Annotated in this window: 57 protein-coding genes (1 of these 57 only partly in view); 39 read left to right on the plus strand and 18 right to left on the minus strand. The window is 61.8% G+C overall.

Going from position 1 to position 50937, the window contains the following annotated elements; translation table 11 throughout:
• The 3 genes from GZ092_RS03870 to GZ092_RS03880 all read left to right on the plus strand — a co-directional run.
• On the plus strand, positions 1-1192 hold the 3' portion of the coding sequence (locus GZ092_RS03870) for an NAD(P)/FAD-dependent oxidoreductase (RefSeq protein WP_293634528.1). 50 nt of this gene lie to the left of the window's left edge; only the last 1192 of its 1242 coding nucleotides appear in the window; its start codon lies off the left edge, out of view; its stop codon occupies positions 1190-1192.
• Positions 1193-1455: 263 nt separating this feature from the next.
• Positions 1456-1668: a 30S ribosomal protein S21 gene (rpsU, locus tag GZ092_RS03875; protein WP_011484193.1), complete on the plus strand. Its 213-nt coding sequence runs from the start codon at positions 1456-1458 to the stop codon at positions 1666-1668.
• Between the two features lie 102 nt (positions 1669-1770).
• On the plus strand, positions 1771-2232 hold the full coding sequence (locus tag GZ092_RS03880; protein WP_293634535.1) for a GatB/YqeY domain-containing protein: 462 nt from the start codon (positions 1771-1773) through the stop codon (positions 2230-2232).
• A gap of 223 nt (positions 2233-2455) precedes the next feature.
• Here the strand turns inward: GZ092_RS03880 and pmbA are convergent, their stop codons facing one another.
• A complete protein-coding gene (gene pmbA, locus GZ092_RS03885; protein ID WP_293634539.1) occupies positions 2456-3865 on the minus strand; it encodes a metalloprotease PmbA in 1410 nt (469 codons plus the stop codon).
• A 21-nt stretch (positions 3866-3886) separates the two neighbouring features.
• Between pmbA and yjgA the strand changes: the two genes are divergently transcribed.
• The 3 genes from yjgA to GZ092_RS03900 all read left to right on the plus strand — a co-directional run bounded on the left by yjgA (position 3887) and on the right by GZ092_RS03900 (position 5541).
• A complete protein-coding gene (yjgA, locus tag GZ092_RS03890) occupies positions 3887-4480 on the plus strand; it encodes a ribosome biogenesis factor YjgA (protein ID WP_293634542.1) in 594 nt (197 codons plus the stop codon).
• A complete protein-coding gene (gene mog, locus GZ092_RS03895; protein WP_293634544.1) occupies positions 4477-5067 on the plus strand; it encodes a molybdopterin adenylyltransferase in 591 nt (196 codons plus the stop codon). The genes yjgA and mog overlap by 4 nt, the downstream gene beginning before the upstream one ends.
• Positions 5068-5163: 96 nt before the next feature.
• Entirely contained in the window at positions 5164-5541 is a 378-nt protein-coding gene (locus tag GZ092_RS03900) for an ABC transporter substrate-binding protein (RefSeq protein WP_293634546.1), read from the plus strand.
• Between the two features lie 25 nt (positions 5542-5566).
• Here the strand turns inward: GZ092_RS03900 and cysE are convergent, their stop codons facing one another.
• The gene (gene cysE, locus GZ092_RS03905) at positions 5567-6346 is read right to left on the minus strand and encodes a serine O-acetyltransferase (RefSeq protein ID WP_293634548.1); all 780 of its coding nucleotides are present in this window, start codon (positions 6344-6346) and stop codon (positions 5567-5569) included.
• Between the two features lie 10 nt (positions 6347-6356).
• Positions 6357-7184 (minus strand): RNA methyltransferase, encoded by an 828-nt coding sequence (locus GZ092_RS03910; RefSeq protein ID WP_293634550.1) that lies wholly within the window; start codon positions 7182-7184, stop codon positions 6357-6359.
• Between the two features lie 148 nt (positions 7185-7332).
• Here GZ092_RS03910 and GZ092_RS03915 point away from each other — a divergent pair, with 148 nt between their 5' ends.
• From GZ092_RS03915 to GZ092_RS03935, 5 genes are all read left to right on the plus strand, one after another.
• A complete protein-coding gene (locus GZ092_RS03915) occupies positions 7333-8325 on the plus strand; it encodes an inositol monophosphatase family protein (RefSeq protein WP_293634552.1) in 993 nt (330 codons plus the stop codon).
• Positions 8326-8411: 86 nt separating this feature from the next.
• Positions 8412-10646: an FUSC family membrane protein gene (locus GZ092_RS03920; protein WP_293634554.1), complete on the plus strand. Its 2235-nt coding sequence runs from the start codon at positions 8412-8414 to the stop codon at positions 10644-10646.
• Positions 10647-10851: 205 nt separating this feature from the next.
• On the plus strand, positions 10852-13464 hold the full coding sequence (gene mutS / locus GZ092_RS03925; protein ID WP_293634556.1) for a DNA mismatch repair protein MutS: 2613 nt from the start codon (positions 10852-10854) through the stop codon (positions 13462-13464).
• 42 nt (positions 13465-13506) lie between these two features.
• Positions 13507-14334 (plus strand): proteasome-type protease, encoded by an 828-nt coding sequence (locus GZ092_RS03930; protein WP_293634646.1) that lies wholly within the window; start codon positions 13507-13509, stop codon positions 14332-14334.
• 80 nt (positions 14335-14414) lie between these two features.
• Entirely contained in the window at positions 14415-15257 is an 843-nt protein-coding gene (locus tag GZ092_RS03935) for an alpha/beta hydrolase (RefSeq protein ID WP_293634558.1), read from the plus strand.
• 51 nt (positions 15258-15308) lie between these two features.
• Here GZ092_RS03935 and GZ092_RS03940 read toward each other — a convergent pair whose 3' ends face one another.
• From GZ092_RS03940 to GZ092_RS03950, 3 genes are all read right to left on the minus strand, one after another.
• A complete protein-coding gene (locus GZ092_RS03940; RefSeq protein ID WP_293634560.1) occupies positions 15309-15692 on the minus strand; it encodes a hypothetical protein in 384 nt (127 codons plus the stop codon).
• A gap of 471 nt (positions 15693-16163) precedes the next feature.
• Positions 16164-16997: an undecaprenyl-diphosphate phosphatase gene (locus tag GZ092_RS03945; protein ID WP_293634562.1), complete on the minus strand. Its 834-nt coding sequence runs from the start codon at positions 16995-16997 to the stop codon at positions 16164-16166.
• Between the two features lie 82 nt (positions 16998-17079).
• Positions 17080-17838, minus strand: coding sequence for an IclR family transcriptional regulator (locus tag GZ092_RS03950; protein WP_293634564.1), 759 nt, complete (start codon positions 17836-17838; stop codon positions 17080-17082).
• 186 nt (positions 17839-18024) lie between these two features.
• On the opposite strand from GZ092_RS03950, the gene GZ092_RS03955 reads away from it, so the two are divergent.
• The 5 genes from GZ092_RS03955 (at position 18025) to GZ092_RS03975 (ending at position 22584) form a co-directional block, all read left to right on the plus strand.
• Positions 18025-19641: a choline dehydrogenase gene (locus GZ092_RS03955; RefSeq protein ID WP_293634566.1), complete on the plus strand. Its 1617-nt coding sequence runs from the start codon at positions 18025-18027 to the stop codon at positions 19639-19641.
• A 45-nt stretch (positions 19642-19686) separates the two neighbouring features.
• On the plus strand, positions 19687-21012 hold the full coding sequence (locus GZ092_RS03960) for an MFS transporter (RefSeq protein WP_293634568.1): 1326 nt from the start codon (positions 19687-19689) through the stop codon (positions 21010-21012).
• The gene (locus tag GZ092_RS03965) at positions 21009-21221 is read left to right on the plus strand and encodes a hypothetical protein (protein WP_293634570.1); all 213 of its coding nucleotides are present in this window, start codon (positions 21009-21011) and stop codon (positions 21219-21221) included. The genes GZ092_RS03960 and GZ092_RS03965 overlap by 4 nt, the downstream gene beginning before the upstream one ends.
• The gene (locus GZ092_RS03970) at positions 21218-21865 is read left to right on the plus strand and encodes a DUF924 family protein (protein WP_293634572.1); all 648 of its coding nucleotides are present in this window, start codon (positions 21218-21220) and stop codon (positions 21863-21865) included. The genes GZ092_RS03965 and GZ092_RS03970 overlap by 4 nt, the downstream gene beginning before the upstream one ends.
• A gap of 128 nt (positions 21866-21993) precedes the next feature.
• Positions 21994-22584, plus strand: a complete 591-nt coding sequence (locus GZ092_RS03975; protein WP_293634574.1) for a DUF3455 domain-containing protein — start codon at positions 21994-21996, stop codon at positions 22582-22584.
• Positions 22585-22707: 123 nt separating this feature from the next.
• Here the strand turns inward: GZ092_RS03975 and GZ092_RS03980 are convergent, their stop codons facing one another.
• On the minus strand, positions 22708-23190 hold the full coding sequence (locus tag GZ092_RS03980; RefSeq protein ID WP_293634576.1) for a hypothetical protein: 483 nt from the start codon (positions 23188-23190) through the stop codon (positions 22708-22710).
• A gap of 139 nt (positions 23191-23329) precedes the next feature.
• On the opposite strand from GZ092_RS03980, the gene GZ092_RS03985 reads away from it, so the two are divergent.
• The 6 genes from GZ092_RS03985 to GZ092_RS04010 all read left to right on the plus strand — a co-directional run bounded on the left by GZ092_RS03985 (position 23330) and on the right by GZ092_RS04010 (position 28331).
• Positions 23330-25156, plus strand: coding sequence for a glutamine--tRNA ligase/YqeY domain fusion protein (locus GZ092_RS03985; protein WP_293634578.1), 1827 nt, complete (start codon positions 23330-23332; stop codon positions 25154-25156).
• 183 nt (positions 25157-25339) lie between these two features.
• Complete coding sequence (locus GZ092_RS03990; RefSeq protein WP_293634580.1) at positions 25340-26383, plus strand: hypothetical protein; 1044 nt, start codon at positions 25340-25342, stop codon at positions 26381-26383.
• A gap of 72 nt (positions 26384-26455) precedes the next feature.
• Positions 26456-27328 carry a GIY-YIG nuclease family protein gene (locus GZ092_RS03995; protein ID WP_293634582.1) on the plus strand — a complete coding sequence of 291 codons (873 nt, stop codon included), beginning with the start codon at positions 26456-26458 and terminating at the stop codon, positions 27326-27328.
• Positions 27329-27420: 92 nt separating this feature from the next.
• Positions 27421-27663: a hypothetical protein gene (locus tag GZ092_RS04000; RefSeq protein ID WP_293634584.1), complete on the plus strand. Its 243-nt coding sequence runs from the start codon at positions 27421-27423 to the stop codon at positions 27661-27663.
• A 72-nt stretch (positions 27664-27735) separates the two neighbouring features.
• Positions 27736-28017 (plus strand): nucleotidyltransferase domain-containing protein, encoded by a 282-nt coding sequence (locus GZ092_RS04005; RefSeq protein ID WP_363254229.1) that lies wholly within the window; start codon positions 27736-27738, stop codon positions 28015-28017.
• Positions 28018-28040: 23 nt separating this feature from the next.
• A complete protein-coding gene (locus GZ092_RS04010) occupies positions 28041-28331 on the plus strand; it encodes a hypothetical protein (RefSeq protein WP_293634587.1) in 291 nt (96 codons plus the stop codon).
• A gap of 77 nt (positions 28332-28408) precedes the next feature.
• Here the strand turns inward: GZ092_RS04010 and GZ092_RS04015 are convergent, their stop codons facing one another.
• Positions 28409-29134: an SOS response-associated peptidase family protein gene (locus tag GZ092_RS04015; protein WP_293634588.1), complete on the minus strand. Its 726-nt coding sequence runs from the start codon at positions 29132-29134 to the stop codon at positions 28409-28411.
• A gap of 71 nt (positions 29135-29205) precedes the next feature.
• On the minus strand, positions 29206-30144 hold the full coding sequence (locus GZ092_RS04020) for a M14 family metallocarboxypeptidase (RefSeq protein ID WP_293634590.1): 939 nt from the start codon (positions 30142-30144) through the stop codon (positions 29206-29208).
• 359 nt (positions 30145-30503) lie between these two features.
• Here GZ092_RS04020 and GZ092_RS04025 point away from each other — a divergent pair, with 359 nt between their 5' ends.
• From GZ092_RS04025 to GZ092_RS04040, 4 genes are all read left to right on the plus strand, one after another.
• Positions 30504-31079 (plus strand): nucleotidyltransferase domain-containing protein, encoded by a 576-nt coding sequence (locus GZ092_RS04025; protein WP_293634592.1) that lies wholly within the window; start codon positions 30504-30506, stop codon positions 31077-31079.
• Positions 31054-31473: a hypothetical protein gene (locus GZ092_RS04030; RefSeq protein WP_293634594.1), complete on the plus strand. Its 420-nt coding sequence runs from the start codon at positions 31054-31056 to the stop codon at positions 31471-31473. The genes GZ092_RS04025 and GZ092_RS04030 overlap by 26 nt, the downstream gene beginning before the upstream one ends.
• Before the next feature lie 20 nt (positions 31474-31493).
• Positions 31494-32237 (plus strand): phospholipase D family protein, encoded by a 744-nt coding sequence (locus GZ092_RS04035; protein ID WP_293634595.1) that lies wholly within the window; start codon positions 31494-31496, stop codon positions 32235-32237.
• A 232-nt stretch (positions 32238-32469) separates the two neighbouring features.
• A complete protein-coding gene (locus GZ092_RS04040; protein WP_293634597.1) occupies positions 32470-32697 on the plus strand; it encodes a hypothetical protein in 228 nt (75 codons plus the stop codon).
• Positions 32698-32725: 28 nt separating this feature from the next.
• Here GZ092_RS04040 and GZ092_RS04045 read toward each other — a convergent pair whose 3' ends face one another.
• Positions 32726-33196, minus strand: coding sequence for a hypothetical protein (locus GZ092_RS04045; RefSeq protein WP_293634599.1), 471 nt, complete (start codon positions 33194-33196; stop codon positions 32726-32728).
• A gap of 218 nt (positions 33197-33414) precedes the next feature.
• Between GZ092_RS04045 and GZ092_RS04050 the strand changes: the two genes are divergently transcribed.
• The 3 genes from GZ092_RS04050 (at position 33415) to GZ092_RS04060 (ending at position 35578) form a co-directional block, all read left to right on the plus strand.
• Positions 33415-34308, plus strand: a complete 894-nt coding sequence (locus GZ092_RS04050; protein WP_293634601.1) for a M23 family metallopeptidase — start codon at positions 33415-33417, stop codon at positions 34306-34308.
• A gap of 124 nt (positions 34309-34432) precedes the next feature.
• A complete protein-coding gene (locus GZ092_RS04055) occupies positions 34433-35041 on the plus strand; it encodes a DUF938 domain-containing protein (protein WP_293634602.1) in 609 nt (202 codons plus the stop codon).
• Between the two features lie 108 nt (positions 35042-35149).
• Positions 35150-35578: a hypothetical protein gene (locus GZ092_RS04060; RefSeq protein WP_293634603.1), complete on the plus strand. Its 429-nt coding sequence runs from the start codon at positions 35150-35152 to the stop codon at positions 35576-35578.
• A 31-nt stretch (positions 35579-35609) separates the two neighbouring features.
• Here the strand turns inward: GZ092_RS04060 and GZ092_RS04065 are convergent, their stop codons facing one another.
• Positions 35610-36566, minus strand: coding sequence for a DUF533 domain-containing protein (locus tag GZ092_RS04065; protein ID WP_293634605.1), 957 nt, complete (start codon positions 36564-36566; stop codon positions 35610-35612).
• A gap of 226 nt (positions 36567-36792) precedes the next feature.
• Between GZ092_RS04065 and GZ092_RS04070 the strand changes: the two genes are divergently transcribed.
• The 4 genes from GZ092_RS04070 (at position 36793) to GZ092_RS04085 (ending at position 40504) form a co-directional block, all read left to right on the plus strand.
• Positions 36793-37863, plus strand: a complete 1071-nt coding sequence (locus GZ092_RS04070) for an SPFH and helix-turn-helix domain-containing protein (protein ID WP_293634607.1) — start codon at positions 36793-36795, stop codon at positions 37861-37863.
• A 79-nt stretch (positions 37864-37942) separates the two neighbouring features.
• Positions 37943-39061, plus strand: coding sequence for a zinc ribbon domain-containing protein (locus GZ092_RS04075; protein ID WP_293634609.1), 1119 nt, complete (start codon positions 37943-37945; stop codon positions 39059-39061).
• A 166-nt stretch (positions 39062-39227) separates the two neighbouring features.
• Positions 39228-39938 (plus strand): haloacid dehalogenase type II, encoded by a 711-nt coding sequence (locus tag GZ092_RS04080; RefSeq protein ID WP_293634611.1) that lies wholly within the window; start codon positions 39228-39230, stop codon positions 39936-39938.
• Positions 39938-40504 carry a pseudouridine synthase gene (locus tag GZ092_RS04085; RefSeq protein ID WP_293634613.1) on the plus strand — a complete coding sequence of 189 codons (567 nt, stop codon included), beginning with the start codon at positions 39938-39940 and terminating at the stop codon, positions 40502-40504. The genes GZ092_RS04080 and GZ092_RS04085 overlap by 1 nt, the downstream gene beginning before the upstream one ends.
• Before the next feature lie 3 nt (positions 40505-40507).
• On the opposite strand, the gene GZ092_RS04090 is transcribed toward GZ092_RS04085, so the two are convergent.
• On the minus strand, positions 40508-41065 hold the full coding sequence (locus GZ092_RS04090; protein ID WP_293634615.1) for a DUF2242 domain-containing protein: 558 nt from the start codon (positions 41063-41065) through the stop codon (positions 40508-40510).
• Positions 41066-41347: 282 nt separating this feature from the next.
• Here GZ092_RS04090 and GZ092_RS04095 point away from each other — a divergent pair, with 282 nt between their 5' ends.
• Positions 41348-41899, plus strand: coding sequence for a cytochrome b (locus tag GZ092_RS04095; RefSeq protein ID WP_293634648.1), 552 nt, complete (start codon positions 41348-41350; stop codon positions 41897-41899).
• A gap of 93 nt (positions 41900-41992) precedes the next feature.
• Positions 41993-42430: a thioredoxin TrxC gene (gene trxC, locus GZ092_RS04100; protein WP_293634617.1), complete on the plus strand. Its 438-nt coding sequence runs from the start codon at positions 41993-41995 to the stop codon at positions 42428-42430.
• Between the two features lie 189 nt (positions 42431-42619).
• On the opposite strand, the gene GZ092_RS04105 is transcribed toward trxC, so the two are convergent.
• The gene (locus GZ092_RS04105; RefSeq protein WP_293634618.1) at positions 42620-43228 is read right to left on the minus strand and encodes a hypothetical protein; all 609 of its coding nucleotides are present in this window, start codon (positions 43226-43228) and stop codon (positions 42620-42622) included.
• Between the two features lie 366 nt (positions 43229-43594).
• Between GZ092_RS04105 and GZ092_RS04110 the strand changes: the two genes are divergently transcribed.
• Positions 43595-44059: a TerB family tellurite resistance protein gene (locus tag GZ092_RS04110; RefSeq protein ID WP_293634619.1), complete on the plus strand. Its 465-nt coding sequence runs from the start codon at positions 43595-43597 to the stop codon at positions 44057-44059.
• Positions 44060-44078: 19 nt separating this feature from the next.
• Here the strand turns inward: GZ092_RS04110 and GZ092_RS04115 are convergent, their stop codons facing one another.
• Together GZ092_RS04115 and GZ092_RS04120 are read right to left on the minus strand one after the other, a co-directional pair.
• Positions 44079-44540 (minus strand): TerB family tellurite resistance protein, encoded by a 462-nt coding sequence (locus tag GZ092_RS04115; protein WP_293634620.1) that lies wholly within the window; start codon positions 44538-44540, stop codon positions 44079-44081.
• A 38-nt stretch (positions 44541-44578) separates the two neighbouring features.
• Positions 44579-44926 (minus strand): HPF/RaiA family ribosome-associated protein, encoded by a 348-nt coding sequence (locus GZ092_RS04120; RefSeq protein ID WP_293634621.1) that lies wholly within the window; start codon positions 44924-44926, stop codon positions 44579-44581.
• A 103-nt stretch (positions 44927-45029) separates the two neighbouring features.
• On the opposite strand from GZ092_RS04120, the gene GZ092_RS04125 reads away from it, so the two are divergent.
• On the plus strand, positions 45030-45917 hold the full coding sequence (locus GZ092_RS04125; protein ID WP_293634622.1) for a LysR family transcriptional regulator: 888 nt from the start codon (positions 45030-45032) through the stop codon (positions 45915-45917).
• A gap of 114 nt (positions 45918-46031) precedes the next feature.
• Here GZ092_RS04125 and GZ092_RS04130 read toward each other — a convergent pair whose 3' ends face one another.
• From GZ092_RS04130 to GZ092_RS04140, 3 genes are all read right to left on the minus strand, one after another.
• On the minus strand, positions 46032-46433 hold the full coding sequence (locus tag GZ092_RS04130) for a SirB2 family protein (protein ID WP_293634623.1): 402 nt from the start codon (positions 46431-46433) through the stop codon (positions 46032-46034).
• A 142-nt stretch (positions 46434-46575) separates the two neighbouring features.
• The gene (locus tag GZ092_RS04135) at positions 46576-46839 is read right to left on the minus strand and encodes a DUF2249 domain-containing protein (RefSeq protein ID WP_293634625.1); all 264 of its coding nucleotides are present in this window, start codon (positions 46837-46839) and stop codon (positions 46576-46578) included.
• Positions 46840-46928: 89 nt separating this feature from the next.
• Positions 46929-49205, minus strand: coding sequence for a nitric-oxide reductase large subunit (locus tag GZ092_RS04140; RefSeq protein WP_293634626.1), 2277 nt, complete (start codon positions 49203-49205; stop codon positions 46929-46931).
• 221 nt (positions 49206-49426) lie between these two features.
• On the opposite strand from GZ092_RS04140, the gene GZ092_RS04145 reads away from it, so the two are divergent.
• Positions 49427-49936 carry an Rrf2 family transcriptional regulator gene (locus GZ092_RS04145; RefSeq protein WP_293634627.1) on the plus strand — a complete coding sequence of 170 codons (510 nt, stop codon included), beginning with the start codon at positions 49427-49429 and terminating at the stop codon, positions 49934-49936.
• A gap of 298 nt (positions 49937-50234) precedes the next feature.
• Positions 50235-50894, plus strand: coding sequence for a c-type cytochrome (locus GZ092_RS04150; RefSeq protein ID WP_293634650.1), 660 nt, complete (start codon positions 50235-50237; stop codon positions 50892-50894).
• The last annotated feature ends 43 nt before the right edge of the window (positions 50895-50937 follow it).

The following is a 50937-nucleotide window of genomic DNA, read 5'->3' on the forward strand; positions in this document are numbered from 1 at the left end:
ATTTTGCGCCGGCCAGGCGGGCCAGCAGGGCCTGAAGGTCTTGCTGGTGGACCACAGCGACAAGGTCGCCGAAAAAATCCGCATCTCGGGCGGCGGCCGCTGCAACTTCACCAACCGCGACGCCACGCCGGCCCAGTTCCTGAGCGAGAATCCGCACTTTTGCCGCTCCGCCCTGTCGCGCTACACGCCGCAGGACTTCATCGAACTGCTGCAGCGCCACCAAATTCCGTTTCACGAAAAGCACAAGGGCCAGCTGTTTTGCGACCGCTCGGCCGAGGACATCATCAACCTGCTGCTGGCCGAATGCGACGCCGGCCAGGTCACGCGCTGGCAGTCTTGCGGCATCAAAAGCGTGGTTTGCGCAGAACAGGCGGGCGCTAGCAGCTATCAAATCCAGAGCGACCGGGGACTGATCGAAGCGCCGCAGGTGGTGATTGCCACCGGTGGCCTGTCGATTCCGAAAATCGGCGCGACCGATTTCGGCTACCGCATCGCCCAACAGTTCGGCCTGCGCCTGATTGAACCCCGGGCCGCGCTGGTGCCGCTGACCTTCGACGGCGACGCCTGGGCGCCGTATGCCCAACTGGCCGGCCTGGCGCTGCCGGTGCTGATCGAAACCGGCCCACCGGACGCCAGCCCCAGGCAGCGCAAAAAAGCCGTGGTGTTTGCCGAAGACTTGCTGTTCACCCACCGGGGCCTGAGCGGCCCGGCGGTGCTGCAAATCTCCAGCTTCTGGCGCGAAGGTCAGCCGGTGCGCATCAACCTGGCGCCGGGCGTGGACTTGCCCGCCCTGCTGCTTCGCGCCAAGGCGAGCTCGAAAAAGCTGATCGCCAACGAACTCGCCAGCCTGGTGCCCGGCCGCCTGGCCGACGCCTGGGTCAGCGAAGATCCGGCCCTGCAGCGCCCGATCGTTGATGCCACCGACAAGGCGCTGCAAACCCTGGCGCAGCGCCTGGCCGACTGGCAGCTCACGCCCAACGGCTCGGAAGGCTATAAAAAAGCCGAAGTCACGATCGGCGGCGTCGATACCCGCGATTTATCCTCGCAAACCATGGAATCGAAGCAGCCCGGCCTGTATTTCATCGGCGAAGTGGTCGATGTGACCGGCTGGCTGGGCGGCTACAACTTCCAGTGGGCCTGGGCCAGCGGCTTTGCCTGCGCGCAGGCGCTGGCGGCGAAGGTGGCCAAATGACAGGCGATCAGCCGCAAAAACTTTCAGCCCTCTTGCCAGCAAGGGCCCCTTGAGGAGCGGAACGGGCATAACTCCCCCAGCCAGCAGGGGCCGCGGAACCGGCTTCGCCGGGCCGCAGGCGCAGCGGCACCCTCGGGGGGCAGCGAACCACACGAAGTGGGTAGCGTGGGGGCTGCTATAATCGCAGGCTTTGCTAGCAAACCCGCACCTGGCCTGATCCTGATCAGATCAATGTAAAGTGCATCTTTTGAATCGATTCATCAATGACCACCATTCGCGTAAAAGACAACGAACCCTTTGACGTCGCGCTGCGCCGCTTCAAGCGCACCATCGAAAAACTCGGCCTGCTGACCGACTTGCGCGCTCGCGAGTTCTACGAAAAGCCAACCGCCGAGCGCAAGCGCAAGAAGGCAGCTGCCGTCAAGCGTAACTACAAGCGCATTCGCGCCATGCAGTTGCCCAAGAAGCTGTACTAATCAGTACTTGCCTCACGGCAGCTCAAGCCCGCAAGAGGACGCTCTGCGGGCTTTTTTGTTTTTCAAACCCCTATTCTTACCCGACCCTTCAGGAGCCCCGACATGACCCTCAAAGAACAGATCACCGAAGACATGAAGACCGCCATGCGCGCAAAGGACAGCGAGCGCCTGGGCACGATCAGGCTGCTGCTGTCGGCGATCAAGCAAAAGGAAGTGGACGAACGCGTGGTGGTCGATGACGTCATGGCCGTCGCCATCGTGGACAAGCTGATCAAGCAGCGCAAGGATTCCATCGAGGCTTTTGAAAAAGCTGCGCGCCAGGATCTGGCCGACAAGGAAAAAGCCGAGTTGCTGGTGCTGCAAGCCTACCTGCCGGCACGCCTGAGCGCCGAAGAAGTCGCAACTGAAGTCAAGAGCATCGTCGCCACGCTTGCCGCCGAACTGGGCCGCGCCGTCGGCCCCGGCGACATGGGCAAAGTCATGGGCGCAGTGAAAACCCAGCTGGCAGGCAAGGCCGACATGGGCCAGGTGTCAGCGGCGGTGAAGGCTGCGCTGGCTGGCTGACCAAACCTGGGTTCATCGCCAAACTAGTTGAGGTCACAGGACCAGCTTCACCGAACTCAAGGACAGCAAGTCTTTTCGGGGAAGTGGATAAACAGAAGACATGGAAAGCGTAGCGGCGCACTTTTCCACCAGCAGGGGCCGCAGGACCGGCTAAGCCGGACTGCAGGCGCAGCGGCCCCCTCGGGGGGCAGGAAGCCACACGAAGTGGGCGACCGTGGGGGCTCTAGCTCCCGGCCACCTTCATCCGGTTGACCAGGATCGAACCGACGCTCTTGGCGCCGTAGTTGTAGACATCGGCGCCCACGGCCTGGATACCCATCAGCATGTCTTTCAGGTTGCCGGCAATCGTGATTTCCTCGACCGGAAAGGCAATCTCGCCGTTCTCGACCCAAAAACCCGAAGCGCCGCGCGAATAGTCGCCGGTCACGTAGTTGACGCCCTGCCCCATCAGTTCGGTCACGAACAAGCCGGTGCCGAGCTTGCGCAGCATGGCGTCGAGGTCGTCACCCGCCTTGGTCTTGCGGCTGGTCAGCAGCAGGTTGTGCGAGCCGCCGGCATTGCCGGTGGTGCGCATGCCAAGCTTGCGGGCCGAGTAGGTGCTGAGGAAATAGCCCTCGACCCGTCCGCCGTCCACCACCTGCCGCGCGCTGGTCCTGACGCCTTCGTCATCAAACGGCGCGCTGCCCTTGCCCTTTGGCAGATGCGGGTCTTCGTGGATGTCGATGTGCTTGGGAAAAGCCATCTTGCCCAGGCTGTTCGCCAGGAAGGTGCTTTTGCGGTACAGCGCGCCGCCGCTGATGGCCTGCACAAATCCGCCCAGCAGGCCGGCCGCCAGCGGCGACTCGAAGAGCACCGGGCATTCGGTGGTCGGTATTTTCCGGCCTTTCAGGCGGGCCAGCGCGCGTTCGGCGGCATAGCGGCCGACCGCTTCGGGGCGGGCGAGTTCGCTCGCATCGCGCATCGAGCTGTACCAGGCGTCGCGCTGCATCTGCTTGCCCTTGCCGGCAATCGGCGCCACCGAAATGCTGTGGCGCGAACTTGCATAGCCGCCGCGAAAGCCCTTGGAATGGGCGCTGAAGAAATGGCTTTGCTGCGCCGACACGCCCGCGCCTTCGCTGTTGGTGATCAGGCGCGAGGTGGCGAAAGCGGCAGCTTCGCATTGCAAGGACAGATGGGCGGCTTCCTCGGACGTGATGACCCACGGGTGGAACAGGTCGAGCGCCGGATGTTCGCGGGCGATGTCCTGCTCGTCGGGCAGGCCCGAAGTCTCGTCTTCCGCCGTGAAACGGGCGATATCGTAGGCGGCTTTCACGGTCTGCTGGATCGCGGCCTTCGAAAAATCGCTGGTGGAGGCATTGCCACGCTTCTTGCCGACATAGACGGTGATGCCGAGCGACTTGTCGCGGTTGCGTTCGACCGATTCCAGTTCGCCCTTGCGCACGCTGACCGACAGGCCGCAGCCTTCAGACGCTTCGGCGGCCGCATCGGTGGCACCAAGTTTTTTGGCATGGCCCAACGCGGTATCGACCAGGTCTTCAAAAAAGTCCCGGTGGTAGCTGAAACCGGCCTCGGGTTGGCGGGTTTTGGTGCGGGAAACGCTGCGAGGTGAACGGGAAGGAATTTTTTGGGTCATGTATCTATGATACTAAGCGCTATGAACAACAAGACTCCCAAGGCCATCAAAGGCTACTGGTCCAACGGCCGTTTCGTGAAACCCGAAGAAATTGCACTCGAAGAAGTCGGCCCTCCAAGCAAGACCCAGCTCAAGGCCGAAGCCGACGAAAAGCAGGCACTCGGTGAGGCATTGCTGACCCTGCGCACCGACCTGATGGTGCGGCTCGACCTGCCCGACAAGCTGCTCGACGCGTTGAAGGAAGCCAAGCGCATCACCAACTTCGAAGGCCGGCGCCGCCAGATGCAGTTCATCGGCAAGCTGATGCGCACGCTCGACATGACGCCCATTCGCGCGGCGATTGACGAGCAGGCCAACGGCTCGGCCGACCTGACGCTGGCATTGCACCTGGCCGAACAGTGGCGCGACAAGCTGATGGCCTCGGACGATGCGCTCAGCGAGTGGCTGACCGACTACCCGGCGACCGACTCGCAGCAGTTGCGCGCGCTGATCCGCCAGGCCAGGAAAGACATGGCCAAGCCCGAAACGCCGGGTGAGGCGCCGCGCCACGCCAAGTCCTACCGCGAGATTTTCCAGCTGGTCAAGCTGGCCATGGCCGAGGATGCCAAGCCATGAGCACGCATTTTGATGCGGTCAAGATCGGCATCGTGTCGGTCAGCGACCGGGCCTCCAGCGGCGTCTATGTGGACAAGGGCCTGCCCGCCCTGAAAGATTGGCTGACGCGCGCGCTGCGCAACCCGATCACCTTTGAAGAGCGCCTGATTCCCGATGAACAGGCCGGCATCAGCAGCGCGCTGATTGAGCTGGTCGATGCCGGCTGCTGCCTGGTGCTGACCACCGGCGGCACCGGCCCGGCACTGCGCGACGTGACGCCCGAAGCCACGCTGGCCGTGGCGCACAAGGAAATGCCCGGCTTTGGCGAGCAGATGCGCCAGATCAGCCTGAAGTTCGTGTCGACGGCCATTTTGTCTCGCCAGGTGGCGGTCATTCGGGACAACAGCCTGATCCTGAACCTGCCTGGCCAGCCCAAGGCGATCGCCGAAACGCTCGAAGGCCTGAAGAACGAAACGGGTGAATCGGTCGTGCCGGGTATTTTTGCCGCCATTCCCTATTGCATCGACTTGATCGGCGGGCCTTACCTGGAAACCGACCCGGCGGTTTGCAAGGCCTTTAGGCCCAAGAACGCCCTTCGCGCGGTATAAAAGCCGACAACGCTGCATTCGCAACCCAGGCATGCAGCGGGAAAGCCGGGCAACACCGCCCTGGCATTTTTGTCTGTTTTTTACCCGAGTGACCCCATGAACGCTTCCTTTCGCACCAGCCTTTCCATCGTGGCCCTGGCTGTGGCTTCCCTGACACTGCCTTCGCTGGCCCATGCCAAGCGCATGGGTGGCGGCATGAAAGCGGCACCTCGCGCGGCAGCCCCCGCGCCCGCCAGAGCCCCTGCGGCAGCAGCACCAGCCCCGGCTGCCACGCCTGCGGCAGCGGCAGCACCTGCAGCCGCCCCTGCAGCAGCGGGGTCCGGCATGATGGGCACCATGGGTTCCATGGCTGTGGGCGCGGTGGTGGGGTCGATGGCCGGCAGCGCCATCGCCGGGGCGATGAACCCTGAAGAAAAACAAAAAGCCGCAGCAGAAAAAGCGGCAGCGGCGGCGTCAGCCCCTGCAGCCAAATAAACGTTTTCTGGGCCGGTGCCGCCGGCTATTTGCCGACCAGCTGGTTCAGCTTGTCGGCTTCAAAGTTTTCCTGCAGCGCGGCATCCTTGGGCACGCAATCGCGGTGCGGCGCGGCAGGCAGGGCCGACAGCTTTTCAATCGCCTGCCAAAGCAGCGCAATCTGGTGCTCCTGGCCAGAGGCGTTGTCGATCAGGCCGCGCAGGGCCTGGCTCAGCGGGTCGTCGCTCTGCGTCACGCCGTAGGCTGAAAAGCCCATCTGGCTGGCCGCCTCCTCGCGCTTGAGGTCGGCGCCGGGCTGGATGATGCGGGCCGGGTTGCCCACGGCCGTGGCCCCGGCCGGTACGGGCTTGACCACCACCGCGTTCGAGCCGATGCGCGCGCCGTCGCCGACAGTGAAGCCGCCCAGTACCTGCGCGCCGGCGCCCACGACCACGTTTTTGCCAAGTGTCGGATGGCGCTTGGCGCCCTTGTAGAGCGAGGTGCCGCCCAGCGTGACACCGTGGTAAATCGTGCAACCCGAACCAATTTCAGCGGTTTCGCCAATCACCACGCCCATGCCGTGGTCGATGAAGACGCAGCCGGCAATCTGCGCGCCGGGATGGATCTCGATGCCCGTCAGCCAGCGCGAAATGTGGGAGGTGAAGCGGCCCAGCCATTTGAAGCCATGCGTCCAGAACCAGTGCGCGCGCCGGTGCAGCACCAGCGCGTGCAGGCCGGGGTAGCAGGTCAGCACCTCCCAGCGGGTGCGGGCGGCCGGGTCGCGTTCAAGGATGCACTGGATGTCGGAGAGGAGTCTGGAAAACATGCCGGGGAGTTTAGGCGCTGGCCGGCGTATCCGCTGGCGCTGGCGCCTTGTCCTGTGCGGGCCGGGCTTGATCGGCTGCCTGCCGCATCATGGCCTTGGCCACGCCGCGCAGGATGTGGATTTCCTCGGGGCTGAGCTGCGCGCGGTTGAACAGCTGGTTCAGGCGCGGCATCAGTTTCTTCGGCGATGCCGGGTCGAGAAAGCCGATGTGAACCAGCGCTTCCTCCCAGTGCCTGAGCATGCCGCCCACGGCGGCGGCATCGGCCAGCCGGACTTCTTCAGGCGATGCCTGGATGCCAAAGCCGCCCAGGGCTTCGCGCCAGTCGTAGGCCACCAGTTGCACCGCCGCGCCGAGGTTGAGCGAGCCGAATTTTGGATCGGTTGGAATGCTCAGGGCCACATGGCAGCGGTAGACGTCGTCGTTTTGCATGCCGAAACGCTCGGAACCGAACAAAAAAGCAACCGAATCGGGCTTTTCCGCAATACTGGCGGGCGCAAGCAGCTCATTTTTGGATAGCGTATCAGCTAGGCCCAGCAGCTCGGCGAAATGCGTGCGCGGCGCCCGTGTGGGCGGGCCGAAGTCGCGCGGCGTCATGGCCGTGGCGCACAGATGCGCCATGCCGTCGAGCGCTTCGTCGAGCGTTTCAACGATGCGCGCATTGTTGAGCACATCGAGCGCGCCGCTGGCCCGCTGGATGGTTTCTTCGCGCCGCAGCACATTGGCCCAGCGCGGCGCGACCAGCACCAGGTCGTCGAAGCCCATGGTTTTCATGGCGCGGGCGGTGGCGCCCACATTGCCGGCGTGGCTGGTATTGATCAGGATGAAGCGGGTTTTCATGGGGATAAAAATGGCCGGAGGGCCGCCGTAAAAAACCCGGCGGTCGGGATGATTCCGGGCCAGGCGGGCGAAGCCGGTAAAATCCGCTATTGTCGCCTGCCACCGGTTCCCGGTTTTTGCAGTTCCTGCCCGCTCTTTCTTACCATTTATGTCCAGCAATCTACACCCCATGCTCAACGTGGCCGTCAAGGCTGCGCGCGCCGCCGGCGCCCTCATCAACCGCGCCGCCCTTGACGTCGAGGCGGTCCGCGTGTCGGTCAAGCAGACCAACGACTTCGTCACCGAAGTCGACAAGGCCGCCGAAGCCGCGATCATCGAAACCCTGCTGACCGCCTACCCCGGCCATGGCATCCTGGCCGAGGAATCGGGCAGCGAGCATGGCGCGAAAGACTCCGAATTCGTCTGGATCATCGATCCGCTGGACGGCACCACCAATTTCATCCACGGCTTTCCGTTCTATTGCGTCAGCATTGCGCTGTCGGTGCGCGGCAAGGTCGAGCAGGCGGTCGTCTACGACCCGAACCGCAACGATATCTACAGCGCCAGCAAGGGCCGTGGCTCCTACGTGAACGACCGCCGCATCCGCGTTGGCAAGCGCACGCGCCTGCAGGAATGCCTGATCTCGACCGGCTTTCCCTACCGCCCCGGCGACAAGCTCAAGCCTTACCTGAACATGCTGGGCGAAGTCATGAGCCAGTGCGCCGGCGTGCGCCGCCCGGGTGCTGCCGCGCTGGACCTGGCGCATGTCGCGGCCGGCTACACCGATGGCTTTTTCGAGACCAGTCTGCAGCCCTGGGACGTGGCGGCAGGCTCGCTGCTGATCACTGAAGCAGGCGGCCTGATCGGCAACTTCACCGGCGAGGCCGATTTCATCGACCACGGCGAATGCGTCGCCGGCAACCCGCGCATCTACGGCCAGCTGGTCGGCACGCTGGGCAAGTACAGCAAGTTTGCCGGTGCCGGCGACAAGGCCAGCGTTCGTCAGGCATTGAGTGGCGCCGGGGACGAGACACCGGCCGACGGCAGTGAGGAAGCCGCGCCGGCCGCCAAGCCGACGCTCAAGGCCAAGCGCATCAAGGCTGGCAGCGCAGCCGCGCCCGAGGCTGAAGCTGCACAGCAGGTGCCCGACGCGCCTTTTTAAGGCAAATAACCGGCTCGGTTCCGGTTGGCGCTGACAGGAACCGCCTGCTCCGGCGTCCGGGTTTCGGTACAGTGTGGGCACATACCATGAACCGTACCCCGATGGACCTGTTTCCCCTGACGCCGCTGGCGACCCGCCTGCGCGGCCGGGCGCAAAACGCACTGCGCGTGGCCTTGAGCCACTATGTCACCAACGGCCTGACGGTCTCCCTTGGCCTGGTGCTGATCATGCTGGCGCTGTTCGAATCGGCCGGACTTGGAGCCGCCGCCAGCGCCGCCGTCGGCGTGATCATCACCAGCCTGCCCGATGTTCCCTCGCCGCGCCGGCGCAAGATCATGCAGGTGCTGCCCGCACCGGTGCTGGGCACGCCGCTGTTCATGCTGGTGCAGCTGACGCGCCAGGATGATTTCCTGCTGGGCTGCGTGCTGGTGGGCGGCACCTTTTTGGCCGTGATGCTGATGGCCTGGGGCAAGCGCGGCGGGCCGATCTGCTTTTCGCTGCTGTTCTCGATGCTGTTTTCCATGGCCGCGCCGCCCATGACTTCGCTGGACGCGGTGCTGGCGCACACCGCCTGGTTTGTCGCCGGCTCGGTGCTTTACCTGCTGTGGGCGGTGCTGACCACCCACCTGCTCAACCGCCGTTACCGGCTGCAGCTGCTGGCCGAATGCCTGCACAGCTTTGCCGGCATCCTGCGCACCCAGGCGCAGCGTTTTGACGACGAGCCCGACCACCAGGCACTGCTCGAAGCCATGCTGGCGCAGCAGGCCAACTTTGCCGACCAGTTGCAGGACGCGCGCAACGTGGTGCTGGAGTCGCCCACCACGCGGCCCCGCCAGCAGGTGGCTGCCATGCTGCTGAGCCTGCTGGAAGCGCGCGACCACCAGCTGGCCTGCGACCTCGACCTGGACGTGCTGCTGGGCCGTCGTGCCATTGCGCTGCACCTGCCCATACTGCAGCAGGCGCTGAACGCCACGGCCGATGAACTGCAGACACTTAGCTTGGCGCTGCTGCTGGGCCGGCGTCAGACGTCGATCCAGCCGATTCCCGACCTGCGGCCGAAGCTGGCCGGCACGCTTCCGCCCCGCCCGACCGCCAACCCGTCGCTGGCGCCCGAACCGGTGCGCACCGATCCGCCCGATACCGCCGCCCTGCTGCGCAACATGGCTGACCGCATCGGCCACATCAATGACGAGGCGGTGAAGATCGCGGCGCTGGCGCGCGGCGACCTGGCGCCCGAGCTGAGCCTGGTGCGCAACCAGTGGCAGCTGTTCGTGAGCACCACGAAATGGAGCGTCAAGCCGCTGCTCGGGCAACTGGGCTGGCGCGCACCGACCCTGCGCTATGCGCTGCGCGCCACGCTGGCCGTGGCCACCGGCTATGCCGTGGCGCTGCAGCTGCCGTGGGCCACGCACGACTACTGGATCCTGATCACCATCGTGGTCGTGATGCGCGGCAACCTGGCGCAGACGGTGCAGCGGCGCAATGCGCGTGTCGCCGGCACCGTGCTCGCCTGCCTGCTGGTGATGGGGCTGCTGACCCTCCATCCGGGTGCCAAGGTTCTGTTCCTGATCGTTGCGCTCAGCACCGGCCTGGCGCATGCTTTTGCGCTGCGCCGCTACCTCTACACGACGATAGCCGGCACGGTCAGCGGCCTGCTGCAGGCGCACCTCATGCTGGTTGGCCTGCAACCCACCTTTGCCATCGGCGAGCGGCTGGCCGACACGCTGCTCGGGGCGCTGCTGGCCTGGCTGTTCAGCTATGTGCTGCCGTCGTGGGAACGCAGCCAGATTCCCGGCCTGGTCAAGCGCAGCATCCAGGCGCAAAGCCAGCATGCCACGCTGGCGCTGGCGCTGCTGGACACCGCCCAGACAGCCGACGTGAACTGGCGGCTGGCGCGCCGTGAAGCCTACGACAGCCTGTCGGCGCTGACGCTGGCCACCCAGCGCAGCCTGGCCGAGCCGCGCCAGGTGCGCCCGCCGCTGGAGCCGCTCGAAGTGCTGCAGGCGCGCAGCTACCAGTTGCTGGCGCAGCTGACGGCGGTCAAGTCCCTGCTGATGCTCAGGCGCGGCCAGCTTGACCTGGCGCAGGCCACGCCGGCGCTGGAACAGGCGGCGCGCTGCATCGAAACCGAGCTCTCGGGCCAGGCACCCGCCTCCTCAAGCGTGAACCCGCCCGGCTTCAGCCTGTCGGGCCAGCCCTACTTGGAGCGGCCGGATGTGCTGCTGGCGGCCGACCTGACACCCTGGCTGCTGCGCCGCCTGCAGCTGGCCTGCGCCATTGCCGGCGAACTGCGCCTGGCGGCCAACCGGGTCCACGTCTGAAAGCTTGCACAGCCGGCCGCATGCGCACCGGTCGGATGTCGTTTTAACCGGCTTGCCGGGGGCAGCGACAATCAGGGGTTTGATGCGCATCCGAAAATGCGCATTGTTCAGTCTCCCGGCCTGTTCCGCAAGAACAGCGAAAATCAGCCATCGCCCAAGAACCCTGAACCCACCTAACGGCTGCCCGAAAAAGCCTGTGAACTGAATGCAAAGAGAAACATCCCAGGCCCTCCAACCACCGGACAAGGCCGCTCTGCACACCCCGATGATGCAGCAGTACCACGCCATCAAGGCCGGGTACCCCGACACGCTGGTGTTCTACCGCATGGGCGACTTCTACGAGGTCTTTTATGGCGACGCCGAAAAGGCGGCGCGCCTGCTCGACATCACGCTGACCCGGCGCGGCCAGTCGGCCGGCGAGCCGGTGATGATGGCCGGCGTGCCGTTTCACTCGCTCGAAAACTACCTGGCCAAGCTGATCAAGCTCGGCGAATCGGTGGCCATCTGCGAGCAAATCGGTGACGTGGCCACCAGCAAAGGTCCGGTTGAGCGCAAGGTGGTGCGCGTGGTCACGCCGGGCACGCTACTGGACGCAGAACTGCTCGACGACAAGACCGAATTGATCCTGCTTTCCGTGCACCAGGGCGCGCGCAACACCTGCGGACTGGCCTGGCTCAGCGTGACGCAGGGCGAAATCCACCTGGCGCATTGCGCCAGCAGCGAGCTGGAAACCTGGCTGGCGCGCATCGCCCCGAGTGAACTGCTCTACAACGTCGAGGTGACGCCGGCGTTCGAGCAGCGCCTGAAAACCTGGCGCTGCGCCGCCAGCGCCCGGCCGGCGTGGCAGTTCGACGCGGCATTGGGCGCGCGCCGCCTGCTGGAGCAGCTCAAGGTGGCTTCGCTGGCGGCGTGGCATGCCGAAGCCCTGGGCGAAGCGCATGCCGCCGCCTCGGCGCTGCTGGGCTATGCCGAGCACACCCAGGGCCGCGCGCTGTCGCATGTGCAGGGCCTGCAGGTGGTGCGTTCCGGCGAACTGATCGACTTACCACAAACGACCCGGCGCAACCTCGAACTCACGCAGACGCTGCGCGGCGAAAGTGCGCCGACCTTGTTCTCGCTGCTCGACACCTGCGCCACCGGCATGGGCAGCCGGGCGCTGAAAAGCTGGCTGCTCAGCCCGCGCCGCGACCGCGCCCAGGCCGCCAGCCGGCTGGAGGCCATCGCTCAGCTGCGCACCAGCGCCCAGCAAACCCTGCGCGCGCAGCTCAAGGGCAGCAGCGACGTCGAGCGCATCACGGCCCGCATCGCGCTGCGCCAGGTGCGCCCGCGCGAGCTTGTCGCCTTGCAGCTGACGCTACAAAAAGCAGAGCTGCTGATGCCCGTGGACAGTGCGCAAACGGCACTTTTGACCACTATTTTCGAGGATTTGCAGCCGCCACCCGGCTGCGCCGAGTTGCTGCGCCATTGCATCCTGGACGAACCGGCGGCGCTGGTCCGCGACGGCGGCGTCATCAACCACGGCTGCGACGCCGAGCTGGACGAATTGCGCGCCATCCAGACCAACTGCGACGGCTTCCTGCTCGACCTGGAAAGCCGTGAAAAGGCCAGAACCGGCATTGCCAACCTGCGCGTGCAGTTCAACAAGGTGCACGGCTTCTACATCGAGGTCACGCAGGGCCAGACGGACAAGGTGCCGGCCGACTACCGGCGCCGCCAGACGCTGAAGAACGCCGAGCGCTACATCACGCCCGAACTCAAGACCTTCGAGGACAAGGCGCTGTCGGCCTCGACCCGGGCGCTGGAGCGCGAAAAGTGGCTGTACGAGCAGCTGCTCGACCAGTTGCAGGACTTCGTGCCCGCCCTGAGCCGGCTGGCGCGCGCCATTGCCGCGCTCGATGCGCTGTGCGCGCTGGCCGAACGCTCGCTGACGCTGGGCTGGTGTGCCCCCGTGTTTGTCAAGGAGCCCTGCATCGACATCGGCCAGGGCCGGCATCCGGTGGTGGAAAGCCGGCTGGCCGAGACGGGCGGCGGCGCCTTCATCGCCAACGACTGCAGCCTCACCGGCAAAAGCCGGATGCAGATCATCACCGGCCCCAACATGGGCGGCAAATCGACCTACATGCGCCAGGTCGCGCTGATCGTGCTTCTGGCCAGCATCGGCTCCTATGTGCCCGCCAGCCGCTGCCGGCTCGGGCCGATCGACGCGATCCACACGCGCATCGGCGCAGCCGACGACGTGGCCAATGCGCAATCGACCTTCATGCTCGAAATGCTGGAGGCCGCGCAGATTCTGCATGCCGCCACACCGCATTCGCTGGTGCTGATGGACGAGATCGGACGCGGCACCTCGACCTTCGACGGCCTGGCGCTGGCCGGCGGCATTGCTGCCCACCTGCACAACAAGTCGCAAGCCTTTACGCTGTTTGCCACGCATTATTTCGAGCTGACCGGGTTTCCGGCGCAGCACCATGGCGCGGTCAATGTACACGTCAGCGCGGTCGAATCGGGCAACGACATTGTGTTCATGCACCACATCGAACCCGGCCCGGCCAGCAAGAGCTACGGCATCGCCGTGGCCAAGCTGGCCGGTGTGCCCGCTGCCGTCGTCAACCATGCGCGCCATGCGCTGGCCGCGCTGGAAACCCAGCAAGCCCAGGCCAGCGCACAGGTCGACCTGTTCGCCCTGCCGCCTGGCCTGCCCGAAGCCGGGCCGTCGTTACTTGACACGGCGCTGGCGACAATAGACCCTGACATCCTGACCCCCCGGGAAGCGCTCGATGCGCTTTACCGGCTGAAAAAGCTTGCGAAGGTCGCCTGAAACTCCAGGCATCCCATGTACTCCAAACCCAACTTTCACGCCATGACTTACTGTGTCGCCATCAAACTCAATGCCGGACTGGTTTTCCTGTCCGATTCCCGGACCAATGCGGGCCTGGACCACATCAGCACCTTTCGCAAGATGATCGTCTATGAAAAGCCCGGCGACCGCTTCATGGTGCTGCTGACCGCCGGCAACCTGTCCATCTCGCAGTCGGTGCGCGAGATATTGCAGACCGAGGAAATACGCGACCCCGCAGGCGGCGAGCCGATCACCATCTGGAACGCCAGGAGCATGTTCGACGCCGCCCGCGTGCTCGGCTCGGCCATCCGCCGCGTCTATGACCATGACGCCCGGGCGCTGAGGAACGACGATGTCGGCTTCAACGTGTCACTGGTCTTCGGCGGCCAGATCAAGGGCGAAGGAATGCGCCTGTTCCAGGTGTATTCGCCCGGCAACTTCATCGAGGCCACCGAAGAAACGCCCTATTTCCAGGTTGGCGAATCGAAGTACGGCAAGCCGGTGCTCGACCGGGTCATCCGGCCCGAAACCCCGCTGGACGAGGCCGCCAAATGCGCGCTGGTGTCGATGGACTCGACCATGAAGTCCAACCTGTCGGTCGGCCTGCCGCTGGACCTGGTGGTGTATGAAGCAGACAGCCTGAAAAGCGACAAGATCGTCTGCATCGACCAGGACAACCCCTACTACCAGATGATGCACAACAGCTGGGGGCAAAAGCTTCGCCAGGTGTTCGACAGCATCGAAGACCCGGTGTGGAACGATGCGCACACCGATACACCGATCAAGATGCCGGCCGGCCGCCATGCCGCGCTGAAAAAAATCAGCACGCCGCATGAAAAACTGATCTAGCCATTTTTTTCATTGCCCCTTCACCGACATTTACCTCCGGGCAAAACCGTAGCCTGCGCGCTGCGGCCCCCCTTATTTACGTGCCCACAAGTCCCAAGCCCCTCATCATTTTTTCCCATGGCAACAGCTTTCCGGCCAGTACCTACGGCGTGCTGTTCCAGAGCCTGAAGGCACGGGGTTTTCAAATCCAGGCGATTGAAAAATTCGGCCATGACCCGCACTACCCGGTCACGAGCAACTGGCCCAACCTGGTCCAGCAACTGGCCGACTTTGCCAGCCAGGAAGTCGAAAAGTCCGGCCAGCCAGCCTTTCTGGTCGGCCATTCGCTGGGCGGCTTTCTGAGCCTGATGTGTGCCGCCCGATACCCCGAACTTGGTGGCCACAAGGTTGCTGGCGTGCTGATGCTCGACTCGCCGGTGCTGGGCGGCTGGCGCGCCAAGGCGCTGAGCGTGGCCAAGCGGGCGCGGCTGGTGGGCTCGATTTCGCCGGGGGCCATCAGCCGCAAGCGCCGCCACCAGTGGCTGGGCCGGGACGAGGTGCTGGCGCACTTTCGCAGCAAGAAAGCCTTTGCCCGCTGGGACGAGCAGGTGCTGCGCGACTATATTGACCACGGCACCCACGACGAAGGCGGAAGCGCGCAGGGGCAGCGCCTGCTGAGCTTTGACCGCGACGTGGAAACCGTGATCTACAACACCCTGCCCGACAACCTGGAGCAGCTGCTGAAAACGCATCCGCTGCAATGTCCGGCGACGTTCATCGGCGGGCGCCAGTCGGCCGAGATGAAGCAGGTCGGCATGGCGATGACGCAGAAAATCACCCAGGGCCGCATCATGATGCTCGACGGCAGCCACCTGTTCCCGATGGAAAAGCCCCTGGCCACCGCTGCCGCCATCGAAGCGGCGCTGCTGAATTTCATGGGCTGAAGGCGGCTTTCTAGGCATTCTGTTTGCTCCAAACCAGACGCTCGCGGCTTGCTATTTAATAGATAGCTGTAAAGCTTTCAGCAGCTTGCGTAAAACTGCTTTTTTATTATGTTTTTTTAATTGCGAATGCTTACCGTTTGTTTGCTGTTTTTCTTGGGATTTGGAGGCTTCTTCTGTGGATTGAGGGGTGAGCGCCTTCCCGGCGGAGGGTAACTTTCTTTTCTGGCAAAAAAGAAAGTCACCAAAGAAAGTTGCCTGAGGGCGGGAGCGGATCAGAGCTGAACGCTCTGTCGGGCCATCGCTTCGCTGGGCCCTGAGTTCTTTGATCGCTGGCTGGTAGCCAATGCCAAAGGCTGGCTGGTTCGACCGCTCGTTCGCCAACAGCTTCACGCTCTGCTTGATCTGCTTGATCTGCTTGGCTTGCGCTTTGCGCATCGCGGTTAGCTGTAGGCAACGCCTATTTTCTTTATGGTGTGTCAGTAGCTCTGGAACCACCCTTGCTCTTTTTACTGTCCGTTGTCAGCCCCCGACCCGCCCTGACCAAGAAAAGTTTAAAACAAGAAACTGGAAGAAGTGCTTAAAGCACAAAGGAAACGGTCAAGCAGAGCGTGAAGCTGTTGGCGAACGAGCAGTCGAACCAGCCAGCCTTTGACAATGCCACCAGCCCTCAGATCCAGGTGCCCAGGGCCCAGCGAAGCGATGGCCCGTCAGAGCGTTCAGCTCTGATCCGATCCCGACCTTCAGGCAACTTTCTTTGGTGACTTTCTTTTTTGCCAGAAAAGAAAGTTACCCCCCGCCGGGAAGGCGCTCACCCCTCAAACCACAGGAGAAGCCACCAAATCCCAAAACCAAAGAACAGAAACCGCAAGTCCACCTTCAGTCAGATGAGCCGTCACTGTTTCTTGGTCAATCCGCCCAGACCACCAGGCCGCTCCAGGCGGTGGCCAGCACCACGATGCCAAACGCGATGCGGTACCAGGCGAAGGGCACGAAGTCGTGGCTGGCGATGTAGCGGAGCAGCCAGCGAATGCACAGCCAGGCGCTCAAAAAGGAAAACAGCAGGCCGACGCCGAACATCGGCAGGTCGGCCATCGACAGCAGCGCTCGCTCCTTGAACAGGCTGTAGACGCCCGCGCCAATCAGCGTCGGAATCGCCAGGTAGAACGAAAAATCGGTCGCTGCCTTGCGCGACAGGCCGAGCAGCATGCCGCCGATGATGGTCGAGCCGCTGCGACTGGTGCCCGGAATCATCGCCAGGCATTGCACCAGCCCGACCTTGAGCGCGTCCATCGTCGTCATCGACTCGACATCGTGGATGCGAATGGCCGCCGGGTTGCGCTGCTGGCGCTTTTCGGCCCACAAGATGATGAAGCCGCCAACGATAAAGGCGCTGGCTACCACCACCGGCGTGAACAGATGCGCCTTGATGGCCTTGCCGAACAGCAGCCCCAGCACCACGGCCGGAATAAAAGCCACCAGTACATTCAGCGCGAACTGCTGCGCCTGCTTTTCGTTCGGCAGCGCGATCAGGGTGCTGCGGATTTTTTGCCAGTACACCAGGATCACCGCAAAGATGGCGCCGGTCTGGATGGCAATGTCGAACACCTTGGCCTTTTCGTCGTCAAAGCCCAGCAGCGCACCGGCCAGGATCAGGTGGCCGGTGGATGAAATGGGAAGAAATTCGGTCAGTCCTTCGACAACGCCCATGATGGCGGCTTTGACCAGCAAAACAATATCCACGCGTACTCCTTGAATGAAGGCGCGATTATCGTCGCTGGCTTTTCGCCCTGTGGTTGAGCCGGTGCCAACGGACTGGAAGGCCTTACAAAAGCCGGCTCAGGCGCTGGGCCGCCACCTGTAGAGCCGGCAATCTTTGAAGCGCCTGTTCGGCCGAAAGTCGCGAGACCGGCGCATGCACGGCCAGGGCCGCACGCATGATGCCGCTGTCATCACACACCGGCACGGCCAGGGCCAGCAATCCATCGATGAACTCCTGGCGGTCCAGCGAGTAGCCTGCACGGGCAATATTGGCGCACTCCTGAAGCAGCGCATCCTTTGACGTCAAGGTGGCTTCGGTCATCGGCGTCAAGGTCAGCTCGGACACCAGCAAGTCACGCTGTTTGGCAGGCATCAGGGCCAGGAACAATTTTCCGCTGGCGGTGCAATGCAAGGGCACATGTTCGCCCACCATCAGCGTCAGCCGCCAGGGCCAGGGTGCCTCGACACGGTCCAGGTAGAGCACCGAAGCACCATCCAGTGTCGTGAAGTTACAGGTTTCACCCACCTGCTGGACCAGTTCCGACAACACCTGATGGCGCAGGCTACGAACCGTGCCGTGGTTCAAGGTATCAAAAGACAATTTGCGAAGCGCGGGGCCGACGATGAAGTCGCGCTCGTTGATGTCACGCGCAATGAATCCCGTCTCCAGCAACTGTGCGCACAAACGATGGGCCGTGCCTTTGGGCAAGGCCAGGTCGGCAGCCAGATCCGCCAGTGAAAGCGCACGGCCTTCTTTGGCCAGGCGTGCCAGCAAACGCAAGCTTCGTTCGGCCGAAGACCCGGTTGAAGAAACTGAATTCAAGACGTTTTTTTCGTTCATAGGGTAAATGCTAATAGTGGAACCTAGAGTTCCACTAAATAATTATTCACAGAAAATAAATGGAACAAAAAGGTCCGTTAATTTTTAACTCTGCTTTCGAGGGGCAAAAAAATGAATGTCGAGGCTGCAATGCCAAGGCAAACCAAACAAGCAAGCAAGGCAAGAAGTATGACCAAAGAATTTGATTACATCATTGTCGGCGCCGGTTCTGCAGGTTGCGTCCTTGCCAACCGGTTGTCTGAAGATCCGGCAACCCGGGTGCTGTTGCTGGAAGCCGGCGGCAAGGACTGGAACCCCTGGATCCATGTGCCGGTGGGCTACTTCAAGACCATGCACGACCCCAAGCTGGACTGGTGCTACAAGACCGAGCCCGAACCGGGCACCGCCAATCGCCAATTGCAATGGCCCAGAGGCAAGGTGCTGGGGGGTTCGAGTTCGCTCAACGGCTTGCTCTATGTGCGCGGCCAGCGCGAAGACTACGACCGCTGGGTTGAGCTGGGAAATCCGGGATGGAGCTACGCCGACGTGCTGCCCTACTTCAAGAAATCAGAGGATCAGGAGCGCGGGGCCAATGACTACCACGGCGTCGGTGGCCCGCTGAAAGTCTCTGACCTCAGGCTGCGTCGCCCTATTGCGGACCATTTCATTGCCGGCGCCATGGACATTGGCATCCCTTTCAACGAAGACTACAACGGCGCGGTGCAAGAGGGTGTGGGCTACTTTCAGCAGACGGCTCACAAAGGCTTTCGCTGGAGCACGGCCCGCGGCTTTCTGCGGCCTGCCCGCAAGCGCGCCAACCTTGTCGTCAAGACCAAGGCACAGACCACCCGTGTGCTGTTCGAAGGCAAGCGCGCCGTCGGGGTGGAATATGTGCAGGACGGGCAACGCCTTCAAGCCCATGCTGGCGCCGAAGTGATTTTGGCCGCTGGCGCCATCGGTTCACCGCAGCTGCTGCAATGCTCTGGCGTCGGTCCGGCGGATCTGCTGGCCAGGGTGGGCGTGCCGGTGGTGCATGCCCTGCCAGGGGTTGGCCAAAACCTGCAGGACCATTTGCAAGTCCGTCTGGTTTTCAAGACCAGGGAGCGCACGCTGAACGACGAGGTCAACACCTATCTCGGTCAGTTGAAGGTCGGCATGCAGTATGCGTTCAGCCGCACCGGGCCGCTGACGCTGGCGGCCAGTCAGGTCACCATCTTCACCCGCTCGGGACCGGACGTGACGCGTCCCGACATCCAGTTCCACATGCAGCCCCTGAGCGCCGACAAGCCGGGCGAAGGGGCGCACAAGTTCTCGGCCTTCACCTCGTCGGTCTGCCAATTGCGCCCCTACAGCCGTGGCCACATCGAAATCACGTCGCCCGATGCGCTGGTCTATCCGGCCATTTACGCGAACTACCTGTCCGACGAGCGCGACCATGCGGTGGTGATTGGCGGTGTCAAGGTGGCTCGTCGTATTGCGCAGTCTCCCTCGATGGCGCCGCACATCATTTCTGAATTTGTTCCGGGTACGCAGTTCCAGACAGATGCAGAGTTGCTCGACGCGGCCCGCCGTTACAGCCAGAGCATTTACCACCCGAGTGGCACTTGCAAGATGGGAATTGACGCCATGGCAGTGGTCGATCCCCGCTTGCGGGTGCATGGCCTCACCGGTCTGCGCGTGGTCGACTGCTCGATCATGCCGGAAATCGTGTCCGGGAATACCAATGCCCCGGTCATCATGATTGCCGAAAAAGCGGCCGACATGATTCGCGAGGATGCCAGGAAAACAGCGGCGTACGCACGCTAGGCGCCACGCGCAAGACAGCTTTCATTCACACAAAGGAGACAAGACATGAGCACGCACAATGAAAAGGCGATCCGCAAGGTCGTCATCTCGGCGCTGGTGGGCGCCAGCCTCGAATGGTATGACTTCTTTTTGTACGGCGTCGTCGCCGGCATCGTCTTCAACCGCCTGTACTTTCCATCGGACGACATCACGGTGTCCACCATGCTGGCGTATGGCACTTTTGCCGTCGGCTTCATCACACGCCCGCTGGGCGGCGTGGTGTTTGGCCATTTTGGCGACAAGCTGGGCCGCAAAAGCATGCTGGTCATCACCCTGATGATCATGGGCGTGGCCACGTTCCTGATCGGCCTGATTCCCACCTACGACCAGATCGGCATTGCCGCACCCTTGCTGCTGCTGCTGATGCGCGTGATGCAGGGCATCGGGCTGGGTGGCGAATGGGGTGGCGCCGTGCTGATGGCGTATGAATACGCGCCCAAGGAAAAGCGCGGCTTTTACGCATCGTTGCCGCAAATCGGCCTGGCCATCGGCCTGTGCATGGCCTCTGGCGTGGTGGGGCTGTTGTCCTGGGCGCTGACGGATGCGCAGTTCATGGCCTGGGGCTGGCGAATCGCCTTCCTGCTCTCGGGCGTGATGGTTGCCGTCGGCATGTACATCCGGCTGTCGGTGCAGGAAACGCCCGAGTTTGCCGCCGTGAAAGAACACAACGCCGAGGCAGCCATCCCGTTTTTCGACATGATGCGGCGCTATCCGGGCAATGTGCTCAAGGGCATGGGCGCTCGCTATATCGACGGCGTGTTCTTCAACATCTTTGGAGTGTTCTCGATCAACTACCTGACCAATACCGTCAAGATCAGCCGCACCGATGCCCTGCTTGGCGTGATGATTTCAGCCCTGGTCATGATTGTCACCATTCCTTTCTTTGGCCGTCTGTCGGACCGCATCGGCAGGACCAAAGTGTTCATGTGGGGCTCGATCATTACCGCGCTGTCGGCATTTCCCGCCTTTTGGCTGATGACGCATTCTCAAGGCAATGTCACGCTTGTCTGGATCTCGATCGTTGTTCCGTTCGGCATCCTTTACGCCGCGGTCTACGGACCCGAAGCGGCACTGTTCTGCGATCTGTTCGACGCCAAGGTGCGCTACACCGGCATCTCGTTTGTTTACCAGTTCTCGGGCATCTTTGCATCGGGCATCACGCCCATCATCGCCACTGCGCTGCTCAAGACGGGAGGCGGCGACCCGTGGCATGTCTGCCTGTACGTGCTGTTTGCAGGCGCCGTGTCGGCAGCCTGTGCCTGGTCAATCGGACGCGACAAGGCCAGGCTCGCCACGATTGAAATGCCGACAAGGCGGGGTCAACGCGCTTGAAGCTGGCGCAGGCCACAAGCCTGCAGGCGCTGAAGGCCGAACGCCCGACACAAGCAACGCTTGTGTCGGGCGTTGTGCATTTCATTTTCCATTTCAAATTCAGCCATGCCATCAAGACTTCTGTTCAAGAGCAGTTTTCGCCTCATTGCGATGCAGTTCGGGGGACCGTTGCATTGAAGTGGAAAAGAATTAAGCTGGCAGCACCATGACCTCCACCACGCCAAACGCCACCTCACAAATCGAGACTGCTCTGCCTACGCCCACCGACATCCTGGAGTTCTGGCTGGGTGACGGCATGACGTTGGGCTGGCCGTCCCAAGACATGAACCGGCGCTGGTTCCTGGGTGGCGCCGCGCTTGACGCTGAAATCCGGTCCCGCTTCGGCCAGGCGGTGCAGTCGGCCATGCAAGGTGAACTGGCGCCGTGGGAAGCAGCGCTTCACAGCCGGCTGGCGCTGGTGATTCTGCTCGACCAGTTCAGCCGCAACGTGTTTCGCGGCACTGCCCGTGCTTTTGACAGCGACGCGCAGTCGCAGCAACTGACGCTGAACACGCTGGCGAAGCAGGAAGACCGGCAATTGCCGTGGGTCGGCCGGGTGTTTTTGTACATGCCGCTGATGCACGCCGAAGACTTGGGACTGCAGGAAAAATGCGTGGCCTGTTTTTCACAACTGGTGGCCGATGCCCCCGCCGCTCTGAAACCCAAACTGCAGGGCAACCTTGACTCTGCCATCGAGCACCACGGCATCATTGCCCGGTTCGGCCGTTTTCCGTACCGCAATGAGGTGCTGGGCCGCGCCAGCAGCGCCGAGGAAAACGACTCCCTGCACAATGGCCAGCGCTTCGGGCAATAAGCAGTTCAAGCCGTCCGGTTCATTTCATATGCTGGAAATGCCCCCTCAGTAAATCAGCGCAACGTCCTACCGTCGTGCTTGCGGCGTTGAGGTGTACTTGGCGGTGAAACAAATTTTTGAGGAAACTGATGAAAATTGCACACACTCCCGTCGGCATGCGCAGCAAAAGCGCTGTTTTGGCACTGGCTTTCGTGACCGGCTCGGTCGCACTGCTGGCCGGATGCGCCGGCGTCAAGGCGCCGCCCAAGGAATACACCCAGGAACGGCTGGACGACCAGATCCAGGTGCCATCGGGCCATGTGGTGGCGCTGGAAACCACGGCGGTCGGTGTCCTCAACTACGAATGCAAGGCGAATCCGGCCATGGGCGGCGCCATCGGCTGGGTGCTCGCCAGCCCTCAGGCTGAGCTGATGGACCGCACCGGCAAGACAGTCGCCAGGTACTCAGGCCCGCCAGCCACCTGGACGCACACCGACGGCTCCAGCGTCGTTGGCACGCAGGTCGCCCTTGCACCACGCCCCGGCGCCACCAACCTGGCCTACCAGTTGTCCAAGGGCAGGCCCGGTGCAGCCCCAGGCGCCATGCAGAACATCACCTACATCCAGCGCATCAAGACCAAGGGCGGACAGGACCTGAGCAAGGCCTGCACGCAGACCGATGTCGGCGACAAGCTGACGCTGCCTTACCAGGCTGACTACATTTTCTGGAAAGCGGCTTGATGCGTTCAAGGCAAGGGAAAGTGATCACCACACCCCTTTCATAACGCCCGGACAGGCGTCAAAAAGCCCGCAGGCTTCAGGCCTTGCGGGCTTTTTGACGTCTAAAGAATCGGAGTGACCGGATCAGCGGCGGCCGTCATGCCGGTCGCCGCGGTAGCCGTCGCGGTCGCCACCCTGGTAATAAACCTGGCCATACCCTTGCCCATAACCCTGGCCGTAGCCGTTGCCCTGAACATAGTTGCCGCCGTCATGGCGCCTGTGGTGGCCGTGGCGACGTTCACGCTCGTAGTAAATCGGCTGCGGCGCCAAGTACACCGGCGCCGGCCTCACGAACACGGGACGCGGCTGGTAATAGCGCGGTGCGGGCTGCACATACACCGGCTGGGGCTGAATGTAGACCGGCTGGGGCTGGACATAGACGGGTTGCGGGTACACCGAACCCACGTTACCGACGTTCACCACCGCGCCCGGTATGCCGACGCCGACCGACCAGTTCACGTTGTCGCGGGCCTGCGCGGCGCCTGCAAAACCCAGGGCGGCCACAGCCAGCGTGGCGGCGGCACTTGCCAGGATGGCAGAGCGGGTGGTCCGGATGCTTGTCTTCATGAACTTCTCCTGAATAAAAAAAGGGCGCGAAATACCCATGTCTTGAATTAAACGCGCCAGACCCCAAGCCGCCTACTGCACGCACCGTTAAGAAGGTTGCCAAACGTAACCTCAACTTTCTACCCCCTAGAATCAGGCGATGACCTCATCCGCCCCCTCCAAGGCCGTCGCGCCTGCCCCTGCCGCCCTTGACAAGGAAGCCCACAAGCCCAGCAACTTCCTGCGGCAGATCATCGAAAAAGACCTGGCTGAAGGCACCTATGCCAGCCGCCGCTGGGGCGGCAGCCCCGGCGACGCCGCGCACCATGCCAGCGGCCCGCTGGACCCCGCCAAGGTGCGCCTGCGCTTTCCGCCCGAGCCCAACGGCTACCTGCATGTCGGCCATGCCAAAAGCATCTGCCTGAACTTTGGCCTGGCGCGCGACTACGGCGGCGTGTGCCACCTGCGCTTTGACGACACCAATCCCGAAAAAGAAGACACCGAATACGTGGACAGCATCAAGGACGCGGTGCACTGGCTGGGTTTTGACTGGAACAACCACGGCGAAACCAACCTCTACCAGGCCAGCGACTATTTCGACTTCATGTACCGCGCCGCCGAATATTTGATTGGTGCCGGCCATGCCTATGTCGATGAGCAGACCGCCGAAGAAATGCGACTGAGCCGTGGCGACTTCGTCAAACCCGGCACCGACAGCCCGTTTCGCAGCCGCACGCCAGCCGAGAACCTGGCCCGCTTCCGCGAAATGCGGGACGGGCAACTGCCCGACGGCGCCGCCGTGCTGCGCGCCAGGATCGACATGGCCAGCCCCAACATCAACCTGCGCGACCCGGCCATCTACCGCATCCGCCGCGCCCACCACCACAACACCGGCGACAAATGGTGCATCTACCCGATGTACACCTTTGCCCACCCGATCGAGGACGCACTGGAGCAGATAACCCACAGCATCTGCACGCTCGAATTCGAGGACCAGCGCCCGTTCTACGACTGGCTGCTCGACCGCCTGGCCGAAGGTGGTTTGATTGCCACGCCGCACCCGCACCAGTACGAGTTTGCCCGCCTCAACCTGACGTATGTGCTGACCAGCAAGCGCAAGCTGGCCCAGTTGGTGAACGAACGCAAAGTCAGCGGCTGGGACGACCCGCGCATGCCCACCATCGTCGGCCTGCGCCGGCGCGGCTACACGCCCGAAGCGATTCAGCTGTTCGCCGAACGCATCGGCGTGACCAAGAGCGACAGCTGGATTGACTACAGCACGCTGGAAGGCTGCTTGCGCGAAAAGCTCGAACTCACCGCCCACCGGGGCATGGCGGTGCTGAATCCCGTCAAGCTGGTGCTGACAAACTGGGATGACGTCATGGGCACGGGCCACCTGGAGCCCTGCACCCTGCCCGCCCTGCCCCACCCGGCCGAAGGCACCGAATCGCCCGTGCGCCACTTCACCATTGGCAAAGAAGTCTGGATCGAGCGAGAAGACTATGAAGAAGTCCCGCCCAAAGGCTACAAGCGCCTGTTTCCCGGCAACAAGGTGCGCCTGAAAGGCGGCTACATCATCGAATGCACCGGCGCCACAAAAGACTCAGACGGCAAGATCACCGAAGTGCTGGCCACCGTAGTGCCCGATACCAAGAGCGGCACCCCCGGCGCAGACAGCGTCAAAGTGAAAGCCGCCATCACTTGGGTCGGCGTGGCCGACGGCATGGAAGCCGAAGTGCGCATGTACGACCGCCTCTTTCTGGATGCCCAGCCCGATGCGGGTGGCAAGGACTTTATTGAAAGCCTGAATCCGAATAGCCTGAAGGTAGTAACCGCCATCGTTGAGCCGTCATTGGCCAATGCCAAGGCGGATGACAAGTTTCAGTTTGAGCGACATGGGTATTTTGTGGCGGATTGCAAAGATCACCAAGCGGGAAAGCCAGTGTTTAATTTGGCGGTGGGGTTGAAGGATTCGTGGGGAAAGTAAATTCAGATTAAAAATTTAGGTAGTGGTTCAATTTTGATTGTTATTTGGCAACACATTTACCGTCAAAAGGAATGTCTCTTTTCGGGAGTGATGCATATTATTTAAAAAATATTACTCGCAACAGCTCAAAGCATCAGTTCAATAAAATCACTACCAAATTTAAAATTTGGTAAAACAAATAGTATGACGCTAAAATTTTCTAGTGCAGCTATGAAGGCAATGGGCTATAAAGAATTCACGGAAGCTGAAGCGATATCCGCCTCTTTTTCAAGTATTACAATCTATCAGGTTAAAGGCATATCTTTAGAAGCAAACAGTACAGAAATATCTAGTGGTACTATTGCCCGAGTTGACTATCGACTAGCAATAAGCTCAAGCATCAACGCTGCTTGTACTGCACTACTGCAGGACAATTTTACTGACGACGAGGAAAAATGGAAAATTGATAGCAATTGCCAAGGACCATTCGTATTAATACAAATTGGACCAACTCCGGAACACAAGTGCGCAAATGGTCATATTGCAGTCGAGAAAGATGGCAGTATTATTACTTATGATTGTTTTCCAACTGTTAGAGCAGAGCTTGCAGAGCTTGAATCCAGAGTTCTACCGCCAATAATCTCCGCATTAACATGCGTTTTCAACGTAGATACACACTACGTTGTATTCAAAAAAATTACAAGTTTATTCACTGGCAAAACATCTAGCGGAATTTTAGTTCGCGACACCCGAATAGAATTTCGGGCAGAGGGGCTTGTCTCGTATAAGCAAGCCAATCAACAAGTTGCAGAAAAATTAGATTTAGTGAAGAACTTGGCATCGACACTAAACCCCAAGGCATCCCGCTTCTTTTCGCTTGGCCTTTCCGAAATAGACCAATTAAAAAAATTTCTTTATTTCTTTTTAGAACTAGAAATTGAAACACACGCGGCATTTGGGCGCATCAATCACGAAACAGAAATAAAAAAATTACTTGATAAAAATGGATTACCAATCACAAAGTTAATTCAAATACAACTCACTGGCTTAAAAAATATATATGACAAATTTATATGGTGCGCCACCTGTGAATGGCCAGAAATTAGCGATAGCGATATTACTGAATTCAAACTTTTAAAAAAGGAAAGAGACAATATTGCACATGGCTCAACCTCAGAACCACCACCCGGCTTTGCCTTACGGGCCGAAAAACTAGCACATAAAATTCTCTGGCTGGCCAAAAATTAAATTTTCTTCTTAAGTCATTTAGCCACAAAGATGCGCTGATCAAATCCAGCGTTAAATCTAATCCCTATTCAAATGCCCCGCCCCCAAACCATCCAAATCTTTCTCCCCAACGGTGATCCGCGCGGCATCCGAGTGGCAGAAATCACGACGCGCATCGTTCGCGTGATTGAGGTACCGCGCAGCCAATTGGTGGACTTCCTCAAAACACCCGAGGCGCAGCAGGTTGGCGTCTACTTTTTGATGGGCGAATTGTCCGAAGCCGGTTTGCCGCGCGCCTATATCGGCCAGTCAGGCAACGTAGGCAGCCGGCTGGTTCAGCACAACCAAGGCAAAGACTTCTGGAACCGCGCATTGGTGGTTATCTCGCTCACCAACAGCATGACCCAAACGCACGCGCTGTTTCTCGAATGGTTTGCGATTGCAGAGGCCACCAAGGCAGGGCGGTACTGTCTGGAAAACGGCAACACCGGCTCGCAGCCCTACACCCCCGCGCCGCTGCAAGCCGACTGCCACGAGATTCACGAGACCGCCGCCACTCTGCTGGCCACGCTGGGTCAGCCTATTTTTGAACCGCTGACCAATGCGCTAACGCCGAAGGGTGCAGCGGAACTGTTCTATTGCAAAGGCTCTGGTGCTGATGGCGTGGGCGAGTACACCGCCGAAGGGTTTGTGGTACTCAAAGGCTCGCGCGGTCGGCTGGAAAACGTGGCTTCCATACAAGGCAAAGCCAATGAGCGGTTTCGAGAGAAACTTTTAGCGGAAGGCATCCTTGTAGCCAACGGCGGCGGCGTGCTGCTTACCCGCGATTATTTGTTTTCCAGCCCCAGCATGGCCGCAGTAGCCTTGCAAGGCCGCTCGGCCAACGGCTGGATGGAATGGAAAGACACCAAGGGCAAAACGATGGATGAAGTGAAACGGCAGGCGATAGCTACTTCAAGCCAATAGTCACTACAGTTTTGATAGCTGCTTACGCTTACCCTGTATGCGCCAAAAGCCTTTTTATCTAAATTAACTGGAAGAATCCCAATCAGGGTACGATGCACCCCAATATGGGTATTTCAACAACTCAGCCTGATTCATCATCCATCGCCGACGCCCTCTTCCCCAAGGTGCGCCAGCGGGTTCTGGCCGTGCTGTTTGGCGCGCCGGACCGCAGCTTCTACGCCAACGAGGTGATTGCGCTGGCGCAGTCGGGCACCGGGGCAGTGCAGCGAGAGCTGGCGGGTTTGAGCGAGGCAGGCCTGCTGACCGTCAGCAAGCAGGGCAATCAGAAACATTAACAGGCCAACGCAGCGGCACCCGTGTTTGCCGAGTTGCGGGGGCTGGTGCTCAAAACCACAGGTTTGGCCGATGTGCTGCGCGCTGCGCTGGTGCCGCTGGCTGCGCAAATTGAATATGCTTTTGTGTTTGGCTCCATTGCCAAACAGACCGATACCGCGCAGAGTAATGTCGATTTGCTGGTGGTCAGTAACTCGTTGGGTTATGGTGATTTGTACGCGGCGCTGGAGGTTGCCACCCAAACCCTTAGCCGCACCATCAACCCGACCCTCTATACGCCGGCTGATTTTTCGGCGCGGCTGCAGGACGACAATGCTTTTGTCACCCGCGTGATGCAAAAACCAAAACCTGGCTGATAGGCCAGGAAACCACTCTGACGATGGCCACCAAGACACCACTGGATAACCTCAGCGGCCCCGGCAAAGCGCTCAAAGCCGAAGCACCAGACGACGCTGAACTGGCTGGCTTGACACGCACCGGCAAGGCCCGCCTGACGGATGCCCGCAACACCGCACAAACTGCAAAAACTCAGCAAAACCGTCTGATGCTTACGCCCAAGGAACTACAAAAAGCTTTGGCCCAGTCGGCACTGCAGGCGCACAAACTGGCAGCCGCTTTTGGTAGGACCGTGCCAGGCATCAAGCCAAAGCCACCTTTACAAAAACCTTGAATGAACACTTCGCCTGAAGCCGTTGCGAGCCGTGCTGAAGCAGGCTCCATGCAACGCCCAACCCTCCCCCCAACCACTCATTGGCGGCTTTTCTCCATCGGGTTGGCCGTCAGCCAATTCGCCGGATAGGCCCGCATAAACTCTTTGGCCTTTTCAGGGCGGGCGCTCAGCCAGGCGTCGTAGGCGCCTTCGTTCAAGATCGCCAGCATGCGTTTTTCATTGCCGGGTTGCTGGTAGCGGCTCATCAGCGCGTGGCTGTTGGCATTGACGGTCAGCAAGGTGTAGCTGACGATGACTTCGCCGTCTGCCCCCGTCCAGCTTTCCCACAAGCCTGCCACGCCCATGGGCTCGCCGTCTACCCGGGCAATGCGGGTGGGCACGGCCTTGCCGCTGCGCCAGTCGTCTTCCACGAACGCCCTCATCGGCACGATGCAGCGCTGCCCGGCGAGCCAGGCCTCGCGAAAGTTGGTGGACGTGGTCACGGTTTCGGAACGGGCATTGACCAGTTTGGTCGAACGCAGCTTGGCGTCAGAAGCCGACTTGACCCAGCGCGGTACCAGGCCAAACTGTCCGGCGATCAGTTCACGCTTGGGCGGCTCGCGCGGCGGCGGGTCAGCGTCTGCGGCTTCTTCGGCCGGTTCGATCTGTTCGGCGGGTTCGGTTTCAGGGGCTGGCCCCACGCGGATAAAAACACCCGGCTGGCGCGGCCACACTTCGCGCCCCACGGCAACAGCAGGGGCATCCACACGGAACGCATCGGGATAAAGCAAGGCGCTGTGAACGCTTTCGTAACGGGTACTCATATGCTGATGCTATCGCAGTGCAGCCGCCAATCGCTCCGGCGATGGCTGGAGAATTGGCCTTGCGGCCGGAACTAACGGTTCTGACGGCAGGCGAATTCCACCGCTGCACACACCGCCGCCACCTGCGCCTCAATGCACTGCGCGGGGCTTGCGCTGGGGCTGTCGGGATAGACCTCGGTAGTGGTGGTGTAGCGCGCACCCGTGATACCGGCGCACAGGCCCAGCGGTTTCATCGCGTACCGGATCACGCCAAGCGCCACCACGGGCGAGCCAATGATTTCGTTCTTGTCGTCTGCGGGCGCAATGTGCGTGATCCGGCTGACCGCGTCGATGATGGCCTGCTGAAAGGCAGGCTGGGGGTTGTCGGTATCGTCCACCAGATAAAACCCGTCGGGGATGCTGCCAGGCGCAAATTGCTTGCCGTCGCGCGCGGCCAGGGCCGGGCGGTATTCCGATTCGTCGGTGCCGGTGGTTTCGTGCAGGTCGATATGGGCAGCAAACTGGCCCTGCAGCGATGCCACCAGGCGCATGAGCGCGGCAGATTCCTGCGCGGGCGTGCCTTCACGAAACGAGCGGTTGGGGTCGAGGGTATCGAAATTCCAGCGCTGAAAGCGTTCATACCCCCACGGACTGACACACGGCACCACCAGCAGGTTCGCCCGTCCGGCAAAGCCCGCCGCGTGCACCTCGGCAAAGCGCAGCGCACCGTGCACGCCACTGGTTTCGTAACCGTGCACTCCGCCAGTCACCAGTACGCCGGGCAGGCCGGGCTGCCAGTGGCGGCTGCGAATCGCCAACAGCGGGAATCGCTCCGCCGGATGCTGCTCGTCGGCATAGCGCACTTCGCCATACGCTTCGACATCAAACCGGCCCCGCAGCGCATCGATGGCGCTGAGCACGTCGTCGGCATAGCTGCGCTGGCGCACATGGCGCGCACGCCACAGCGCCCGCTCTGCCGTGCCCCAGGGTTGGTCGGGCGTGCCTATGGGATAGAAATGGTTTTTTTGCATGGGTGTGGGTTGGTTATTCAGACGGACTCGGGCGCGAAGCAGGGCGTTTATAGAATACGGCGATGGAGGAATAAGGCCGGACTCCAATGAATCCCATCGATGTCGTATCCCCGACGATTGCAAAGATGAAAACCGTTTCCGATCCTTGCTCGTCCGAGCCGATTTCCATGTGACATTGGCTTCGTGACGGACCCTTCACCCGGCATTTGGCAACGTCCTTATGTCCATCCACTCGCGGGCCAGCGCACTGCAACCCACCATTTAAAAACCCCAAAATGGGTACAATAAACCCCATTATGGGTACAAATCAATCGCCTAACGCTGAGTTAACGTCCATCGCAGACGCCCTCTTCCCAAAGGTGCGCCAGCGGGTTCTGGCTGTGCTGTTTGGCTCGCCGGACCGCAGCTTCTACGCCAATGAGGTGATTGCGCTGGCGCAGTCGGGCACCGGAGCGGTGCAGCGTGAGCTGGCGGGTTTGAGCGAGGCAGGCTTGCTGACTGTCAGCAAGCAGGGCAACCAGAAGCATTACCAGGCCAACGCAGCGGCTCCCGTGTTTACCGAGTTGCGCGGGCTGGTGCTCAAGACCACGGGTTTGGCCGATGTGCTGCGCGCTGCGCTGGTGCCGCTGGCCGCGCAAATTGAACATGCGTTTGTGTTTGGCTCCATCGCCAAGCAAACCGATACCGCGCAAAGTGATGTCGATTTGCTGGTGGTCAGTGACTCGCTGGGTTATGGCGATTTGTTCTCGGCGTTGGAGGTTGCCAGCCAAACGCTGGGCCGCACCATCAACCCGGCTCTCTATACGCCGGTTGATTTTGCGGCGCGGCTGCAGGGCGACAATGCCTTTATCACCCGCGTGATGCAACAACCCAAGATATGGCTAATGGGCCAGGAAACCACTCTGCCACATGGCCAACAACACACCACTGGATAACCTCAGCGGCCCCGGCAAAGCGCTCAAAGCCGAAGCACCAGACGCCGCTGAACTGGCAGGCCTGGTTCGCACCTGCAAGGCCCGCCTGACGGATGCCCGCAACACCGCGCTGGCTCTGGAGAGCCGCTTTGACCTGGCCTACAACGCAGCCCATGCGCTGTGCCTGGCCGCGCTGCGCGCCAAAGGCTTTCGTGCCAGCAACCGCTACATCGTTTTCCAGCTTCTGCCCCACACGCTCGGCCTGGGCCCCGAGGTCTGGCGGCTGCTGGACCTGTGCCATAACAAACGCAATCTGGGTGAATACGAAGGCTTGCTGGAGATTGATCTACGACTGGTGCTAGACCTGATAGATGCCACACAAAAAGTGGCTGATGCGCTCAACGCGCCAACTTGAACCTGAGAACAACACACGACATGGCAAAGTTTCTGAACACCAGCGCGACCAACTACTTTCTTGAGGAAATGATTAAAAGCGCGTCAGACCGACTGATTTTGATCAGCCCGTTCCTCAAGCTCAACGACCGCATGAAGGAGTTGCTGGCGGACAAGAACCGGCTGAAGATTGATGTGCGCATCGTCTATGGCAAGAGCGAATTGCAGCCGCAGGAAATCGAATGGCTGCGCGGGCTGACGTTCATCCGCACCAGTTTTTGCAAGAACCTGCATGCCAAGTGCTACATGAACGAGGAAATGTGCATCGTCACCAGCCTGAACCTGTATGAGTTCAGCCAGATCAACAACAATGAAATGGGCATCCTGATTCGGCGCGCCGAAGACAGCCAACTGTACAAAGACGCCTATGAGGAAGCCCAGCGCATCATCCGCATCAGCGACGAAGTGCGCATTTCGCTGGAACGGGTCAGCAGCGAACCCGTGGCGCCTGCAGTTACAGCCCCGTCACCCCTGCCAAAGCGCGAAGACGACCAGAATGCAGAAGCCAGCCATGCGGAAGGCAAGCTGACTTCCTCCAGGATCGCGCAAAAGCTGGGCCTGAAAACGGCGCCCTTTCTGGACCGGGCCACCGAGCAAGGCTTTCTTGCGTTTAACAATGGTCAGCACTTCGTAAGCGCCCAAGGCGAGCAAGTCGGCGTTGAGTTCATCGCCAAATCTCGCTTTGGCCCCTACTTCCTGTGGCCACACGACTTTTACCTGCTTTGATGGGCTGGCCGTATCAGCTACAGTATTGATAGCTGCTTGCATTCGTCCAGCATGCGCCAGAGCATTTTTTTATTGAAAAGTACAAGGTTGCAGCGCCGGCAGTGCATTCGCACAGCGGGCAGCAACTCAACCTCAACTGGCGTCGTTTGCCGACACGTTATGGTCAAAAGCTGCATCAAAATATGCTTTAGCGGTTTCCCCGCCCATTCTTCAACCTCTCAAGGAAATTGCCATGTCCCAGTTCGCCATGATCACCGGTGATGTCACCTATACCCCGGGTGACGGTGCACCCATCGAAATCCCGCGCGTCCGCGTGGAAGTGGAACTGGCGCCCGACAGCGCCACGCTGAGCTGGGAAGCCGCCGAGGGCGTCGTCGGCCTGACCGCCATTCCACGCATCCAGTTCGACGACTATGTGCGCGACGGCAAGATCACCATGACGACGGAGCAAGCCAGCTGACCCGTACCAGTTGCGCCGGCAACAGGCTTCAACGCTGCCTGCGCTGGTTCTGGTTTTTCATGACATCTGGCGAAGCCCGTCTTTGGCGCACAACCGCCGCCAGTCTTGGTGCGCACAGCAACCACAGCATGCCCAGCCCCAGCAGTCCGCCCTGCGCCAGGTTGTAGTCGCCGGCCAGTTGCTGCCACGAAGCGCCTGCCAGCAGCCGGCCAAAGGCCACTTCAAAGCCCATCATCAGCGTCAGCCACAGCCCGCCGACGGCCCATTGGGCGCGTGGGCTGGTGGCCTTGAGCAATGGGCTGCCGGACCAGGCAATCAAGCCAATCAGCACGCAGCCGGTGACGGTGCCGATTTGCCGCGCGGTGAAGTCGCCGACCAGCGGCGCAATGGCCAGCGTGCGAACGGTGCCGTTGACGACCTCGGCCACGATGATCAGGGCCAGCAAGGCCAGCGCGCGCAGCGCAAGCGTCAGGGTTAGTGAAAGCGGGTTGTGGTCCATGGGCGGGTGTTTCAGCGTCAGGTTCAAAAAAAAACCGGAAGCGGCGGCAAGGCTTTCACAGCGTCTCCGTTGATTAAAAAAATGCCCTTGATGGTACGGCTTTGGACGATTTGAAAAGCACCCCGGGCAGCCCGCCTTTCCTTACACAACGCTCCCATGGTCGGTCAGTGAACAAAGCCATAATGAATCTCGAGTCCCCTCCTTCAGCCCTCACACCCATGCCCACAGCCCATTCCAACCTCGCCCATTCACAGCTGAACCGCCGCGCCGCCCTGCTGGGCGCTGTCGGCCTTCTGGCGCTGCCTGCGTCGCAGTTTGCGACCGCCGCTACACCGCCTGCCCCCGAGTTCTGGCCGAACGACTTGCAGGTTCCCGGCGGCGTGGCGCGGCTGTCGCTGGGTCCGGCGGCGGCGCGTCCGGTTGCGCATGCGGGCGAGGTGCCGCTGCTGGTGCTGGGCGATGTCATCGAATGGACGGCGCTGGTCGGCATTCCCTTGTCTGCGACGCCTGGCCGGGCGAGCATCACGGTGCAGGCCGCAGAAGGCAGCGGCCCGCGCCAGGTCGGCTACAGCGTGGCACCCAAGCGCTACACCGAGCAGCGCCTGAAGGTCGCACCGGGCACGGTGGACCTGTCGCCCGACAACCAGGCGCGGTACGAACGCGAGCGTGCGCACCAGGCCAAGGTGATGGCGACTTTCAGCGAACCCCTGCCGCAGTTCAGCGCCTTGCGCATGCGCGTGCCGGTGCCGGGGCGGCGTTCCAGCTCGTTCGGCCTGCGGCGCGTGTTCAACGGCCAGGCGCGCAATCCGCACAGCGGCATGGACATCGCGGCCAGCACCGGCACTCCGGTCGTGGCTCCGCTGCCCGGCCGCGTTATCGACACCGGCGACTATTTCTTCAACGGCAACACCGTGTGGCTGGACCACGGCGGTGGCTTGCTGAGCATGTACTGCCACCTGAGCGCCATTGGCGCGGCCACAGACGATTTGCTGAAAACCGGCGAAAGCCTGGGCGCGGTGGGCGCCACCGGCCGCGTGACCGGGCCGCACCTGCACTGGGGCGTGATGCTGAACCGCACGATGGTGGACCCGGCGCTGTTCCTGCCGGCCTGAACTGCAACGCGCATGCTGCGAAACCAATCACGACAACGCTCTGTTTTTCATAGCTGCTTGCGCACGCCCATTAAGCGAAAGCGTCACTTTTTACCCTTAAACCAGAGTTGTAACCCTCCTGACCATGTCCGCACCCGACTTCAGCCCCGCCGCCGACCGCAACAAGCAGCCCATCCTGACCATGCTTCGCCATATATTGCCCGACGCGGGCAGTGCGCTCGAAATCGCCTCGGGCACCGGCCAGCATGTCGCCTGGTTTGCAGCCAGCCTGCCGCGCTGGACCTGGCAGCCGACCGACGTGCAGTCTGCCGCACTGGACAACATCGCCGCGCGGGTGGCGCAGCACGGCCTGGCAAATGTCCTGCCGCCCCTGCGGCTTGATGTGATGGCAGCGCGCTGGCTGCCTGACGATGTGCGGTTTGACGCCATCGTGTGCGCCAACATGCTGCACATCGCGCCGTGGGTCACCTGCGCCGCCTTGATGCAGGGCAGCGCGCGGCACCTGGCGGCCGGCGGGGTGCTGATCACCTACGGCCCTTATCTGGAGGATGGCGTTCCCACCTCTGAAGGCAACCTGGCGTTCGACCAGAGCCTGCGCGCGCAGGATGCGGCCTGGGGACTGCGCCGCCGCGAAGACGTGGAAGGAGAAGCGGTACGGGCCGGCCTGCAGCTGGCGGCACGGCATGCAATGCCGTCCAACAACCTGCTGCTGGTGTGGACCCGGGCGCAGTGATGCTGTCGGTCGATGCAAAGGCGATTTTTCCTACGTAGGGTATAGCAGCCGCTGCATGTCAGTTGTTTGGCCCCGGGCTTACCATTAAACGGTACGGAGACTTGTGCCATGCAACTGCAAACCCTCGAACCCCCGGACGACATCGCCTTTTTCATCGTTGAAGGCACGCACCGGATTGCCACCATCTCGATGAACGATTACGGCTTTTTGTTGTCAGCCCGAATGGCGCAGACCTACCTCGGGCGGGCCGAACAGGTGATTGATAACAAACGGGGATTTGACAGGGAGTTCTTTACCGAAGTCAGCGCGCTCAAGAACACTGCCGTGCAGATAGGCCGCGAATACGCGCAATTTGAAACCTTCTGCGCCGACTGCGACCGGTTTGACCACCTGCAAACCCGGAACTGGCGTGAATGGCTGTCCAAATGCGCCGTCCGCGCCATCTCGCGCAGCTACCGCGGAACGGTCAGCCACCATCTGGCCTACAAGATCCGCCTGTTTCACTCAAGGCTGAGCGCGGTTCTGACAGAAGCTTAAAAACGTTCATGGACAGGCGACTGAACGGCACCTAGCGGCCCCGCACCATCGCCATGACCTGGCCCGCATCCAGCGTCGCCGCCTTTTGCTGGATCTGCGGCAGGTACTCGGTTTGCATCTTCTTCGCCGGTTCCAGCAGCCCCTGGTAGGTTTCGCGCAGCAGCGCCGTGTTCATGACCCTGCCGCCGGCGTAGTAGCGTTTGGCCAGTTGCCCCAGCGCATAGGTGGTGGCAAACGAAAACGCCATGCCGGTGCCGGCGCTGCCGACCTTGCCGATGGTTTTACCGGCCAGCTTGCCGAGCAGGCCGCCCAGCAGCTTGCGGCCGAACTGTTCCAGGTACTGAGAGGTCAGGCCCACGCCGGCGGCGGCGATGAATTCCTTGATATGCCCCTGATCAAGCGTCACGCCATGCGCCTTGCCGATGCCATAGACCATCTTGACCTGCAGCGGAATGATGGCCATCGACGCCCACGACTGCGGCAGCAATTCGAGCGCTCCATTGACCAGCGCATGGTTCAGGATGGAGCGGTCCAGTTCTGCATCATTGGCGGTGGACGGCAAAGCGGCCATCACTGGCGAAGGCACGGGAAGCGCGGTGTCGGGCAGGTCAACTTCAGCCAGTGCCGCTGCCTGCGCGTCAAAAGCCTGGGTCTGGGCCGGGCTAAGGGCCAGCTGCAGGCGCAAGTCGGCCAGGAAGCTGCGCTCTGCATCGGTCTGCTGGCCATCGGCATCGCAGACGCAGACCGCCATTTCGTAGGCCAGCTGGCGGTGGCTGGGGTCGCTCAGCTTTTGCACGGCGGCATCGACGCCGGTGCGCTTGAGCAGCACGTCCTGGTACAGGCGCGGCAGGTTGGGTGCATTGGATTCGCTGGACAGCGAATCGGCGATGCGGCGGATTTCCTCGCGCTCGGCGTCGGCTTTGTTGCCATCGGCAAAGGCGGCAAACAGGGCGATGGAAAGCAGCGCTTCTTGCTGTTCAGTGGTCATGGGAGGTTCTTTCAAGCTGGGGTTTGCAACAATGCAGGGCCCGCGCAAGCCATCGATGGCAATGCACGCGCAGGGCGGCGGGCCGTTTGGTCATAATAAAACTGCGCACGCCGGGCCGGTCAAGCCCGGCGGATTTCTCATCGGGTCTGGTGTGGATTTAAGCCGCCGGCCAGACCTGTTTTATTTCGCCATCAACCCGACACCAACCGACAGAAAAGGACGCCCCATGAGCCTGCTCCACCTCATCAAGAACCAGCTGATCGAGGTCATCGAATGGACCGATGACTCGCGCGACACGCTGTCCTACCGCTGGCCGGACGAGGACAAGGAAATCAAGAACGGCGCGCAGCTCATCGTGCGCGAATCGCAGCAGGTGCAGTTCGTCGCCGCCGGCCAGTACGCCGACCTGTTCAATCCGGGCAAACACACCCTGACCACTGAAAACGTGCCGGTGCTGTCCACCATCCTGGGGTGGAAATACGGCTTTCAGTCGCCGTTCAAGTGCGACATCTACTACCTGAACACGCGCCTCTTCACCGGCAACAAGTGGGGCACGGCCAACCCGGTGATGATGCGCGACAAGGATTTCGGCGTGGTGCGGCTGCGGGCTTTCGGCACCTACGACTTTCGCATCGTCGAGTCGGCAAAGTTCCTGCGCGAAGTGGCCGGGACCGACCAGAACTTCCGGCTGGACGAGTTTGCCGACACCATGCGCTCGCGCATCGTCAGCGTGTTCACCGAAGCATTGGCGCGCGCCGGCGTTCCGGCGCTGGACGTGGCGCAGCGCTATGGCGAACTGGGCGACGCGCTGCTGCCGCTGGTCAACCCGGCCATGCGCGAGAAATACGGCCTGGAAATCACCAGCTTCGTGCTGGAAAACGTGTCAGTGCCGCCCGAGGTCGAGCAGGCCATCGACAAGCGCTCCAGCATGGGCGTGATCGGCAACCTGAACGACTATGTGAAGTACCAGATGGGCCTGGCGCTGGGCCAAGGCGGTGAAGCCGGCGCGGCCGCCACCCTGCCCGCGCAGATGGCCATGGGCTTTGGCATGGCGCAGGAAATGGTGCGCGGCATGCAGGGCGGCAATGGCGTACCGGCAGCGTCCGCAGTCAGCACACCGCCAGACACTGCCGCCGCCGGGCTGGACGTGCTGACGCCCGAGCAGGCGGCGCAAGGGCTGGGCGTGTCGGTGGAAGACGTGATGGCGTCCATCACCGCCGGCGACCTGAAGGCGCGCAAGATCGGCAGCGCCTGGCGCATCGCCAGGAGTTCGCTCGAAGAATTCCTGCGCGGCTGAAACCCCGGGCCTTTTTATTCCTGCCGGCTGCCTCCACGACGGCAGCCCCGATAACGCGGACACCGAAAACAACAACAATATGGCGCCAACCGATCAGCCCGCCACCGTGGGCAAACACCCCTGCCCCGAGTGCGGCGCCGACCTGCAATGGAATGCGGCCCGGCAGGCGCTGGCCTGCCCCTATTGCGGCACGGTCGTGCCGTATGCGCCGGGCCAGGCGCTGCCCGGCGCCAGCGTCGTCGAGCAGGACCTGCAGCAGGCCCTGAGCCACCCCGCCAGCGGGCGCGGATGGGGCGGCGCGGCCGCAGGGGAAAAGCGCGAGGTGCAGTGCCAGAGCTGCCACGCCATTTCGGTGTTTGTCGATGGCAAGGTCGCCAGGCGCTGCGACTTTTGCGGCTCGCCGTCGATCATCGATCACCCCTCGCTGAATGACGCCATCACACCGCAAAGCCTGCTGCCGTTCAAGGTCAGCGACGCGCAGATGCGCACCCGCCTGCGCCAGTGGTACGGTTCGCGCTGGTTCGCGCCCAACAAGCTCAAGTCGGCTGCGCTGACCGACACACTGAGCGGCGTGTACCTGCCCTACTGGACGTTTGATGCCCAGGCCAGCGCCCGCTGGCGCGCCGACGCCGGCCACTATTACTACGAGACCGAAAGCTACCAGGACAGCAAGGGCCAGCGGCAAACCCGCCAGGTGCGGCAGGTGCGCTGGGTGCCGGCAGCCGGCAGCCTGGCACATTTCTTTGACGACGAACTGGTGCCCGGCACAGCCGGCGTACATCCGGCGCTGCTGCGGCAGATCGAGCCTTTTCCGACGCTGACCGACCTGCAAGCCTATTCGCCCGAGTTTGTGCGAGGCTGGACCGTCGAGCGCTACCAGATCGACCTGGGCAAGGCCGAAAAGCTCAACCAGGAAGCGATGCAGCAACAAATTCAGGTGCTGTGCGGCCGCCAGGTGCCGGGCGACACCTTCCGCAACCTGCAGGTCGATGCGCAGTTTCAGGGCCGCACCTTCAAGCATATTTTGGTGCCGGTCTGGCTGGTCAGCTACACCTACGGCGCGCGCAGCTTCCAGGTGGTGGGCAATGGCTACACCGGCGCCATGGCCGGCGAACAGCCCTACAGCTGGGTAAAGATCGGCTTTGCCGTGCTGGCCGTGCTGCTGCTGATTTTGCTGATGGTGTCCATGAACCAGTGAGCGTCGGGGTTATGCCTGCCAACTGTGAATGGCCCTGTGGACAAGTGACTGGACAAGTCCCGAAAACCGCGCCGGCTATGGCTTTGCGCGGCATGCCCAAAAAACAGGCAGCCGTGATGCCGACCATCAGGTGCCCGGTGGCGATGGGCTGCCGATAATGACGTTTATGAACACATCCACCTTTCCCACGCCCAAGGTTCTGGCTTTCGATGTTTTCGGCACCGTGGTGGACTGGCACAGCGGCATTGCCCGCGAAGTGCAGGCGCTGCGGCCCCTGGTGGACGGCAACGCATTCGCGCTCGCCTGGCGCGCCGGCTACCAGCCGGCCATGCGCCGGGTGATGTCGGGTGAACTGGGCTGGACGCTGATCGACGACCTGCACCGGCTGATTCTTGACGGACTGCTGGCACCGTTCGGCCTTGAAGGCCTGAGCGAGGCCGAGTTGCAGCACCTGAACAAGGCCTGGCACCGGCTGGATCCGTGGCCCGACGTAGTGCAGGGACTGACCCGCCTGAAGTCGCAGCACATGATTTGCACACTGTCCAACGGCAACATCGGCCTGCTGGCCGACATGGCCAAACACGGCAGCCTGCCGTGGGACTGCATTTTGTCGGCCGAAGTGTTCCGGGCCTACAAGCCCGACCCGGCGACTTACGGGGGCGTGGCCCGGGTTTTCGACGTGGCGCCATCCGAGGTGATGCTGGTGGCGGCCCACCAGGACGACCTGGCCGCCGCGCGCGCCTGCGGCCTGCAGACCGCCTACATCGAACGCCCGGCCGAGTTTGGCGCTGGCCAGCCCAAGGACGTGTCGCCCTGCCCGGCCAATACCCGGCATGCCTGTGACTTCATGGCGCTGGCTGACCAGCTGGGCTGCTGATGGGCTTGCCAGGGCTGATCGTCTTCAACAAGCCGTATGGCGTGCTCAGCCAGTTCACCCCGGAGGGGCGATGGCGCGGGCTGAAGGATTTCATCGACCTGCCGGGGGTGTATGTGGCTGGCCGGCTCGATGCCGACAGCGAAGGCCTGCTGCTGCTGACCCGCGACGGAAAGCTGCAGGCGCGCATTGCCGACCCGCGCTTCAAGATGGAAAAAACCTACTGGGTCCAGGTGGAAGGCATACCCGGCGAAGCTGCGCTGCAAAGCCTGCGCCGGGGCGTTCAGTTGAACGACGGCCCCACCCTGCCGGCACGCGCCAGCCTGATGCCGGAGCCGCCCGCGCTGTGGCCGCGCAATCCGCCGGTTCGCGTCCGGCAGTCGATTCCCACCGGCTGGATCGAACTGGGCATTCGCGAAGGGCGCAACCGCCAGGTGCGCCGCATGACGGCGGCGGTGGGGTTTCCGACGCTGCGCCTGATTCGCGCCGCCGTTGGCCCTTATTCGCTCGACGGTCTGGCGCAGGGCCACTGGCGCGAAGCCGATGCCGGCCTGGCCACGGCGGCTTGAAGATCAGTTGCTGGCCTCGTCCGCCACCAGGTAACGCCTGACCAGGTCAAAAAAACGGTCATAAAAAGCATCTGATGAAATGGTCCTGCTGCCGACCTTCACCATGGCGTCATTGCTGGAGCTGAAGGGAAGCGAGACCGAACCGAGGGCGCCCACGCCCAGGCTGGCCGAATTGTTGCTTTTCTTCAGGGCGTACACATCCTGCAGCGCGGTGACAAAACCCAGGCTGACCTTGCCGTCGGGGGTATCCGGTGCGCAGACGACGCGAATTTCCATCTGCAGGTGCGACTCGGGCTCTGGCTGGAAGCTCTTGCGGCCTTCGACCATGTCTTCCCGGGCCGAACTGATGATGTAGCCCTGGCTCAGCAAGGCCCGCCTGGACGCCTCGCAGGTTTGGGCAGCAGAGGCATCGAACAGCCGGGAATAGGTCACCGTCGAGCTGAATTCTTCCTGCGACGCGAATGATTTCACCGGACTGGCACATCCCGCCAGCAAACCCGAAAGGCTGATAAAGCCGACCAGGCCGAGGGTTGCGCTGTAACGCTTGCAGGACAGATTCAAAACAGGGCACTCCTGGACATATCAAAACCGTATTGTCGGTTCACCGGGCGGCATGGACAACTTCTGGGAGCGCCCCGTCCCTGCGCAGAGCGCCTGAGGGGACCAGCCTTCATGCGCTGACAAGGGGCAGCTGCCCCTTGCCGCACCACCCACACCTTACCAAAAAACATCGTAACTCTTTGATTTAAAACAAAAATTGATGACTTCAAAAAAACACTTAAGACCGTCTTAATCTGGCCATTTTTATAATTCCGGCACCACCCACCCATGAAAAAACCTGTCATGACCGTTCAAAAACTAACAAATCGATACCACATGGCCTCCATTTCACTGCATTGGCTGATGCTGGCCTTGTTCATTGCGGTGTACGCCAGCATTGAGTTGCGCGTGCTGTTTGAAAAGGGCACCGAACTGCGCGAGACGATGAAAAACCTGCACTTCATGTTTGGCCTGCTGATATTTTTCCTGGTGTGGCTGCGGCTGGCAATGCGCATCATTTACCCGGCACCGCGCATTGAACCGGCCCCGCCGCCATGGCAGGCGCTTTCAGCCAAACTGGCGCACGTGATGCTGTACGTGCTCATGATCGGCATGCCGCTGGCGGGCTGGCTCATGCTGAGCGCAGCCGGCAAACCGATTCCATTTTTCGGCCTCGAACTTCCGGCGCTTATCGGGAAAAACAAGGAACTGGCAGGCCAGATCAAGGAGGTTCACGAACTGGTCGGCACCATCGGCTACTACCTGATCGGGATGCATGCCGCCGCCGCGCTGTTTCACCACTACATCAAACGCGACAGCACCTTGCGGGCCATGCTGCCCAAAGCATCGGTCTGACCCGCCTGATACACAGCCTGAATTCAAAGCTTGTCGCCCCGTGCCAAGGCGCGGCGTCCTTGCATTTTCTCCTTCAGACCTAAGATGCAGCCCATGACTGATCCACTTCATATCGTTTGCCCGCATTGCCACACCACCAACCGGGTTCACGCCGACCAGCTCGGCAGCGCGCCGACCTGCGGCAGCTGCAAGCAAGCGCTGTTTACCGCGCATTCGGCCGCGCTGGACGAGGCGGCGTTTGACAAGCACATCAGTCGCAACCAGATTCCGGTGCTGGTCGATTTCTGGGCGCCGTGGTGCGGCCCGTGCCGCCAGATGGCACCGGCCTACGAGCAGGCGGCAGCGCAACTGGAGCCGCAGGTGCGGCTGGCGAAGGTCGATACCGAAGCCGTGCCCAACCTGGGAACGCGCTTCAACATTCGCAGCATTCCGACGCTGGCGCTGTTCCGGGACGGCCGTGAAATTGCCCGGCAGCCGGGCGCCATGGGCGCGGCGGACATTGTGCGCTGGGTGCAGTCGAACCTGCGTTGAGCCCACGGCTGCTGGCAGGCTGGGCCGGGCTTGATTCGCTATTATTTATATAGCTGCTAACAAAGTCACAGCAAGCGCAAGCACCTTTTTTCATTAAAAAAGCCAGGCAGTCCGGCCTTGCTGGACCGAACTGCCTGGCTGAGGCCAAGCTTTCAGGCGGCGCACGATTTGACCGCGCCGCGTGGTGGCTTAACCGCGACCGCGGCGGTTGTTGTTCATCATGCGTTCCACCTCGTCGCGCAGGGCACTGAGTTCATTGCGCAGTTGGCGGCGTTCCTGCTGCGTCACCACGCCGTCGGACTTGAAGAAGGCCTCGTGGCGTGCAATCTCGCGCTCCCGGCTCTGCAGCCTGCGTGCTTCGCGCTGGGTGATACGGCCCGAACGCACGCCCTCGTCGATGCGCCGGCTCACCTGGTATTCCTGGTTGTCGATGCCTGGGGTGTTGCCAGCATTGTTGGGCGGGCGCACCACGTTGTTGTTGGCCATCATGCGTTCAACGTCGGCATTCAGCGCGCTCAGCTCGTTGCGCAACTGCTGGCGTTCCTGCGGCGTCGCCGTGCCATTGGACTTGTACTGCGCCTCGCGCATCTGGATGTCGCGTTCGCGGCGGATCAGCATTTGCGCTTCGGAAGGCGTGATGTGGCCCGACGCCAGGCCCTGCTGGATGCGCGTGCTGATGGCTTGCTGCGTCTGGTCAATGCGCGGGGTGTTGGTTCCCTGGGCCATGGCCGGGGACATTCCCAGTCCGGCGAACACAGCGGATGCGAGTAAGGAAACGGTGAGGAATTTCGATTTCATGGGGTTCTCCAATAAGGATGGGCATGCCGGCAGTTCAAATAACAGGCGGCAGATACGAAAAACTTTTCGTCTGTCGTCAAACCCGTCACTCAAGCTTCCCCTGAATCGCTGCTTTTCTAAGGCTCTGTGTGATTCAGTGAAGCCATTGTTGCCTTGCATTTGTTAACGCAATGTAAGGAAAACAGACATTTACCCGGTATTTACCTCGCGACTACAAGCGTGTCCTGATGCGTTTTTTTGTTTACGCGCTTTGCAACCGTCAGGGTACACGCAGCCATTGAACAGCAGGAACTCATCCCAACTTCATGGAGTCGCACCGCTGTTGCCGCATTGCGGTGGTACAGCACCCTACATTCTGGAAAACCCATGCTCAAAACCCTCAAGGACTTGTTTGACACTTTCGCCGGACCGGCCGAGGAAAGCCCGCAGGGTCGCGACCATGCGCTCAAGCTGGCGACGGCCGTGCTGCTGGTGGAAGTGATGCGCGCCGACCCGCAACGCCATGCCGAAGAACGCCAGTCGGTGCTGGCCAGCCTGCGTGACAAGTTTGCGCTGCCTGACGACCAACTGGCGCAGCTGGTCGAGCTGGCCGAGCACGCCGCGCGCACCGCCTCGGACTACCACCAGTTCACTTCGCGCATCAACGACTGCTTCAGCCATCCGGAAAAAATCCGGATCGTCGAGCAGATGTGGCAGGTCGCCTATGCCGATGACCACCTGCATGCGAACGAAAACCACGTGATCAGCAAGATTGCCGGACTGCTGCACGTCACGCATGGCGAATACATCGGCGCCAAGCTGCGGGCCAAGGAAGCCGCCAGCCTGGCCTGAACGCGTCCTGCGCCGGAGTTCAGGCGGCACGGTGCCCGGCGTATGCCAGGCCCTGGTCTTTGGCGCTGGCCGGGACGGTCAACGGCGCCTGCCGGGGCAGGCCCCACTGCAGCAGGGCGGCGGCCAGCACCACCGATTCGGTGTCGGTCAGGTAACGGTCGGCCTCGACCAGGGAAATGCACAACTCCATCACCAAACACTGAAGCGCGGGGTCATCCACCTCGGCCAGCACCTGGCGCAACGGGTCAGGCCTGACCTGTGCCAGGTCGGCCCAGCACATGCCGGTTGAAACCGCCATCAGGTCTTCGCAAAAGGTATGCACCACGGCATGCAGTTCGGCACGGCTCAGGCCGAGTTGCGCATGCACTTCGAGCCGTTCGAGAAGAGCCAGCTCCGAAGGGCACTGGTGGCCGTCGGCCAGCATCGCCAGGGCCAGAATCCGGGTGGCGGCTTGCGGACTGTTGCGGGGATAGCTGCGCATGAGGTGTTCCTTGGGGGGTCGGTGAAGAAGCTGATGGTTCAAAGGTCGGCGGCGAACGGTCGCTGGCGCGGCTGTGTGCGCTCGCGCACCTGGCTGCGCTGAACGCTGCGAACGATGCGCCGGGCTGCCCTGCTGAGCGCGCCTTCGAGCGCTGCGCGCCAGTCGGCGGCCATCGCGGTGCTGACGATGCGGCCGTTGCCCTGCGTGGTGAACTCGACCTGGCAGCGCTTGTCGATGCCGCCACGCGGACCGTTCACATCCGACAGCCGGATGCTCGCCTGCGGCACCAGCCAGCTCAGGCGGCGCAGCACGAAACGGACGCGCTGTTCGGCCAGGGCTTGAAACTGACGGCCTTCGGTGTCGCGTGATTCAAAAATGACTTGCATCGCAGTGCTCCAGGGTGGGGTTGAAGATGAAGGCAAGAATAGAGGCTGAATCGCTTCCTGAAAAGCAGATAATTATTGAATAAAACTTCTGAAAAACCTGACGATGAGCATTTCCCTCAACTACCGGCATCTGTACTATTTCTGGGTGGTTGCCAAGGAAGGCGGCATGGTGCGCGCCGCCGAACGCCTGGGCATGGCGGTGCAGACCGTGAGCACGCAGGTGCGCGAGCTGGAGCGGTCGCTCGGTTTTGCACTGCTCAAGCCCGCCGGGCGGGGCCTGGCGCTGACCGAAGCCGGCCTGGCCGCCATGCGCCAGGCCGATCAGATCTTTCAGCTGGGCGAGCAGTTGCCGGCGGCGCTGCGCGAGGCCACCGGCTCACCGGCCGTGCGGCTGACGCTTGGCGTGTCCGATACGCTGCCCAAGCTGGCTGTCAGATTGCTGATGCAGCCGGTCATGCAGGCGCCGGGCCTGCGGCTTCTGTGCCATGAAGACAAGTTCGACGACCTGCTGGGCGACCTGGCGCTGCACCGGCTGGACGTGGTGCTGGCCGACCGGCCGGCGCCGTCCAATCCCAACCTCAAGGTGTACAGCCATCCGCTGGGCTCGTCCCTCCTCGCCTGGTATGCGCCGCCGGCCTGGCAGGCGGCGGCGCTGCAGGACTTTCCCCATTCGCTGGCCAGCGTGCCGGTGCTGCTGCCGAGCGGCCATGCCGATGTGCGAACCGCACTCGACCAGTGGTTTGAGCGCCTGGGCATCCGGCCCCACATCGTCGGCGAGTTCGAGGACAGTGCGCTGCTCAAGACCTTTGGCGCCAGCGGCATGGGCGTTTTTCCGGCGGCCGAGCTGGTGCATGAAGAACTGACCAGCCGCTATGGCGTGGCGCGCGTCGGCGCCTGCGATGGCGTGGCGGAGCATTTCTTTGCCATTGCCGCGCACAAAAAGGTGCTGCATCCGCTGGTCCGGCTGTTGCTGGCCGGGCAGGCAAAGTGACGCCGCCCGTCCTTCAGGCCCGGCTTTTCAATGCAGCATGGCGTTATTGATTCGATAGCAAACTATTGAAGCGGATAGAGCGGAAATGCCATTTTTGACCTTTAAATCAACTTTTCAGCCGCCCAGTCCCACAGCCCGCCACACCACATCCGCCTGCCGTGTCAGCGCCACTGCCACGATGTAGGCAAAGGTGGCCAGCGCCGCCAGCAGTGCAAACGTCCGCACGCCCCGGGTCTTGCCGCGCTTGAGGGCGATGGTGCCCAGCACGATGTAGGCCACCAGCGCCAGCACCTTGGCCGTCAGCCAGTTCTGCACGAACGGGTACTGGCCGCTCCAGAACACCAGCACCAGCGCGCTGGTCAGCAGCAGCGTGTCAACGACGTGCGGCACCACCTTCACCCAGCGCCGCTGCAGCACCGGCGAGTCCAGCAGCATCCACACCCCGCGCAACAGGAAAAAGCTGCCGCTCAGGACGGCAAAGGTGATGTGCAGGTGCTTGATGGCGAGGTAGTTCACGGGCGGGTCCGGTGGGTTCGTTGGCAAAGACTGAAACCGCAAAACAGCAGTGCCAGGTCCGCCGGTCTTGAACCCGCGTCCTGGCACCTTGCTGGCGGCATGGCAGAGCCGCCATTCTAGAAGCGCGACCCTGTCTGTGGTTTCAGCCGAGCACCTTGAAGTCAATCACTATCTCGCCCGGCTGGCGCTGGACATAGGAGATGGCTACGCCGGCGCCGAAACGGGCGTTGATCTGCGACAGCAGCGGCAAGGGGTCGTGGTCGTTGCAAAACCGCATGGTTTCGCCAGGCTGCAGCGAATCGAGCGCGCCAAAAATGGCGGCGTGGCGAAAGCGCTTGGCAACGCCGCGTGCATCGAAGGGGTAGACGCCTTCGGACGTCACGGGAAGCGAACAGTTGTGGCTCATGAAAATTCTCCTGGAGGATTTGAAAAAATCGGAAAGTTGCCTGGCTGAAGAGGCGGACATGGCCGGCCTCTTCAGCGAACGCCAGGCCGTCAGGCCCGTTTGACGCGGCTTGCCGAGACCAGCACCGGCTGCTTCTTGCCGCCGGTCAGCAGGCGAATGGCAAACCAGGCCAGGAACACGGTGCCGATGGCAAACACCACGTCACCCGGAACGCGCATCCAGACCAGCGTTTCCATGAAGTGCGAATGCACGACTTCAGGCGAACGCGCAAACCACATGCCCTGGGTCATGCTGGCCCAGGCCTGGTAAATACCGGCGGGCACCAGCGAGATAAACACCATCATGGCCAAGCCGATGTTGAGACACCAGAACATCGGGGCCAGCAGCTTGTCGGACCAGGCCAGGCGGTCGGACAGGCCGCGCAGGCAGAACAGCAGCAAACCGATGCCCAGCATGCCGTAGACACCGAACAACGCGGCGTGGCCGTGGGCGGCCGTCATGTTCAGGCCCTGCAGGTAGTACAGCGCAATCGGCGTGTTGATGGTGAAGCCCAGCAGACCCGCGCCCACCACGTTCCAGAAACCGACGGCGATGAAGCACATGATCGACCACTTGTACGACTGCACCCAGGGTGCGGCCTTGGAGCGCTGGAAGCTGTTGTAGGCCTCAAAGCCGATCATGGCGAGCGGCACCACTTCGAGTGCGGAGAACATGGCGCCAATCGCGATCACGAAAGTCGGCGTGCCGGTGAAGTACAGGTGGTGCAGCGTGCCCAGGATGCCGCCGAACAGGAACACGATGGTTTCCATCACGATGGCGCTGTTGGCGGTGCTGGCACGAATCAGGCCCAGGCGGGTGAACAGCAGCGCAATGACGGCGGTGGCAAACACTTCAAAGAAGCCTTCGACCCACAGGTGGACCAGCCACCAGCGCCAGTACTCGACCATCGAGTAATGGGTGGTCTGGCCCCAGGTCAGCGACGTGGCGTAAAAGCCGCCGATGCACAGCGCGGCCAGGAACACCATGGCGATCAGGCCGCGGCTTTCAGAAGGCTTTTTCAGCGCAGGCAGCAGTCCGCGACCGAGGAGCGTGACCCAGAACAGCAGGCCGATGAACAGCAGGATTTGCCAGACGCGGCCCATGCTGGTGAATTCGAGGCCCTGGTTGCCGACCCAGAAACTGAAGTCCGTGCCCAGGTGCTGCAAGGTGCCGATCCAGCCGGTGACGGTCGAGCCGACGACGATGAACAGCAGCGCATAGAACAGCACATCGACGCCGAGCTTCTGGTACTTGGGCTCGTGGCCGGAAATGGCCGGGGCGATGTACAGGCCGGTGGCCAGCCAGGCGGTGGCAATCCACAGCACGGCGAACTGGGTGTGGATGGTGCGGCTCACGGTGAACGGCAGGATCTGGCCGAGCGGGAAGCCGAAGAAGCTCTGGCCTTCGACCGCATAGTGGGCGGTGATGACGCCCATGCCGACTTGCGCCAGGATCAGGCCGATGACCACATAAAAGTACTTGCGCGTGGCCTTCATCGACGGCGTCGGCTTCAGGTCAAACAGCGGGTCGTTCTTGGGTGGCGTCGGGTCGCCTCCTTCGTTGTGGGTCGAGTGGTAAAAAATCATGCCGGCAATCGCTGCAATCATGAAGATGATGCTGGCAATCGACCAGATACCGGCACTGGCGGTCGGTGTGTTGTCCACCAGCGGCTCATGCGGCCAGTTGCTGGTGTAGCTCAAATCGGTTTCGTTCGGCCGGTTGGTGGCGGCAGACCATGAAGACCAGAAAATGAAGGCTGGAAGCGCTTTCAGGTCGTCCGCGTCAGGCAGCAGGCCCGAGCTCATGGCGTACTGCTCGCGCAGCTTGTCGAGCGACGGCGCATCGCCGAACAGGTCGGTGTAGTGCTTCATCACCTGTTGCACGGCCTCGGTGCGCTCGGGCGACAGGGTGATGGCGCCGGTGGCCGCGTCATACGTGTTGCCGCGCATCTCGGATTTCAGCCGGGCGTTGATCTCGGCCTGCTGGCCGACGCTCAGCGCCTCAAAGGTCTTGCCGAAATCGCGTTGTGCCCACACGCCGCGCAAGGCCAGTGCCTCGCGGTGCAGCCAGTCGGCTGACCAGTCAGGCGCCAGGTAGCTGCCGTGGCCCCAGACCGAACCGAGCTGCTGGCCGCCGGCCGACAGCCAGGCTTTCTGGCCGCGCTGGACCTGTCCTTCGGAGAAAAGCACCGTTCCTTTGGTACTGATGACTTGTTTGGGGATCGGCGGTGCTGTCAGGTAAATCTCGGTTCCGACCCCGCCGAGAACGGCAAAGGACAGAACGCAGATGACAGCAAGCCAGGTCCAGAGTTTGCGCGTCGCGTGCATGGCAAATTTCCTTGGTGGTTGCGGGTTTAAAAAACTTGAAAACGCTTCAAATTAATAACATGGATTCTATCTACATCTTTTAATAAATATGCAAATGAAATACATTTTTTTCTTGAAGACCTCATCCGTAATGGATCAGCTTCTATAGAATTGAACTGACCTTTTCAAGCAGGCCTGCCTACGCCGCTGCCGCCTGCTTCCCCACCCAGGATTTCACGCGCATGAGACTCACCACCTACACCGACTACGCCCTGCGCACCCTGATGTACCTTGCCGCCAACCGCGACCGGCTGGTGACCGTTCAGGACATCGCCGACGCCCACGTCATTGCCAAAAACCACCTGACCAAGGTCGTTCACCAGCTCGGCATTCTGGGCGTGATCGAATCGTTGCGGGGCCGCAACGGCGGGCTCAGGCTGGGCAAGGAACCAGCGCTCATCAATATTGGCGCGGTGGTGCGCAGCACCGAACCCGACTTCTACATGGCCGAGTGTTTTGATCCCAACAAAAACAAGTGCTGCCTGAGCAGCAACTGCATTCTCAAAAATACGCTCTATGAAGCGACAACGGCCTACCTGGCGGTGCTCGATGGCGTCACGCTGGAAGACCTGATGAAAACAAACGCCAGCCCTGTTGCCCTGGAAGCGGCCTTCAAGTCCATCCCGATCCGGTTGCAGACGGCGGATTCTGAAAAGCTTCCTCCGGCGGCCGGTCTGGAAACACCCGTCTGAAACGCTGCAAGCGAACAACGTAAAACGGCCATGCGCGTTTTAGCGCTGCCCCGGTGGCAATTCCGATGCTGTCCTACAGGCAGCGCTGCCACCGCGTCCTAAACTTTTTACGATGCAGGCAACGCACCGTTGCACCAGCCCGTTCTGACTGAGCCCAGCGCACATTTTTCGCAAGAATCACCCACAAGAAGGCCGTGAAGTGACCGAAAAAACGCCCCGCCTTCCATTTCGCATCGACACGCAGCCGCAGCCCGAAGCCAGCCTTCAGGCTTGGCGGGCAGTATTGCTGCTGCTGGCCGTGACTTTTGCGGCTCCCGGCTTTGCGCAAAAAGCCACCCGCGAACAAGGTCGGCAAATAGCCAGCCAGGGTACGCCACAGGGCGTGGCGGCCTGTATCAGCTGCCACGGTGCCAAAGGCGAAGGCATGGCAGCTTTTCCGCGCCTGGCCGGAACAGGCCAGGCTTACCTGCAGGCGCAGCTTGACGCTTTCGCAGACGGAAGCCGAAAAAATGCCGTCATGCAGCCGATGGCCCAAAACCTCACCGCCACCGAACGCCAGGCGGTGGCGCTCTACTTCAGCCAGCTGCCGCCGCCCTTTTCCGCATCTGATCCCGTACAGCCCGCGCCCTCAGATACAGGCGCCTGGCTGGCGACGCGGGGACGGTGGACGGCCCAAGTGCCGGCCTGCGCACAATGCCACGGCCCCGGTGGCAACGGCGTTGGTGCGCAGTTTCCACCTCTGGCCGGACTGCCAGCGGGCTACATCGCCGGACAGTTGCAGGGCTGGAAAGCCGGCAGCCGGCCGCCCGGCCCCCTGGCACTGATGCCCGACATCGCGAAAAAGCTTTCCAATGCCGAAGTTACCGCCGTCGCTGCGTATTACGAACAACTTGCCGCCGCAGGCGTGGCAGCCCCTTCAGCCGCCGTCCAGCCTCCAAAAACGGAAAGCCGTCCATGACCCGCCAGTTCCCTTCAAAATTTCCGCTGAACGGATTGGTGCT

This window comes from Polaromonas sp. (assembly GCF_010365105.1).
Lineage (GTDB): Bacteria > Pseudomonadota > Gammaproteobacteria > Burkholderiales > Burkholderiaceae_C > Polaromonas.

What these genes read in the sequence shown, in the direction of transcription:
- GZ092_RS04075 (WP_293634609.1), top strand. Translation starts at nt 37,943, where the DNA reads ATGGCGCCAACCGATCAGCCCGCCACCGTGGGCAAACACCCCTGCCCC.
- GZ092_RS04095 (WP_293634648.1), top strand. Translation starts at nt 41,348, where the DNA reads ATGACCGTTCAAAAACTAACAAATCGATACCACATGGCCTCCATTTCA.
- GZ092_RS04035 (WP_293634595.1), top strand. Translation starts at nt 31,494, where the DNA reads ATGGCAAAGTTTCTGAACACCAGCGCGACCAACTACTTTCTTGAGGAA.
- GZ092_RS04020 (WP_293634590.1), bottom strand. Translation starts at nt 30,144, where the DNA reads ATGCAAAAAAACCATTTCTATCCCATAGGCACGCCCGACCAACCCTGG.
- pmbA (WP_293634539.1), bottom strand. Translation starts at nt 3,865, where the DNA reads ATGACCCAAAAAATTCCTTCCCGTTCACCTCGCAGCGTTTCCCGCACC.
- GZ092_RS03910 (WP_293634550.1), bottom strand. Translation starts at nt 7,184, where the DNA reads ATGAAAACCCGCTTCATCCTGATCAATACCAGCCACGCCGGCAATGTG.
- GZ092_RS03920 (WP_293634554.1), top strand. Translation starts at nt 8,412, where the DNA reads ATGAACCGTACCCCGATGGACCTGTTTCCCCTGACGCCGCTGGCGACC.
- GZ092_RS04140 (WP_293634626.1), bottom strand. Translation starts at nt 49,205, where the DNA reads ATGCACGCGACGCGCAAACTCTGGACCTGGCTTGCTGTCATCTGCGTT.
- GZ092_RS03940 (WP_293634560.1), bottom strand. Translation starts at nt 15,692, where the DNA reads ATGCGCAAAGCGCAAGCCAAGCAGATCAAGCAGATCAAGCAGAGCGTG.
- mutS (WP_293634556.1), top strand. Translation starts at nt 10,852, where the DNA reads ATGCAAAGAGAAACATCCCAGGCCCTCCAACCACCGGACAAGGCCGCT.
- yjgA (WP_293634542.1), top strand. Translation starts at nt 3,887, where the DNA reads ATGAACAACAAGACTCCCAAGGCCATCAAAGGCTACTGGTCCAACGGC.
- GZ092_RS04125 (WP_293634622.1), top strand. Translation starts at nt 45,030, where the DNA reads ATGAGCATTTCCCTCAACTACCGGCATCTGTACTATTTCTGGGTGGTT.
- GZ092_RS04000 (WP_293634584.1), top strand. Translation starts at nt 27,421, where the DNA reads ATGCACCCCAATATGGGTATTTCAACAACTCAGCCTGATTCATCATCC.
- GZ092_RS03915 (WP_293634552.1), top strand. Translation starts at nt 7,333, where the DNA reads ATGTCCAGCAATCTACACCCCATGCTCAACGTGGCCGTCAAGGCTGCG.
- GZ092_RS03995 (WP_293634582.1), top strand. Translation starts at nt 26,456, where the DNA reads ATGCCCCGCCCCCAAACCATCCAAATCTTTCTCCCCAACGGTGATCCG.
- GZ092_RS03960 (WP_293634568.1), top strand. Translation starts at nt 19,687, where the DNA reads ATGAGCACGCACAATGAAAAGGCGATCCGCAAGGTCGTCATCTCGGCG.
- GZ092_RS04030 (WP_293634594.1), top strand. Translation starts at nt 31,054, where the DNA reads ATGGCCAACAACACACCACTGGATAACCTCAGCGGCCCCGGCAAAGCG.
- GZ092_RS04045 (WP_293634599.1), bottom strand. Translation starts at nt 33,196, where the DNA reads ATGGACCACAACCCGCTTTCACTAACCCTGACGCTTGCGCTGCGCGCG.
- GZ092_RS03900 (WP_293634546.1), top strand. Translation starts at nt 5,164, where the DNA reads ATGAACGCTTCCTTTCGCACCAGCCTTTCCATCGTGGCCCTGGCTGTG.
- trxC (WP_293634617.1), top strand. Translation starts at nt 41,993, where the DNA reads ATGACTGATCCACTTCATATCGTTTGCCCGCATTGCCACACCACCAAC.
- GZ092_RS04115 (WP_293634620.1), bottom strand. Translation starts at nt 44,540, where the DNA reads ATGCGCAGCTATCCCCGCAACAGTCCGCAAGCCGCCACCCGGATTCTG.
- GZ092_RS04060 (WP_293634603.1), top strand. Translation starts at nt 35,150, where the DNA reads ATGCAACTGCAAACCCTCGAACCCCCGGACGACATCGCCTTTTTCATC.
- GZ092_RS03970 (WP_293634572.1), top strand. Translation starts at nt 21,218, where the DNA reads ATGACCTCCACCACGCCAAACGCCACCTCACAAATCGAGACTGCTCTG.
- mog (WP_293634544.1), top strand. Translation starts at nt 4,477, where the DNA reads ATGAGCACGCATTTTGATGCGGTCAAGATCGGCATCGTGTCGGTCAGC.
- GZ092_RS04080 (WP_293634611.1), top strand. Translation starts at nt 39,228, where the DNA reads ATGAACACATCCACCTTTCCCACGCCCAAGGTTCTGGCTTTCGATGTT.
- GZ092_RS04055 (WP_293634602.1), top strand. Translation starts at nt 34,433, where the DNA reads ATGTCCGCACCCGACTTCAGCCCCGCCGCCGACCGCAACAAGCAGCCC.
- GZ092_RS03985 (WP_293634578.1), top strand. Translation starts at nt 23,330, where the DNA reads ATGACCTCATCCGCCCCCTCCAAGGCCGTCGCGCCTGCCCCTGCCGCC.
- GZ092_RS04085 (WP_293634613.1), top strand. Translation starts at nt 39,938, where the DNA reads ATGGGCTTGCCAGGGCTGATCGTCTTCAACAAGCCGTATGGCGTGCTC.
- GZ092_RS03990 (WP_293634580.1), top strand. Translation starts at nt 25,340, where the DNA reads ATGACGCTAAAATTTTCTAGTGCAGCTATGAAGGCAATGGGCTATAAA.
- cysE (WP_293634548.1), bottom strand. Translation starts at nt 6,346, where the DNA reads ATGTTTTCCAGACTCCTCTCCGACATCCAGTGCATCCTTGAACGCGAC.
- GZ092_RS04105 (WP_293634618.1), bottom strand. Translation starts at nt 43,228, where the DNA reads ATGAAATCGAAATTCCTCACCGTTTCCTTACTCGCATCCGCTGTGTTC.
- GZ092_RS04040 (WP_293634597.1), top strand. Translation starts at nt 32,470, where the DNA reads ATGTCCCAGTTCGCCATGATCACCGGTGATGTCACCTATACCCCGGGT.
- GZ092_RS04050 (WP_293634601.1), top strand. Translation starts at nt 33,415, where the DNA reads ATGCCCACAGCCCATTCCAACCTCGCCCATTCACAGCTGAACCGCCGC.
- GZ092_RS03980 (WP_293634576.1), bottom strand. Translation starts at nt 23,190, where the DNA reads ATGAAGACAAGCATCCGGACCACCCGCTCTGCCATCCTGGCAAGTGCC.
- GZ092_RS04010 (WP_293634587.1), top strand. Translation starts at nt 28,041, where the DNA reads ATGGCCACCAAGACACCACTGGATAACCTCAGCGGCCCCGGCAAAGCG.
- GZ092_RS03975 (WP_293634574.1), top strand. Translation starts at nt 21,994, where the DNA reads ATGAAAATTGCACACACTCCCGTCGGCATGCGCAGCAAAAGCGCTGTT.
- rpsU (WP_011484193.1), top strand. Translation starts at nt 1,456, where the DNA reads ATGACCACCATTCGCGTAAAAGACAACGAACCCTTTGACGTCGCGCTG.
- GZ092_RS04015 (WP_293634588.1), bottom strand. Translation starts at nt 29,134, where the DNA reads ATGAGTACCCGTTACGAAAGCGTTCACAGCGCCTTGCTTTATCCCGAT.
- GZ092_RS04120 (WP_293634621.1), bottom strand. Translation starts at nt 44,926, where the DNA reads ATGCAAGTCATTTTTGAATCACGCGACACCGAAGGCCGTCAGTTTCAA.
- GZ092_RS04065 (WP_293634605.1), bottom strand. Translation starts at nt 36,566, where the DNA reads ATGACCACTGAACAGCAAGAAGCGCTGCTTTCCATCGCCCTGTTTGCC.
- GZ092_RS04145 (WP_293634627.1), top strand. Translation starts at nt 49,427, where the DNA reads ATGAGACTCACCACCTACACCGACTACGCCCTGCGCACCCTGATGTAC.
- GZ092_RS04070 (WP_293634607.1), top strand. Translation starts at nt 36,793, where the DNA reads ATGAGCCTGCTCCACCTCATCAAGAACCAGCTGATCGAGGTCATCGAA.
- GZ092_RS03955 (WP_293634566.1), top strand. Translation starts at nt 18,025, where the DNA reads ATGACCAAAGAATTTGATTACATCATTGTCGGCGCCGGTTCTGCAGGT.
- GZ092_RS03880 (WP_293634535.1), top strand. Translation starts at nt 1,771, where the DNA reads ATGACCCTCAAAGAACAGATCACCGAAGACATGAAGACCGCCATGCGC.
- GZ092_RS04110 (WP_293634619.1), top strand. Translation starts at nt 43,595, where the DNA reads ATGCTCAAAACCCTCAAGGACTTGTTTGACACTTTCGCCGGACCGGCC.
- GZ092_RS04135 (WP_293634625.1), bottom strand. Translation starts at nt 46,839, where the DNA reads ATGAGCCACAACTGTTCGCTTCCCGTGACGTCCGAAGGCGTCTACCCC.
- GZ092_RS03930 (WP_293634646.1), top strand. Translation starts at nt 13,507, where the DNA reads ATGACTTACTGTGTCGCCATCAAACTCAATGCCGGACTGGTTTTCCTG.